A 57430-nucleotide genomic window follows, 5' to 3' on the forward strand; every position below is an offset into this window, starting at 1 on the left:
ACATTATACCAGAAAAAGGGAGGTCAATGCTCTTTTTATTTGCATTCTCCCATAAAATCAAGGTTTTTATTGAATTTTGGGACAAAAAAACAGGTAGTTTTTGACACTACCTTGTAAGGAAAGGAGAAAGAAAAATGGAACAAAAAAAATTATACAAGTCAAGAGAGAACAGAATGATCTGTGGGGTATGCGGAGGTATAGCGGAATATTTTAATATTGATCCGACGTTGATCCGGCTTGGAGGTGCACTTCTTGCATGTATGAGTTGCGGAACCGGACTTCTGGTATATTTTATAGCAGCAGTGATTATTCCGGAACAGCCGTAAAGAATCATAGAATCGCGGAATGGTTTTATGGCAGAAGACCTGTCAGAACGAGAGAAGCTTCTCGAAGGGTCTTCTGCCATTTTCGCGTCTCGTCTGCATTTTATATAACGTTCCATGCAGGGGGGAGCGTGCGACAAAAAGTGAGAATGGAGGTTTCGTCCGGATCCAGAAAACGAATTGCAAGACCGCAGCCACTGTGAAATTCTCCGGGCACTGGCATGATCGTAATCGCAAAATGTTCTTGGATTCGTTTCTCTGCATACATGACATCAGCATTGGTTTCGAAGGTCAGTATATAGTATTCCTGTTGTGACAGCATATGTGGGACCTCATTTCTTATCAGATATAATGTTATTATAAAGCATTTTTGTGTGAAAAGACAGAATAAATCTGATAAAGTAAGGAAATACTCCATGAAAAGGAGAGATCATGATGGCTGGTAAGAAGCAAAAAAAGATATGTCGTGAAGATATTGAACGGATGGAGACAGAAGAAAAGATTAAATACGAAATTGCCGAAGAACTAGGACTTCTGGATAAAGTTCTGGAAGACGGATGGAGATCGCTGTCTGCGAAGGAGACCGGTAGAATCGGAGGATTGATGTCGAAAAAGAAAAAAGAAGGGGAGTAAGTTTACAATATTGTTAAGAAATATGAATAATTAGAAATAACTGTGAATATTTTGCTACTTTGGTTGAAAAAATGCAGTGGGTTTGATATAATCGCTTGACTGAAAACTTGAAAACAGGTGAGTTTTATGGATGGAAAAATGAACGTGTTAAATGTGCAGTTGGATGATTATACAGCAAAAGACGCGATGAAGGCAGTCACGGAATATATGCACACAGAACCTGTAAATACGGTTGAAATCTTGACAGTGGATATCCTTATGAAGGCTGCTCAGACAGAAGGCCTGAAAGAAGATATCGAGCAGCTTGATCTGGTGATTGCAGGAGATGAATCGATTCTGGAAGCGGCAGAAGTGACGGAAAAGAAAAAGCTTCAGGAAGCGCATAATCAGGTGTTTATGAAGCTGGTGTTCCATTATTTTCATAAAAATCGTTCGCGCGTTTTTTTACTGACAGATTTGCCGGAAGAGACACAGAAGCTTGAGCAATTTTTACAAAGTGAATATACGGGGATTCAGATTGCCGGAACGGCATGTGTGCCGGAAGATGAGAGTGCAGATGATCTGATTACAAATCAGATTAACGGTGCGGAGGTGGACTGTGTGTTGTCCAGCATGGTTTCTCCGAAACAGGAGGAGTTCATCCGGCGGTGTAAGAACCTGCTCAATACTCGGCTCTGGCTGGGAATCGGAACAGAGTCTGGAATTATGACACAGAAAGAAACATGGAGAGTGCGGTTCAGAGAATTCTTGATACGTAAGATCCTGAAACGTGAAGTGGAAAAGGACAAGAAAAAAGTTAGTAACAATTTCCAACTTGAAAAATAAATATTTATAAAAAAATAACTGAGGAAATGCATAAAAAAATGTGATTTCCTCTTTATTTTTTTGTTGATTTGTATTAAAGTATAGTATAAGTATATATGCATTTCCATGTTTTCGGGGGAACGCTGTTGTGTAAAATGTATAATTGGAGGAGAAGAAAGTATGATATCAAATCAGATATTGCAAAACACAATTGAAGGTTTAAAAGCAATTACGAGAATAGATTTGGGAGTGATGGATACAGACGGCAAGACTCTTGCCACAACTTTTACAGAACCAGGTGACTATGGAAACGCAGTGCTTTCTTTTGTGGAATCTCCTGCGGAAAGTCAGGTAATACAAGGTTTCCAGTTTTTTAAGATTTATGATGAGCATCAGCTTGAATACATTTTGATTGCCAATGGTGGCAGTGAAGATGTCTATATGGTTGGGAAGATTGCTGCTTTCCAGATTCAGAACCTGCTGGTTGCATATAAGGAGCGGTTTGACAAGGATAATTTTATTAAAAATCTGTTGTTAGATAACCTTCTTCTGGTCGATATTTATAACCGCGCCAAAAAATTACATATTGACACTGAGGTGAAACGTGTTATCTTTATAGTTGAGACTTCTCACGAAAGAGATATCAGTGCGCTCGACAGTCTTCGTTCTGTTCTGGGTGGAAAGAGCCGGGATTTTATCACAGCTGTAGATGAAAAAAACATTATCGTTGTCAAAGAATTGGGAGCAAATGACGGTTATCCGGAAATGGACAAGACAGCGCATGAGATTCTGGATCTTCTCAAGTCAGAAGGGGAAGAGAATGTCCGCATAGCGTATGGGACGATCGTGAATGACATCAAAGAAGTTTCAAAATCTTATAAAGAAGCCAAGCTGGCTTTGGATGTGGGAAAGATTTTCTTCGATGAGAAGGAAGTGATTGCTTACAGTGCTCTGGGAATCGGACGACTGATCTATCAGCTGCCAATTCCGCTCTGCAAGATGTTTATCCGTGAAATTTTTGAGGGGAAATCTCCGGATGAGTTTGATGAGGAAACTCTTACGACAATCAACAAGTTTTTTGAGAACAGCCTGAACGTTTCCGAGACATCCAGACAATTGTATATTCACAGAAATACTCTGGTATACCGCCTGGATAAACTTCAGAAGAGTACAGGACTGGATCTTCGTGTGTTCGAGGATGCAATCACATTTAAGATCGCACTTATGGTTGTCAAATACATGAAGTATATGGAGACACTGGAGTATTAATAATTAGGAGGAGCATATGATAGAACTGAAAGAAGTTACGAAAGAATACTCGAAGGGTATTGCCGCGCTGAATGGGATCAATCTGACGATCGAACAGGGCGAATTCGTATTCATTGTAGGTGACAGCGGATCCGGAAAATCCACTCTGATTCGTCTTCTGATGAAGGAGATTGATCCGACGTCAGGAACGATTATTGTAAACGGGCAGAATCTGAACCGAATGAAGCATCGTCAGATTCCGCAGTACCGAAGAGGAATCGGAGTTGTGTTCCAGGATTTCCGACTGTTGAAAGACCGTAATATTTACGAAAATATTGCGTTTGCGCAGAGAGTTACAGAGAAATCAAGCAGGGTCATCAAAAAGAAGGTACCTGCAGCGCTTTCACTGGTAGGACTTGCACAGAAATATAAAGCATATCCGAAGGAATTGTCCGGAGGAGAACAGCAAAGAGTTGCGATAGCACGAGCTGTTGTGAATGAACCTGCGATTTTGTTGGCCGATGAACCGACAGGTAACCTTGATCCGACGAATTCATGGGAAATCATGAAGTTGTTGGAAGAGGCGAACGAAAGAGGAACTACAGTACTGGTAGTTACTCATAACCAGGAAATTGTGAACGAGATGAAAAAGCGCGTTATTACAATGAAAAAGGGGGTCATTGTCAGCGACGAACGAAAAGGTGGGTATAGAAATGAGAATTAGTACAATTGGATATTCGGTGAAGCAGGGAGTCAAAAATATCGGAAGAAATAAGATGTTCTCTCTGGCATCTATTGCTACCATGTCGGCTTGTATTTTTGTGTTCGGCCTCTTTTTTGCAATCGTAATGAACTTTCAGTATATCGTACACAAAGCAGAAGAAGGTGTGGCAATCACAATTTTCTTTGAAGAAGATGCGACGGAAGAACAGATTGCTGATATTAAAACGGAGCTATTGGCCAGAGATGATGTCAGCAAAGTAAATTATATATCAGCCGATGATGCATGGGAATCTTTTAAAGACGACTATTTCGGTGAAGATGCACAGGAGGCGGCAGAGGGATTCAAGAATGATAACCCGCTTGCAACTTCAGACAGTTATGAAGTTTTTATGGATGATGTGGCTTCACAGAAAGAAGTGGTTGAATTCGCAAAATCACTTCCGGGTGTGCGGAAAGTCAACAAATCGGATCTGGTTGCAAATACTTTGAACAGCATTAACCGTCTGATCTATTGGGTATCTGCAGCGATCATTGCCATTTTGCTTGCAGTGTCTGTATTCCTGATCAGCAATACGGTTACAATGGGTATCACCGTGCGGCGAGAAGAAATCGCAATTATGAAATATATCGGTGCGAAAGACAGTTTTGTACGTGCACCATTTATTTTTGAAGGTGTACTGATCGGACTGGTAGGAGCGGCAATCCCACTGGCAATGTTGTATTTCCTGTATGATAAGGCGATTAATTACGTCCTTATGAAGTTTGAACTACTCAAGAATATACTGGATTTTCTTCCGGTTGCACAAGTATATAAGACACTTTTGCCCGTGGGACTGGCGTTAGGAATCGGAATTGGTTTCATGGGAAGTTTCTTTACAATCAGGAAACATTTACATGTGTAATCGTGTATAGAGGATTAAGGGGACGAATATGATAAAGAAGAAAAGGTTACTAAGCTTACTTCTGGCCGGAGTTCTGTGCCTGGGAATGGTACAGCCTGTGCGGGCTGATGAGGTCGCAGATGCGAAGAAAAAGCAGGAAGCTCTTGAAGAAGAGAAGAAGAAAGCGGAACAGGAACAGGCTGAGCTGTCGCAAGAGCTTGATTCTATTATGGAAAAAATGCAGAAGACGCAGCAGGATCTATCTGATAAAGAACAGGAAATCAATGTTGCGGAGACGGATCTGGTTGAGGCGAAAGCAAAAGAGAATGATCAGTATGAGAGTATGAAGCTTCGCATCAAATATATGTATGAGAACAATAATACAGAGCTGATCGAGATCCTCGTCACCTCAAAGAGTATGTCGGAGCTTCTGAATAAGATTGAGTATATTCAGCAGGTGACGGAATATGACAGAAATATGCTGAAGGAGTTCCAGAAAATCCGGGAAGATATTGAGAAGAAAGAAGAAGCGCTGAAAGAGGAGTATGCGCAGCTTGAAACGCTCAGAGATCAGCTTCAGAACGAACAGACAGAGATGCAGGCGCTTCTGGATGAAAAGAATATTCAGATTGACAACTTATCTTCTGAAATCAGTGCAAACGCAGATGAATTGAAGAAACTGATCGCTGAAGCGAAAGCAGCGGAAGAGAGAAGAAAGCAGCAGAATCAAAGCAATGTATATCAGCCGAATAACGGTAACAGTCAGATTGTGATTACCGGCAATGGGAAGCTTTCTCATCCGGTTCCCGGAGCTTATATTACCAGTGGGTTTGGTTACAGAGTGGCGCCGACTGCAGGTGCGACGAGCAGACACGATGGTATCGATTATGGCGCAAGCACCGGTACACCAATCTATGCAGCGGACAGTGGTACGGTTATTACTGCTCAGTATAACAGTGCACGAGGTTATTATGTTGTAATCAATCATGGTAATGGGATGCAGACATGGTATCAGCACTGCAGCGCTTTGTATGTGAGTGTGGGAGATAAGGTGTCCCGTGGACAGAATATCGCAGCTGTGGGAGCGACCGGTATTGTTACAGGGCCGCATCTTCATTTTGAAGTACATGTAAACGGTACCCCGGTAGATCCGCTGCTATACTTGTAAACAAATACATAGACAAGTGGAAATAGGAAGAATATGGAAGAAAACTCAAATAAAAAAGAATTTTGGAAGGGCACACTTTGTGGTGCCCTTGCTGTGTTATTAGTGGTCATGATCGGAATGACTGCAAAGAATTATCTGCCGGTAAGCAAGGCGGAGCAGAATGTGGCAAACGGAAAAAGTAAGATCAAATTACTGGATCAACTCATTGAAGAAAAATTCCTCTACTCAGATGAAGTGGATCAGGAAACCCTGGAAGAGGGGGCGTATGCCGGATATATCGAAGCATTGGGAGATCCTTATACGATTTACCGCGATGCGGAGGAGACGGAAAAATATTATAGCGATGTTGATGGAGAATTCTATGGTATTGGCGTTCTTTTCAGCCAAAATACGGAAACAAAGCTCATAACAGCAGTGCATGTATACGAGGACACGCCGGCCGGCAAAGCGGGTGTCCGGGTCGGTGATATTTTGTATGAGGTTGACGGAGTGGATGTAACGGATATGAATCTGGATGAAGTGGTTTCTCTTGTGAGAGGAGAAGAAAACACGGTGGTGAACATTGTTGTGCTCCGGGGTGAGAAGAAAGAAAAAGTGGAAATGGACATCACAAGAGAAAAAATCCAGTCGCAGACAGTGCAGTATGAGATGAAGGAAGAGGAAATCGGATATATCCGGATCACCGAATTTAATAAAGTGACGTATGAACAGTTTCAGACGGCATTTGACGAACTGGAAGGGCAGAATATGAAGGGACTCATTGTGGATGTCCGTAACAATCCGGGTGGGCTTCTGGATGTTGTATGTGAGATACTGGATCAGCTTTTGCCGGAAGGAAAGATTGTATATACCAAAGACAAAGAGGGAAATGAGAAAACGCAGTATTCGGATGAAGAACATCAGTTTACAAAGCCACTTTGTGTTCTGGCTGATCAGAACAGTGCAAGTGCGTCGGAAATTTTTGCCGGTGCCATTCAGGATTATGGAATTGGTACAATCGTAGGGAAGAAGACTTTCGGAAAAGGGATCGTACAGAGCGTTTTCCCAATCAGTGACGGAAGCAGTGTTACAATGACAACGATGGAGTACTATACTCCAAATGGAAGAAACATACATAAAAAGGGAATTGAACCTGATATTGAAGTGGAGTATCAGTATGATGAAACGAATCCGGATGCTGATAATCAGCTTGAAGCGGCGCTGGAGGAGATTCGGAAAAAGCTTGATCAGTGATGTAGAATGAAGAAAATATGAAGGGAATGCCAAAATCGGCATTCCCTTTTAAGGTTGTCTATGATAGAATGTTTATGATAACGGGATGTGCAGAAAGGATTAGAAACTATGAAATTACTCATTAAAAATGGACATGTTGTGAATCCGGAAAACGATCTGAACGCCGTACAGGATGTTCTGATAGAGAACGACCGTATTATCAAAGTGGCTGATTCAGTTCGGGATGATGCGGATACAGTGCTTGATGCCAAAGGTATGTATGTCATGCCGGGATTTATTGATTTGCATGTACACCTGAGGGATCCGGGACTTACCTACAAGGAAACTCTGGAAACGGGAGGGATGGCAGCGGCAAGAGGCGGAGTAACGACGATCTGTGCAATGCCGAATACAAGACCGGTTACGGATACGAGTCAGATGATAGAGGAGCTGCATGAACGGGCGGCACATGAGAGCCCGGTTCACGTTATTCAGCTTGGTGCAATCACCAAAGGTCAGCTGGGTGAGGAACTTGCTGACATAAGAGGAATGGCAGAAGCAGGATGTCATGCCATCAGTGAAGACGGCAAGTCGGTTATGAATGCATCGCTATACCGGAAAGCCATGAAGATTGCAAAAGAAGAAGGAATATCCATCTTCGCACATTGTGAAGACATCACAATGGTAGAAGGTGGTGTGATGAATGCGGATGCGAAGGCGAAAGAACTGGGACTTCCGGGAATTACAAATTCAGTGGAGGATGTCATCGTGGCAAGAGATATACTTCTTGCAAAAGAAACTGGTGTGAGACTCCATTTGTGTCACTGCTCGACTCAAGACAGCGTGGAGATGATCCGACTAGCGAAGGCGGAAGGCCTTCCGGTAACCGGAGAGGTGTGCCCACACCATTTTACTTTGTGTACAGATGATATCCGGGGAGATGATGGAAATTATAAAATGAATCCTCCACTAAGGGCAAGAGAGGATGTAGAGGCGCTGAAAAGAGGTCTTGCAGATGGAACTATGGATGTGATTGCTACCGATCATGCGCCACATTCCGCAGAAGAAAAGAATCGCTCCATGGCAAAGGCGGCATTTGGAATTGTAGGACTTGAGACGAGTGCGGCACTTACCTATACAGAGCTGGTGGAACCGGGAATCCTTACTGTCATGCAGATGGCGGAAAAGATGAGCTATAATCCGGCAAAGATTCTCGGCTTAAATGACAAAGGTTCTGTATCTGAAGGAAAAATCGCGGATCTGGTTATCTTCGACCCCGAGAAGGAATATCGGATTGATGTAGAAAAATTTGCTTCGAAAGGGAAAAATACTCCTTTTAATGGATATCCGGTAAAAGGTGAGGTTGCCTGTACAATTGTAGATGGAAAGATTGTTTATCAAAGATAAATACATGAGAAATATGAGGAGAAGACTATTATGATTAACAAATTAGTAGAAAACATTAAAAAAACAGGAGCACCGATTGTGGTAGGGCTTGACCCTATGCTGAATTATGTGCCGGAACATGTACAGAAGAAAGCATTTGCAGAGTTTGGTGAGACGCTGGAAGGCGCTGGTGAGGCAATCTGGCAGTTTAACAAAGAAATCATTGATAAGACATATGATCTGATTCCTGCTGTGAAGCCACAGATCGCTATGTATGAGCAGTTTGGCATTCCGGGGCTTGAAGCATTCAAAAAGACCGTAGATTACTGCAAGTCGAAAGGACTTGTCGTAATCGGTGATATTAAGAGAGGCGACATTGGTTCTACATCTGCAGCATATGCAGTAGGGCATCTTGGTAAAGTGCAGGTGGGAAGCAAGACATATGTGCCGTTCGATGAAGATTTTGCAACGGTGAATCCCTATCTTGGATCAGATGGCGTAAAGCCTTTTATTGAGGTATGTAAAGAAGAGAAGAAAGGCCTTTTCATTCTGGTAAAAACATCAAACCCGTCCAGCGGAGAATTTCAGGATCGTCTGATAGACGGACGTCCGCTCTATGAACTGGTTGGAGAAAAAGTGGCTGAATGGGGTGCTGACCATATGGGAGACGAATACAGCTACATTGGAGCGGTTGTTGGAGCAACCTATCCGGAGATGGGAAAAGTCCTTCGTAAGATCATGCCGAAATCTTATATCCTGGTTCCGGGATACGGAGCACAGGGGGGAAAAGGAAAAGATCTGGTGCATTTCTTCAATGAGGATGGATTGGGTGCAATCGTAAACTCATCACGAGGAATTATCGCAGCTTACAAACAGGAGACATACGCAAAATACGGAGCGGAGAATTTTGGTGATGCTGCCCGTGCTGCGGTAGAAGCCATGGCTTTAGACATTCGTGAGAGCATTGAGCAGCGGTAAAATGGAACCGGGGAGAGTGGAGACTTTACGAGGCTTTGCTGTAAAGGATCCAAGAGCAGGAAAAACAGCTGTGAGCGAAAAAATAGAGAAATCAGAATCAGGAGATAGCATAAAGATGGCAGACAGAAAAAAAGAAAGCGCAGTCATATCTTCACAGGAGCAGATTGCGGATGGCATTTTCAGCATGTGGCTTCAGACTGAAGCGGCGAAGACGGCATGCCCGGGGCAGTTCATTTCCATGTACACGAATGATGGAAGCAAGCTGCTGCCGAGACCGATCAGTATCTGTGAGATTGATCGGGAAAAAGGTGAGCTTCGCGTGGTTTACCGTGTAACAGGTGAAGATACGGGGACAAAACAGTTTTCAGAAATGAAAGCGGGCGATACGGTTCCTGTTATCGGACCGCTGGGCAATGGTTTCCCGCTGGACAGAGGAAAAGGGAAAACGGCATTTCTTATGGGAGGCGGAATCGGTGTGCCGCCGATTTTGGAATTGGCAAAGCAGTTAGATGCCGACAGACAGATCGTGGTCGGCTACCGAGATGAGCATACATTCCTTCGGGAAGAATTCGAACAGAACGGTAACGTATATATTTCGACAGAAGACGGAAGCGTGGGAACCAAAGGCAATGTCATGGATGCAATCCGGGAGAACGGACTTACCGCAGATATTATTTATGCGTGCGGACCGACTCCGATGTTGCGGGCAATCAAGGCTTTTGCGGAGGAACACGGAATCGAATGCTACATTTCCCTGGAAGAGAGAATGGCATGCGGAATTGGTGCATGTCTGGCCTGCGTCTGCAAGTCCAAAGAAAAGGATCATCACAGTAATGTAAATAACAAGCGAATCTGTAAAGATGGACCGGTGTTCTTATCTACGGAGGTGGAAATCTGATGAGTACAGAAATAAACATGAGTGTAAATATAGCTGGCGTAGAATGGAAGAATCCGGTAACAGTAGCATCGGGTACTTTTGGGTCCGGAGCTGAATTTGAAGAATTTGTGGATTTGAACCGACTGGGGGCAGTTACTACAAAAGGTGTGGCAAATATTCCATGGGCGGGGAATCCTACGCCGAGAGTGGTGGAGACCTGTGGAGGAATGATGAATGCCGTGGGACTTCAGAATCCCGGGATTGATTTGTTTTGTAAAAGAGACATTCCATTTTTGAAAAAATATGATACCAGAATTATTGTAAATGTCTGCGGAAAATCAACAGAGGATTATTGTGAAGTTGTAGAACGTCTTGCAGAGGAAGAAGTGGATATGCTGGAGATCAATATTTCCTGTCCGAATGTGAAAGAAGGTGGAATCGCATTCGGACAGAACCCGAAAGCGGCTGAGAATATTACAAAAGAAGTGAAAAAATATGCAAAACAACCGGTAATCATGAAGTTGAGCCCAAATGTGACTGATATTTCTGAAATGGCAAAAGCGGTTGAAGCTGGAGGGGCGGATGCCATTTCTCTGATCAACACTCTGACAGGAATGAAGATCGACATTGACCGCAGACAATTTGTTTTGGCAAATAAAACCGGAGGAGTGTCTGGCCCGGCAATCCATCCGATTGCAGTACGAATGGTGTATCAGGCAGCAAATGCGGTACGGGTACCGGTCATCGGTATGGGAGGGATCGCAAGTGCAAAGGATGCCATTGAAATGATACTTGCCGGGGCAAGCGCTGTCTCGGTAGGAACTGCAAACTTCCACAATCCGGCAGTAACGATGGAAATCGTGGATGGAATTGAAGCATATATGAAGAAATATGGTTTTGCAAATGTGAAAGATATGGTAGGAATTGTGAAATAGAGACAGAACAGTGATCAATTTGGAGGATGAATGGATTATGGAACAGTATAAGAAAGAGTTTATTGAATTTATGGTGGAAAGCCAGGTCTTAAAATTTGGAGAATTTACATTGAAAAGCGGAAGAAAATCACCATTCTTCATGAATGCAGGTGCATATGTGACCGGATCCCAGCTGAAAAGGCTCGGAGAATATTATGCAAAAGCAATTCATAACAAATATGGAGATGATTTCGACGTGCTGTTCGGACCGGCGTACAAAGGAATTCCACTCAGTGTTGTAACAGCAGTTGCTTACAGTGAATTGTACGGAAAAGAAGTGCGTTATTGTTCAGACAGAAAAGAAGAAAAGGATCATGGTGCTGACAAAGGAAGTTTCCTTGGAAGTAAACTGAAGGATGGAGATCGTGTGATCATGATCGAGGATGTTACTACATCCGGAAAATCAATGGAAGAGACCGTTCCGAAGGTAAGGAACGCCGCTGAGGTCGAGATCGTTGGCCTGATTGTATCTCTGGACCGAATGGAAGTTGGAAAGGGCGGTGTAAAATGCGCGCTGGAAGAAGTAAAGGATCTGTATGGATTTGATACATCAGCAATTGTTACAATGGCAGAAGTCGTAGAATGTCTTTATAATAAAGAAGTGAATGGACAGGTTGTAATCGACGATACATTGAAAGCGGCAATCGATGCATACTATGAACAGTATGGTGCAAAATAAGGAGGAAATCCGATGACTGAGAAAGCATATAAAGTAATGGGATATACCGGAGCAGCGAGTCTTGCAGTGGGAATCGTAATGATTGTTGTCGGTGTTGTGGCCGGAGTAGTCATGATCATCAGTGGGGCGAATCTGTTCAAGGCAAAAAGAGGTTTGACGTTTTAGGAAGGATGCTTTGAATTGAAAGCAAAAAAAAGGAAGCGATTTCGGATACTCGGAAAGATCTTATTTGTGTTATATATAGGATTTCTATTGTATTTTTTGATCTTTTCGGACTGGTATGGACGAACCGGAGAAATGAGAGAATATCATTATAATCTGGTTCTGTTTCAGGAAATCAATAGATTTTGGTATCACCGGGACCGGCTTGGTTGGATCGCATATGCGAATCTGTTTGGCAATGTACTGATTTTTGTACCGTTTGGATTTTTTATGCCGATGGCAAGCAGGTACCGAAGTCTCTTTCTGACGCTGTTCTATAGTTTTGGACTGAGCTTCCTTGTGGAAGCTTTTCAGTTTGTTTCCCGGGTGGGGAGCTTTGATGTGGATGATCTGCTGCTCAATACGATCGGCGGTGTGCTCGGATACATTATATTTGTAATTTGCAACACGATAAGGAGATGGCATGATGCGAATCGGGAGAGAAAAAGAGCAGGCGCGAGAAAGGGAAAGAGATAAAGAGAGAAAAAAAAGGGGAAACCGGAAATATGGACAGGCGAAACTCAGACATTCCAGGAAAGGCCTGTTGTCCTGTATGATAGCGGTTGTTGTTGCGGGGATTTTTGTCGCATTGATCCTGACCGCTTTTATACATAAAGGAAACTCGGTGGCGATGATCGGCAGCTTCGGGCTTTTTGATATGATTCTTGCAGGAGTGGGGCTGAGTATTGGAGTAAAAGGGTTTCGTGAGCGGGATAAGAATTATCTAAGCTGTAAAATAGGCATAGGAATCAATGGATTTATATTGTTCTGTCTTATCCTGGTGTTTGTAAGGGGGCTTATATAGTGGAAGAAAGATACTATCTGACATTGGAACGAATTATGAAAATTACCGAAGAAAATACGGTAAAAGAACCGTATCAATCTTATTTTCGACATGTGGCGGAATTCTTGCTAAGGATTCATGATATCAAAGACAGCAGACATACTTCAGCGAGAGCGAGTATGACGAAGGAACGTCTGGAAGAAGAGATGCAAATGCTTTACTATGATGTGCTGCCCCAGAATTATGAGACATCCTACGCAAATCCGGAATATGCCGTGAGAGAACTCGGAGAAGAACTCGGTGCTTTTTTAAGTGCACTTTATACGGAACTTCGTGGAGATATCGGATATGTGTATGAGGAACGATATGATTATATCGTTATAGGAAACGAATTATTCATTGAAATTTACAATAAATTTGAAGAAGAAGAGACTCCTTCGCCTGAAAGTCTGAAGGAGATTTTTTACTGGTATGCCAGTGATTATTGTGATGTCTATGCAGCGGACAGAGTGGTTGAGCAGATCGATCCTGAGGCATATGATTTTGCAGTAAAGCGTATTATGGAGTCGGATCTGACAGACCTCAGATACCTGTACCGGTTTGGAGAATATGTGAGTGAAAATGAATTAAAGACGGCAGAATATCTGAATAGTCTTCCACAGGAGACCATTGATAAGATGGCGGATACCTATACAGAGGGATTTCGTGTAGGATTCATCAATACGGGTAAAGATTTGTCAAAGAAATCTGTTGTCAATATTCGGTATGTATTGGGATTTGAACGAGTTGTACGCAAGGCTATTCAAAATTTTGAAAAAATGGGATTGAAGCCGACCATTTACAGAGCTGCATCCAGCGTGATTACGCGTCCGCGTCTGGGAAAGAATGGATTCTATGGAGGAATTCCGAATAAGCAGTACGATTATGATCATAAAGATGATCTGGGGCTGGTCCTGGATAAACAATTCATGGAAAGAAAGCTGGAAGTGATGCGGACTGTTTTGGAGAAAAATAAAGAGCTGGCGGGGAGTTTTGCAGGTCCTGCGGTCATGGAAGTATTTGGCGAAAAACCGTTTGCACCGGTGACCAAACCGGAAGCGGTTACTTTCTCGAAAAAGCAGGAAGAGTTACTTCTTATAATGAATTCTCGTGCAGGTCAGATTACCAATCAATACATCAAAGGTGAGGAGAGAAGTTTTACGATCATTTCCTGGCCACTTCCGGAAATTGGGAATAACTATCCGGAAATTTTTGATGAAGTCATCCGGATCAATACACTGGATGCAAATGTATATGAAAAGGTGCAGCAGACGCTGATCGATGCGCTGGATCAGGGAGAATATGTTAGAATTTTGGGAAAAGGAGCCAATAAGACTGATTTGAAGGTGAGCCTTTGCAGACTTAAGAATCCGGAGAAGGAAACCATTTTTGAGAATTGTGTCGCGGATGTGAATATTCCGGTCGGCGAAGTGTTTACTTCCCCAATGCTTGAAGGAACGGAAGGCGTCTTATATGTAAGTAAGGTTTATCTGAACGAACTGCAGTACCGGGATTTGGAAATTCATTTTAAAGAAGGAAAAACGACAGAATATACTTGTAGTAACTTTGAATCTGAGGAAGAGAATAAAAAGTATATTTGTGATAATATTATGCACAATCATGAATCACTTCCATTGGGTGAGTTCGCAATCGGTACGAATACAACTGCATATATGGCGGCGAAAAAGTATGACATAGCGGATAAGCTTCCGATTCTGATCGCCGAAAAGATGGGACCGCATTTTGCGGTGGGGGATACCTGCTACAGCTGGGCGGAGGATAACGTGGTATATAATCCAAACGGCAAGGAGATCATCGCCAAAGAGAACAGTGTGAGTGCATGCCGGAAAGAAAACCCGGAACAAGCATATTTCCAGTGTCATACGGATATTACCATTCCATATGAGGAACTGGGAAAAATCAGTGTATTTACTTGTGAAGGAAAAGAAATTGTATTGATCGAGAATGGACGTTTTACGCTTCCGGGGACGGAAATTCTGAATGAACCTTTGGATAAATAGGAGATTTCTGTATCTGAGATTCTTTTTTGAGTTGACAGAGGAAAGAAGTGTTAGTAAAATAGCTAATAAATAAAGAGATATTTATTAAAATACTTATAAATAAGAAAAGGAGACTATTATGCCAAAAGTAGGAATTGTAATGGGCAGTGACTCTGACATGAAGGTTATGAGCAAAGCTGCGGACATGCTGGAGAAATTTGGAATCGAGTATGAGATGACAATTATTTCTGCACACCGTGAACCGGACGTGTTCTATGAATACGCAAAGTCTGCGGAGGCAAAGGACTTTAAGGTCATTATTGCCGGTGCAGGTATGGCAGCGCATCTTCCGGGAATGTGCGCGGCAATTTTCCCAATGCCGGTTATTGGGGTCCCGATGTCAGGAAAGAATCTTGAGGGGATGGATGCACTGTATTCTATCGTTCAGATGCCGCCGGGAATTCCGGTTGCTACGGTGGCAATAGATGGCGGAGCGAATGCAGCAATTCTTGCAGCTAAGATTCTGGCAACATCGAATCCGGAACTGCTTCAGAAGTTGAAAGACTATACTGCTGAGATGAAAGAAACGGTGCAGAAGAAAGCAGAAAAACTGGAAAAGCTCGGACATAAAGAATACTTAAAACAGATGTAGAAAAACAGTTAATGGAGGATTTGAGATGGACTATAAGAATGCGGGTGTAGATATCGAAGCTGGTTATAAATCAGTGGAGCTTATGAAGAAACATATTCAGCAGACGATGAGAGAAGAAGTTCTTGGAGGAATCGGAGGATTCTCAGGTGCATTTTCTCTTGAAAAATTTAAAAATATGGAAAAACCGACCCTCGTTTCCGGTACAGACGGTGTTGGAACCAAGCTGAAGCTGGCGTTCCTTCTGGATCGACATGATACCATCGGAATTGATTGTGTTGCGATGTGTGTAAATGACATTGCATGTGCAGGTGGAGAACCGTTATTTTTCCTGGATTATATCGCATGTGGAAAGAATGAACCTGAAAAGATTGCTACGATCGTAAGCGGTGTGGCAGAAGGATGTAAACAGTCCGGATGTGCCCTGATCGGTGGAGAGACCGCTGAGATGCCGGGATTCTATCCGGTAGATGAGTACGATCTTGCCGGATTTGCAGTCGGAATCGTTGATGAGAAGGACCTGATCACCGGAAAAGATCTGAAGCCGGGCGATGTTCTGATCGGTATGGCTTCGTCAGGAGTACATAGTAACGGTTTCTCTCTTGTAAGAAAAGTATTCAGCATGAAGCCGGAAGTCCTGAACGCAGAATATGAATGTCTGGGAACAACGCTTGGAGATGCACTTCTTGCACCGACCAAGATTTATGTAAAAGCACTTCGTATGGTGAAGGAAGCGGGTGTTAAGATCAAAGCCTGCAGCCATATTACCGGCGGCGGATTCTATGAGAACATTCCGCGTATGCTGATCGAAGGTACTCACGCAGTAGTGAAGAAAGACAGCTACCCGATTCCACCGATCTTCCGTATGCTTGCAGAAGACGGTGATATTGAAGAAAGAGCAATGTACAATACGTTCAATATGGGTCTTGGAATGATTGTAGCGGTAGATGAAAAAGACGTGGATGCAGCTATGAAGGCAATGAAGGAAGCCGGAGAAGAACCATATGTGGTAGGATATGTAGAGGCAGGAGAAAAAGGAGTAACCGTATGCTAAGAGTTGCAGTTCTTGTATCCGGAGGCGGAACAAATCTGCAGGCGATTATTGATGCGGTGGAAAACGGGACGATCACGAATACACAGATCGTCGGAGTAATCAGTAACAATAAGAATGCGTTTGCACTGGAAAGGGCCGGGAGACATGGAATCCCGGCACAGTGCATTTCTCCGAAGGATTTTGAGACAAGAGATGAATTTAACAGAGTATTTTTGGACAAGGTCAATGAACTGAAGGCAGATTTGATCGTACTTGCCGGATTCCTGGTTGTGATTCCGGAGATGATGATCCGGGAATACCGGAATCGTATCATCAATATTCATCCGTCACTGATTCCGTCATTTTGCGGAACCGGATTTTACGGGCTGAAAGTTCATGAGGCGGCGCTTAAAAGAGGCGTAAAAGTGGTAGGTGCCACAGTACATTTTGTGGATGAAGGAACAGATACCGGGCCCATCATTTTGCAGAAAGCAGTATATGTTGAGGAGGGCGACACGCCGGAAATTCTGCAGAGACGTGTAATGGAGCAGGCGGAATGGAAGATCCTTCCGCAGGCTATTAATCTGATTGCAAATGGTAAGGTTCAGATTGTGGATGGAAAGGTATCTATCACACAGTAAGGAGGGACTTATGAAGGTATTAATTGTTGGCGGCGGCGGAAGAGAGCACGCTATCGCGTATTGTGTGGCAAAGAGCAGCAAAGTAGATAAAATTTATTGTGCACCGGGAAATGCAGGAATTGCAGAATTTGCAGAATGTGTTCCGATCGGGGCAATGGAATTCGAGAAACTGACAGCATTTGCAAAGGAAAATGCGATCGATCTTGCAATCGTGGGAATGGATGATCCGTTGGTAGGCGGTCTGGTAGACGAGTTTGAAGCCGCAGGCATCCGTGCATTCGGGCCAAGAAAAAACGCGGCGATTCTGGAAGGAAGCAAGGCGTTCTCTAAAGATCTGATGAAAAAATATGATATCCCGACAGCAGCGTATGAAAACTTTGATGACCCGGAAAAAGCGCTTGCTTATCTGGAAACAGCGAAATTCCCGATCGTGCTGAAGGCCGACGGACTTGCACTCGGTAAAGGCGTGCTGATCTGCAACACGCTGGAAGAGGCGAAAGACGGTGTCAAAGAAATCATGCTTGACAAAAAGTTCGGTGCCTCAGGTAATACGATGGTTGTTGAAGAATTTATGACCGGACGTGAGGTGTCTGTTCTCTCATTTGTTGACGGCAAGACGATCAAGACGATGACAAGTGCACAGGATCACAAGCGTGCAAAGGACGGCGATCAGGGACTGAACACCGGAGGAATGGGAACATTCTCTCCAAGCCCGTTCTACACGGAAGAAGTAGATGAATTCTGTCAGAAATATGTTTACCAGAAAACGGTAGACGCTATGGCGGCAGAAGGAAGAGAATTCAAGGGAATCATTTTCTTCGGACTGATGCTGACACAGGACGGACCGAAAGTTCTGGAGTACAACGCAAGATTCGGAGATCCGGAAGCACAGGTTGTTCTTCCGAGAATGAAGAATGATCTGATCGAGGTCATTGAAGCCTGTATCGACGGAACGCTGGATCAGATTAATCTGGAATTTGAAGACAACGCAGCAGTCTGTGTTGTATTAGCTTCAGACGGTTATCCGCTCGCATACGAAAAGGGACTTCCGATCACGGGACTGGAAGAATTCAAGAAGCATGAAGGATATTACTGCTTCCATGCGGGAACCAAGTTTAACGGAGATCAGATCGTGACGAACGGCGGCCGTGTGCTTGGTGTGACAGCTAAGGGTGCAACTTTGAAAGAGGCACGTGCAAATGCATATGCGGCGACCGAATGGGTAAAATTTGATAATAAATATATGCGCCATGACATCGGAAAAGCGATTGATGAAGCATAGATGAAATAGTATAAAATAGTATAAAAAAGAGGAAAGATTTTGAATGAATTATCGAAAATCTTTCCTCTTTCTGCATTTATATTACTATAAAATGACCAAAATTTCAAGACTGGTAAAATGTCCTGTACTGAGGTATAATCGGCAGACAATGAACCAAATGAAATCATTAAAAAGGGAGAGAATATACCGGAGCCGGAGAACTTGGAAAGGGTCATAGAAGGGTATCTGAGAATTCTGGTGAAAGAACAGTATGGAGATTCTGAAGATTTGCTACAATATCTTAAGGAAGACGTAAAAGATTTCTGTGTGGAGTTGAAACGGAGATAATTTCTATTGCTAAATCAGTACAAAGAGAGTAAACTGGACATAAATTTACCAAATGTGATAGAAGAGGGTGAAGAACATGGCAGAGATCAGACCGTTCAGAGGAGTCCGTCCGGCGCCGGAGGTTGTCGCGCAGATTGCAGCACTCCCGTATGATGTATACAGCAGCAGAGAGGCGAGAAAAATCGTGGAGAATAATCCATTGTCTTTTTTGAAAATAGACCGTGCGGAGACGCAGTTTCCGGAAGGGACGGATATGTATTCGGAACAGGTATACGAAAGAGCCCGTGATACACTTCGGGAAATGAAGGCAGAGGGGCAGTTTGTTCAGGATGAGAATCCCTGTCTCTATCTTTATGAACTTACCATGGATGGCAGGAGCCAGAGAGGACTGGTGTGTTGTGCATCCGTAGATGATTATCTGAATCAGGTTATAAAAAAACATGAGAATACCAGAGAGGACAAAGAAATTGACCGGATTCGGCACGTCGATATCTGCAGTGCACATACGGGGCCCATTTTTCTGGCTTATCGTTCCAATGAAGGAATCAGAGAAAAGATTACGGAGGCGGTATCACGGATGCCGGTGTATGATTTCGTGAGTGATGATGGAATCAGGCATCGTGTCTGGAAAAAAGAAGAGGAAGAATGGAACCTGGATATCTGCAGACGATTCGGTGAACTGGGTAGTCTTTATATCGCAGATGGACATCATCGGGCAGCGTCTGCTGTAAAGGTGGCGCTTAAGAGAAGAAAGGAAAATCCGGAATACACCGGAAAAGAAGAATTTAATTATTTTCTGGCGGTTCTTTTTGATGAGGCAGAACTAAGGATTCTGGATTATAACAGAGTGGTGCATCAGGTTCCAAGTGAGATTATTGGAAATCTTCCGGAGCTTCTTAAGAGCGGGTTTTGGGTTGAGTACACAGGGAAAGAAGAAATCCGGCCGCGGCAGAAAGGTGAAATTGCCATGTATCTAGAAGAAGGATGGTACCTTCTTAAGGCAAAACCGAAAATTTGCCCGGAAGATGCCGTGAGAGGTTTGGATGTTTCTATTCTTCAGGATCACATTCTTTCACCGGTTATGGGAATCCAGGATCCGAAGACCGATACAAGGATCCAGTTTGTCGGAGGAATCCGCGGCCTTAAGGAACTGATGAATATTGTGGATGGGGAGGAAAATGCAGTGGCATTTGCCATGTTCCCGACTTCTATGCGGGAACTTCTTGAAGTGGCGGATGAAGGGAGACTGATGCCGCCAAAATCCACATGGTTTGAACCAAAACTAAGAAGCGGAATCTTTATTCATGAGTTTTAGTGCACTGCCCCAGCACACTAGATTCTAAAGATTTTATGAATCTTTTATGAATCTTGATTTTCCATTCTTGACAAACCGGGGATTGAATACTATTATAATCAATAGTTATGAGAAAGGCAGAGAGAAAGAGGAGTATGTATTTAGGGCCGGAAAGAGAGGACCATTCACTGGCTGAAAGGTGGTTCACGGGAAACGGATACAGAAGGTAGCTTTTGAGCCGGATATCTGAACGGGCGAGTAGGATATCACGGGGTGGTTTCCGTTACAGAACTATGAGATATATGAAGTATTAGAGAGACTTCATATAACAAAGGTGGTACCGCGTGATTACTACGCCCTTTACGTTTTGTAGAGGGCGTTTTTACATTCTTGGCGGAACCTTTATGAACACACAGAAAGTGAATGAAATTTGAGGAGGAAGCAATGAGTAAGAATTTGGAGAAAACATATAATCCGAAAGAAATTGAACCGAAGCTTTACAAAAAGTGGTGTGAGAAAAAGTACTTCCACGCAGAGGTGGACAGAGACAGGAAGCCGTTTACAACGGTGATGCCGCCACCGAATATCACAGGAAAGCTGCACATGGGACATGCGCTTGACAATACGCTTCAGGACATCCTGATCCGTTACAAAAGAATGCAGGGCTACAATGCACTCTGGATTCCGGGAACAGACCATGCGGCGATTTCGACAGAAGTAAAGGTTACGAATCAACTCAAAGCAGAAGGAATTGATAAGAAAGAGCTGGGAAGAGAAGGATTCCTTAAGAGGACCTGGCAGTGGAAGGAAGAATATGCCGGAACCATCGAGAGACAGCTTGAAAAGCTCGGTGTATCCTGTGACTGGGACAGAGAACGTTTCACCATGGACGAAGGATGTTCCAAAGCAGTAGAAGAAGTATTCATCCGCTTATATGAAAAAGGATATATTTACAAAGGCTCACGCATCGTCAACTGGTGTCCGGTATGTAAGACCTGTCTTTCAGACGCAGAAGTAGAACACGAAGAACAGGCAGGACATTTCTGGCATATCAAGTATCCGATCATCGGAACAGACCGGTTCCTTGAGATCGCTACAACGCGTCCGGAGACGATGCTTGGTGATACGGCGATTGCGGTACATCCGGATGATGAGAGATATACAGATATTGTAGGCAAGATGGTACTGCTTCCACTGGTTGGAAGAGAAATACCGATTGTTGCCGATTCTTATGTGGATAAAGAATTTGGAACAGGAGCGGTTAAGATCACACCGGCTCACGATCCGAACGACTTTGAAGTAGGAAAACGTCATAACCTTCCGGAGATCAATATCATGAATGACGATGCAACGATCGTAGAAGGCTATGGAAAATATTCCGGCATGGATCGTTATGAGGCAAGAAAGGCTATCGTAGCAGATCTGGAAGAACAGGGATATCTGGTTAAAATTGAAGAACATACACATAATGTAGGAACTCATGACCGATGCGGAACAACGGTAGAACCGCTGATCAAACCACAGTGGTTTGTTAAGATGGACGAACTGGCAAAGCCGGCTATCGAAGCAATTCAAAAGGGAGAACTGAAGTTTGCCCCGGAGCGTTTCAATAAGATTTACCTGCACTGGCTGGAAAATATCCGTGACTGGTGTATTTCCCGTCAGATCTGGTGGGGGCACAGAATCCCGGCTTACTACTGTGATGAATGCGGTGAGTTTGTAGTCGCAAGAGAGATGCCGGAGGTTTGCCCGCATTGTGGATGCAAACATTTTACACAGGATGAAGATACACTGGACACATGGTTCAGTTCTGCACTGTGGCCATTCTCCACACTCGGCTGGCCGGATAAGACAGAGGATCTGGATTACTTCTATCCGACAGATGTACTGGTAACCGGATACGATATCATTTTCTTCTGGGTAATCCGTATGGTATTCTCCGGATACGAGCATACCGGAAAGGCACCGTTCCATACCGTACTGATCCATGGACTGGTACGTGACTCTCAGGGACGTAAGATGAGTAAATCACTTGGAAACGGAATCGATCCGCTGGAAATTATCGACGAGTACGGCGCCGATGCATTGCGTCTTACACTGGTAACCGGAAATGCACCGGGAAATGATATGCGTTTCTACAATGAACGTGTGGAATCCAGCCGGAATTTTGCAAATAAAGTCTGGAATGCATCACGGTTCATCCTGATGAATATGGAAGACAAAGTGATCTCCAAACCGGATGACAGGGATCTGACCATGACGGATAAATGGATTTTGTCCAAGGTGAATACACTTGCAAAAGATGTGACTGACAATATGGACAAATTCGAACTTGGTATCGCAGTACAGAAAGTATATGATTTCATCTGGGATGAATTCTGTGATTGGTATATCGAACTTGTAAAATACAGAATCTATCATTCTGATGAGAACTATAAGAGTGCAAATGCAGCACTCTGGACTCTGAAAACGGTTCTTGGAAATGCACTGAAGATGCTGCATCCATTTATGCCGTTTGTAACGGAGGAGATTTATGGAGCACTGGTTCCGGAAGAGGAATCTTTGATGATGTCTTCCTGGCCGAGCTATATTGATGAGTGGAACTTCCCGGAAGCAGAGAAGGTTACCGATCACATGAAGGAAGTCATCCGCGGTGTAAGAAATGCACGTGCAGAGATGAATGTTCCGCCTAGCCGCAAAGCGAAAGTGTTTGTCGTATGTGAAAGTGCTGAACTCAGGGAAGGACTTACGCAGCTGATCACTTCGGCATGTCCGCTTATGAGTGCGAGCGAATTGGATATTCAGGCTGATAAAGCAGGTATTGCAGATGATGCGGTGTCGATCGTAGTGCCGGATGCAGTGGTTTATGTTCCGCTGGAAGAACTGATCGATTTTGAGCAGGAAATTGAGCGTCTTACAAAAGAAGAGGCAAGACTGAACAAAGAAATTGCCCGCGCAAACGGAATGCTGAACAATGAAAAATTTGTCAGCAAAGCACCTCAGGCAAAGGTTGATGAGGAAAAGGCGAAGCTTGAAAAATATACACAGATGCTTGAGCAGGTAAAAGAACGTCTTGCAGGTCTGAAAAAATAAAAGTATGGCAGGCAGATGCCGGAAGGTATCTGCCTGAATGGTGCATAAAAACGTAAAAAGAGAGGAATACAAGAGGTTGTTTTATGAAAAAAATTCAGTTTAAGAAATTCAAATTCAAGAAACCTGATATCAGTGGAAGTATTCAAAAACTGAAGAATTTAAGAATGGAAGACATCAAGGATTACTGGAAAATGAAGCATGAACGCCGGGAAAGGATTCTGGAGGAGCGAAGAAACAGTGAATTTTCCAGAAAGATGGCACCGTATTACCGGCTGATGAATCGTTTCTCGCTGTTTCTTCACGCAATCTGGGCAATTCTGATCAATTTTATAATTGAAGCCTTATCAAGACATTCTTTGATAGAAGCATGGGATTACATGACAGAGTCACCGCTTGTATTTTCCTATAATGCATTTATGATATTTGTCACTTTTACCGTTGTATATCTGGTACGGCGGAGGGTGTTTGCAAGAATTATTATCAGCGTGGTATGGTTGTTCCTGGGGGTCTGCAATGGCATCATGCTGTTGAAACGAGTTACGCCTTTTAATGCCCAGGATTTGAAGACTTTTAAAGAAGGCCTATCGCTTTTTACTAATTATTTTTCCCCGTTTGAACTGATCATGATTGCAGTCGGTGTGAGTGCACTTTTGGTATGGGGTGTTGCCATGTGGCGAAGAGGAGGGCAATATGAAGGAAAAATGCACCGTCTTCTTGCGCTTGCAGGTGTTATTGTGAGCTTTGGAGCATATTCTCTGGTGACAGATCTGGCAGTTGAAAACAGAGTTGTTTCCACATATTTTGGGAATATTGCGTTTGCCTATGAGGATTATGGACTTCCATATTGCTTTGCCGCGAGCCTGTTTAATACAGGAATTTCGCAGCCGAATGATTATAATGAAGATACAATTCAGAGAATCAGCAATAACGGAGAACTGACAGAGAGTACTGCTGATACGGATGTTATGCCGAATGTGCTTTTTGTGCAGCTGGAGTCATTCTTTGACACTTCTGAGTATGAAGCACTTCAGACATCGATGGATCCGTTGCCAAATCTTAGAGAGATGTTTGAAGAGTATTCTTCCGGGTATTTTAAAGTGCCTTCTGTAGGTGCCGGCACGGCGAACACGGAATTTGAGGTGCTGACGGGGATGAACCTGCGTTATTTCGGCCCGGGAGAATATCCGTATAAAACGGTTCTCAAGAATCAGACGGCAGAGAGTGCAGCCACTGCATTTGCCGAGTTCGGATATGGTACACATGCGATTCATAACAACGGCGGAAATTTCTACAGTCGTGCAAAAGTATTTAACAATATTGGATTTGATACATTTACCAGTAAAGAATTTATGAATATTCTTCAGTTGACTGAAAACGGATGGGCCAAGGATGATATTCTTCTAACGCATATTGCGGATGCGTTGGATTCAACAGAACAGCAGGATTTTGTCTTTACCATTAGTGTGCAGGGCCATGGAAATTACCCGGAGACGAAGCTGATCGAGAATCCGAGGATCACAGTCAGCGGAATGGAAACTGAGGAAAAGAATAATGCCTGGGAATATTATGTCAATCAGGTATATGAGATGGATCAGTTTGCCGGAAATCTGGTGAAGATGATGGAAGAGCGGGGAGAGCCTACGGTCATTGTTTTCTATGGTGACCATCTTCCGACAATGGGACTGGAGGCAAAGGATCTGAAGAGCCGTTATCTCTATAATACGAATTATGTGATCTGGGATAATCTTGGACTTGAGAAGCAGGATCGCAATATACCGGCATATCAGATTATGGCCGATGTGATGGAACGGTTGGGACTGCATTCCGGAACAGTATTTAATTACCATCAGCAGAGAAGAAAGACGAAGGATTATCTGCTAGATCTGGAACTTCTGCAGTATGATATACTTTATGGAAAACAGTATGTGTATGAGGGAGAGCTTCCGATTACGGAAGGCCATATGGAAATGGGAATTAAAGAAGTGACGCTGACCGGACTGAATAGTAATCTGAATGGAAGTTACAGCCTCTATGGAACAAACTTTACGAAATGGAGTAAAGTTTATATTAACGGAGAGAAGCAGAAGAGCACATTTTTGAATAATACGCGAATTGAACTTCCGGAAAGCAAACTGGAAGAGGGCGATATTATAACAGTTAGTCAGGTGGGATCCAGCAATACGATATTCCGCACATCTGCGGAATATATCTGGATGAGTGGAAACCTATTAAAATATACAGATGAGCTGAAGCAGCAACTGGAAAGAGATCAGGGTACGACAGTTTCTGAAGTGAAGGATACAGATGCAGAAAAAGAGCCGGAAACGGAGGAAAATCAGTAACATTCTGCACAGTGAGGGGAAAGCGTGAATTACGAAGAAATTATTCATTATATAGAAGAGATACCTAAATTTACGAAAAAACACACATTAGAACATACTCGGGATTTTTTGAGAAGACTTGGAAGTCCCTGTCACAACAGAAAAATCATTCATGTGGCAGGGACGAATGGAAAGGGGAGCGTCTGCGCATATATGCAGGCGATTCTTCTTTCTGAGGGGAAAAGTGTTGGACTTTTTACATCCCCTCATTTAGAAAAAATGAATGAGAGAATCAAAATTAACGGAATCGACATTACAGATGAAAAATTTGAAAAAATATTTAACAGTGTGAAGGGTGTCGTGAATGAAATGGAAGAGGAAGGAATCGGACACCCCTCGTATTTTGAATTTCTGTACGGAATGGGAATGACAGCATTTGAAGATGCCGGGACAGAGTATGTGATTCTGGAGACCGGGCTGGGAGGACGTCTGGATGCGACAAATTCATTTGCACATCCGTGTCTTACGGTGATTACTTCCATTGGAATGGATCATACAGAGATTCTGGGGGATACGTTGGAACAGATTGCTGCAGAAAAGGCCGGGATCATAAAGGCAAAGGTTCCGGTTTTCTTCGATGGAAGCTGTCCGGAAGCAGCTGCCGTAATCCGTCGAATGGCAGCAAATGTCGGTGCACCATGTAAAGAAATCGGGAAAGATGCGTTCGAAATTCAGGAAATTACGGACAAACATATTGCTTTTTCTATTTGTAGTGAGTATGATAGTAATACCAAATGGCAGGTTGAAAGTACCGGCATTTATCAGGTTATGAATGCAGGAATAGCCATTATGGCGATGCGGTCCATATTGGGTGATGAGGCAGACACGGAGAAATGGAAGGCCGCAGTGGCTGCCACATACTGGCCGGGAAGAATGGAAACAGTTATGAAGAATGTCGTTCTGGATGGGGCACATAATCTGGCTGCAATAAACCGATTCGCGGAAAGTATCCGGGAGCAGAAAAAAGCAGGGAATTTATTGAAAGATAAACTGGTCATTTTATTTTCGGCTGTTTCGGATAAAGATTATGAACATATGATCAAGGTGCTTTGTCAGGATGTGGATGCAGACGTATATGTTATAACAAAACTGGAAGATAAAAGAGGGGCAGATGCCAGGACCCTGGCGGAAGTATTTGAGAAATATACGGAAAAGCCGGTTCTGGAAGAAGCGTCTCTTAGTGAGGCATTTGAACGTGCAATAGAAGAGAAAGGAAAGAATGGAAGGCTGTATTGCCTTGGTTCTTTGTATCTGATTGGTGAGCTGAAAAGGCTGATAGGAGGCAGACATGCTTAATTTTGAAGAAGAACTGAAGAAATTTAAACCAAGTCTGGAAGTGGAAGAGATTGAAAAAGCTGTTTATGAAGAAGATTTGACGGATATGACAGATATTTTGCGGGAGATGCTTGAAAAAGCAAAATAGGGGAGAGTTTCATGGATTATTTACAGAAGTTTGCGTATCAGTCAAATTACTGGTACAATGATGGTCTGAAAAAGGCAAAAATCCGGGATCTGTCCGGGGCTATTTTGTCTTTGAGGAGGAGTTTACAATATAACAGAGAGAATATTGCGGCAAGAAATCTATTGGGACTTGTGTATTATGGCCGAGGCGAAGTGGTAGAGGCTTTGGTGGAGTGGATCATCAGTAAGAATTTCAAGTCTTATGAGAATATTGCCAATTACTATATTAAAAAAGTACAGGAGACACCGAGTGAGCTGGAGACGATCAATCAGGCGATTCACAAATACAATCAGTGCCTTCTATATTGTCGCCAGAATGGAGAGGATCTTGCAATCATACAGCTTAAAAAGGTCATTGCAGCGCATCCGAGTTTCCTGAAGGCGCATCAGCTTCTTGCACTTTTATACCTTCATACAGAGCAGTATGCTAAGGCAAGGCAGATCTTGCGACGTGCGCATAAGATGGACATTACCAACGAGATCACACTTGCGTATATGCATGAATTGACACAGATGCGAAGTCAGAAAGTGGCAAAGCTGAAAGAAGAGAAGGAACAGACGGTAACCTATAATCTCGGAAATGAAACGATCATCCAGCCGGTATCTGCGAGCCTTAAAGATAATGCGGCTGTGCTGACGATTGTCAACATTCTGATTGGCATTCTGGTCGGGGCAGCAGTAGTCTGGTTTCTTATATCGCCTGCTGTCAACCAGAAACGTACAGAAAATGCGAACCGGAATGTGATTGCATTGAGTGAAGAGGTGGAGTCGCGCGATACACAGATTGAGACATTGAAAAAAGAACTGGAAAGTTATCGGAATACCAGTGATCAGGCAGAAAATGCATTGCAGACTGCCCAGTCCACACAGCAAAGTTATGAGGCTTTGATGAAGGTGGCGGAGCAGTACGAAGGCGGAGCAACCAGTAATGCAGACATGTTGGATGGACTGTTTACGGTGAGCCCGGATGCGCTGGGCGAACAAGGAAAAGCTATCTATGATGAAATCTCAGGAGAGCTTTTCCCGACGATGTGTTCACGCCTTCTTGCACGGGCAAAGGAGAATCTGAATGAAAGCAATTATGCAGATGCAGTCACGAATCTGGAGAAGGTCGTCAGAATGGAGGCAGGTTATAGCGATGGTGAGGCTATGAAACTTCTGGGAGATGCATATGCCGGCAGCGGTGATGCTGATAAGGCGAAAGAAGCATATGGGAAGGTCGTATCAGATTATTCAGGAACACAGGCTGCGACAGATGCCCAGAGTGCTCTGGATGCAATGAATACAGCATCGTCACAGAATGACGGACAAAATACAGCAGATGGCAGCCAGACGGGAAATACAGGAACAGAATAGAGGAAAATCATTATCATAATATACGAGAGAGAAGGATATGCGGATATGCATATCCTTTTTCTTTTGGTTCTGTGGTAAGGCATATGACAAAAGCGTCCGTTGGGCGTGAATTAATAAAAGGAGGAGTATCTATGCAGTATCAGGTTGAAGAAAATTGTCTGACGATTTTTCTGCCAAAGGAGGTGGATCATCACAATGCGGAAGAAATCAGAAAAGAGGCCGATCAGGTCATTGCAAAGAAGCATATTAAGCATGTGATATTTGATTTTAGCAGTACGAATTTTATGGACAGCTCCGGGATTGGAGTCATTATGGGAAGATATAGGCAGATCTATCTTCTCGGAGGTGAAGTCTGGGCGGTTCATGTGGGAGAACGCATGAAGAAAATCCTGAATATGTCAGGGGTAACCAAAATTATGCAGCTTTATGAGGAGGATATGGAGTAATGGAATATGCAGCAGAGGGAAAGAAAAATGAGATGGAGCTGGTATTTGACAGCCTGTCAGAAAACGAAGGATTTGCAAGAGTTGCCGTGGCGGCATTTATGACACAGATGAATCCGATTCTGGAGGAAGTGTCCGATGTGAAAACAGCAGTTTCCGAAGCCGTTACAAATTCGATTATTCACGGCTATGAGAAGGAAAAAGGCAAAATACGAATTTATTGTTGTGTTTCAGGAAGGGAACTTTACTTAGAAGTGGAAGATTATGGAATCGGAATTGAAGATGTTCAAAGAGCGATGGAGCCACTTTATACTTCGAAACCGGAGCAGGATCGTTCCGGTATGGGGTTTGCATTTATGGAAGCGTTTATGGACAAAGTAGAAGTAGAATCCATTCCCGGCGAAGGGACGATCGTTAAAATGAAAAAAACAACAGGAGACAGTAATCAAATATGGAACACACGCTCGCTTTAATCCAAAAATCTCACGAAGGAGATGAAGAAGCGAGAGCACAATTGGTGGAAGAGAATACCGGACTAATCTGGTGTGTGGTAAAACGATTTTATGGAAGAGGCGCAGAAGCGGAGGATCTGTTTCAGATTGGAAGTATCGGTCTTTTAAAAGCAATTGATAAATTTGATCTGTCTTATGATGTGAAATTTTCAACTTATGCAGTTCCAATGATTTCAGGAGAGATCAAACGTTTCTTGAGAGATGACGGAATGATCAAAGTAAGCAGGTCTCTAAAAGAGCTGGCATACAAGGCTTTTGCATGTCAGGAGGAATTACAGAGAAAATGGGGAAGAGAGCCAATGCTCCATGAACTTGCAGAGTGTATGGGGGTAGAAAAGGAAGATCTGGTCATGGCTATGGAAGCAAATGCAGAAGTGGAATCGATTCACAAAACGGTTTATCAGAAAGATGGGCAGGAGATTCAACTTCTGGACAAGCTGAAAGAGCAGGAATCTGGAGAAGACCGGGTACTGGAACGAATTTTGTTCAGAGAACTGCTAGAGCAGCTCGGAAAGGAGGAAAGACAATTGATCTATCTTCGATATTTTGCGGACAAGACTCAGACAGAAGTTGGAGAACAACTGGGAATTTCTCAGGTTCAGGTGTCAAGAATGGAGAAAAAGATATTGGAAGAGCTCAGGAGACAACTATAAAAAAACAAGAAAACTGCATATTTTACAAAAAAGATGACATACTACCAGCAGAAAGAGAGGTGTGTGGATTATGGAAAAAACAAAAAGAAGGATCCGCATCTTACTGCTGGCAGTTTTGATGTTTGCGGTCATTATCGGAGCAGTTTACTATTTTCAGACCATGGAATACTCGGACGATCGGACAGAGGGGACTCTGGTTGCAAAAATGTATGGATGGGAAGGGGACAACTGCTATGGCATCCGGAAATGATATTTTGTATATAAAAGGGGAAAAAAACACAGAGGTATCAAAGCTGGAAGTGACGTTGGGAGATTTACTTTCTATGGAATGCAGTAATCAGAATGTGCTGAATAAGGTCAAAACTCTGCGGATTCTGAAAATTCCTGAAAAAGGGCAGCATCGTTTTGTTATATCGGTTCTGAAAGTGATTGAATGCATTCATAAGGAATATCCGAACCTGACGATTCAGAATGAAGGAGAGATCGATCTTATCATCACATATGAAAACCCGAAAAAGCAAAACCGGCTGTATCATCTGGCCAAAGTCTGCGTTATTTCGGGGATTACATTTCTGGGAGCTGCTTTTTCCATCATGTCGTTTAATAATGATGTCGGAATAACGAAAATGTTCGGTCAGATCTACAGTCAGGTAATGGGGCATCCGTCAGACGGCTTTTCTCTGCTGGAACTCACATACAGTATTGGTCTGATTATAGGGATACTGGTATTTTTCAATCATTTTGGAGGAAAGAGGTTCTCTGTAGATCCGACGCCTATGGAAGTGGAAATGCGGCTCTATGAAAACGATATACAGTCAACTCTGATCGAGGCATACTCCAGAAAGGAGATGGAGCTGGATGTGGGGAAAACAGATTCTTCTGGGAATACTGGGGCTTAGTGCCGGAATGGGAACGGCAGCAGGACTGTTCTCATTTATCATCGGATTAGGAGTTGTTTCGGATTTTGCCGATCGAACCCATACAGGAGAAAAGATTCTGTGGTATGAGGACTGTATAGCAGCCGGAGGAATTCTGGGAAATCTCTTCTGGGTCTATCAGATCTGGATTCCGGGGGGAAGATGGCTGCTGTCTGTGTTCGGATTATTCTCCGGAATCTTCGTGGGCTGCTGGTCTATGGCACTGGCGGAGGTGCTGAATATTTTTCCTATTTTTGTGCGAAGAATAAAATTGATAAAGTGTATTCCGTTTCTGATTCTGGGGATGGCACTCGGAAAAGGAATCGGAGCAATCTGGTATTTCTACATGAGATGGTAAAAAAGAATGTGGTTGGAGGATGCAAATGAAACAGAATGGTTATGAAAAGTATGTAAAAGAAAGAACTCCAGTAAGAAAGCTGGGACCGGATATGGCAAAAGCTTTTGTGACAGGAGGAGTGATCTGCGTGATAGGGCAGGGGATTCTGAACTATTGTGAAATGCTGGGATTGGATCAAGATACGAGTGGAGGGTGGTGCTCTATGATTTTGGTGCTTTTGAGTGTGATCCTCACCGGAATCGGAGTGTATCCGAAGATTGCAGACTGGGGAGGAGCAGGTGCGCTTGTGCCGATTACGGGATTTGCCAACTCAGTAGCTGCACCGGCAATCGAGTATAAGAAAGAAGGACAGGTCATGGGAATCGGATGTAAGATCTTTACGATAGCTGGACCGGTCATTCTATATGGAATCTTTACAAGCTGGGTATTAGGAATCATATATTGGATCGGAACAGTGACCGGAGTGGTGTAAGCCACTCCTTTATTAGTTTCGTGTGTAAAAATGGAAAAAGTGCTCATGTTTATCTAGTAAAACACAGCATATTTTGGTGAAATGAAACATATAGTGGCATTTTGGGCAATCATGCTGCTGAAAGGAGTATTGTATCAAAGATATGAAAGGACAAAAGATCGGGGAGGGGTACTGTGAAAACGGGAAATAGAATGCAAAGTGAAAGAACGCATAACAATGAGTGCGATCATCTTACCGGGCTTTGCAGCAGAGAAGCGTTTTACTTGCAGGTCTCAGACATTCTGGAGAAAGATCCGGATACGCAGTATGATATGGTCGTAGCAGACGTAGAGAACTTTAAAGTGGTCAATGAACGTTTTGGAATCAAAAATGGAGATAAAGTGCTTTGCTACCTGGCGGATAAGTATCAGAGACTTCTGAATGGAGAAGGAATCTGTACCCGTATGCATGGAGATGTATTTGCTATGCTGATCCGGCATGGTGACGGAAGCTGGAAGGAACGGATTCTATGGCAGTTTGGAGAAAATGAGAATGAGATGGAATTTCGAAATCTGGTGATCAAATATGGAATATATGAGCATGTAGATCGCAGAATCGTACCGTCCGGGATGTGCGACAGAGCTGTACTGGCGCTGAACCGTATCAAAAAGATGTACGGTAAAAATGTAGCTATGTACGATGACTCTCTTCGTGCAACACTTCTTCGTGAACAGCAAATCCTTGATACGATGGAAAGAGCGTTAAAAGAACGCCAGTTTCAGGTTTATTATCAGGCAAAATATGATATCAATACAGAGAATATCATCGGAGCAGAGGCATTGGTGCGATGGATCCATCCGGAAATGGGATTTATGTCTCCGGGGGAGTTCATTCCGTTATTTGAAAAAAATGGATTTATTGTAAAAGTAGATTATTATGTGTGGGAGGAAGCATGTAAAATACTGAGAAAATGGAAAGAGGAAAACAGAACGATGATTCCAATCTCTGTCAATGTTTCGCGGGTGGATTTTGAATTGCCGGGACTCGTAGAAAGGATCACCCATCTTGCAGATCAGTATGAGATTGAACGAAAATATCTGCATCTGGAAATCACGGAATCGGTTTACACCGATGAACCGCAGCAGATCATACAAAAGAACTCCAATGACCGGAAAAATATTCTTGGGTTTATCATTAGCTTGTCAAAATGGCTGAATCTGTCTACGATTGCAGAAGGCGTGGAGACGAAAGAGCAGATTGAAAAGCTGAAAAGTTTCGGCTGCGATTATGTGCAGGGATATTACTACGCAAAACCTGTACCGTATGAGGAGTTTGAACAGCTGTTGGATAAAAAGACAGAAAGCAAAGCATCGGTTGATGTGATTGCGAAGGAAGAAGAAATATTGAAAATATGTAGTGGAGAAAAATATTCGATTCTGATTGTTGATGATAATGAAATGAACAGAGAACTACTGATGCTTTCGGTGGAGAAGGTTATTGGAAAATAACTTCTGAAATTGGGGTTTATTCTTCCGATAATGACGGAGGGAATGAGATGAAAAAGTGGTTTAGAGAGAATAAAAAATATGGTTACCTTCTAGTCTTTATTTTGGCAGTTCTCTTTCTGGTCGGTTCACTGTTTGATTTCAGTATGCTTGTGATGCGGCATGAGACGAATCAGGGATATGAGAATCTGAGATATACGAACGAACAGCATTCTTTGATCGTACAGAATCAGATTGATCAGTATTTTGTGGCACTTATCAAGGATGCGTTGTTGCTTAGCAAGCAGGAACTTACAGATCAGGAAACATGTCTGGAATTTTTTGAACGGTTGATGGAACTTCCGGATATGGATTTCGGTGTTTTCGGCATAGCGGATTTGGAGGGAAATACATTTCTGTCAACAGGAGAAAAGACTCAGGTGAAGGACAGGCAGTTCTTCAAGGAGGCGGTGAATGGCAGGCAGTATATTACCGAGAAAAAAGAAGAACTTATGGCTGTCATTGCGGTTACGATTATGGATGAGGATGAAAGGATAAAGGGAGTTCTGTATGGTGAAATTCCGCTGGATGATATGGAACTGTTTAATCAGATTCTGGAGGAGAAACAGGCTAAATATTTATTCCTGCTGGACAGCGATGGTAATTATATCGTCAGATATGGAATTACACTAAAAGAAAAGAGTTTGATAGAAACGTTGGATATGGTCCGATTTGATAAGGACAATCCACAAGTACATAACAGCACACAGGTGCTGGAAAAAATGAAGAAAAATGAAGAGATTCTGTATGCAATCAACCGTGGCCAGAACGAGGAGATTGGAGTGCTCACGCCGATTCCTGACAGCTCCTCGGTCGGAGTGGTGCTGATGCCGGATCATGGAATAGATTGGATAATGTTTCCAGCTTAGAAACGAAAGATATGAGTTATACTATGCAGGTAAGAAAATCATTTTAGAAGATGACTTAAAAGATTATCTGATTTATCAGGATGAAATGACAGGAGAAAGAAGTATGGAAGAAAGAAATGCAAGAGAATTGCCGATCGGTTTTACAATGAATCTGGCAATGAATGAGAAGGCGATGAAAGCATTTTCCAATATGGATGAAATGCAGAAAAGGAGTGTAGAAGAAGAAAGCAGACGAGTGAAATCTAAAAATGAAATGGAGAATCTTGTGAACCGTCTGGCACAGGAAGAAATGGGGTGCCGGCAATGAATCACATGAAAGGGATGCAGAGCATTTTATTTGGAGAATCTCCGTTTCTTACCAGCAGCGGCTCGGTAGTTGGAAAGAAAGAGAGTGAAGGTCCGCTGGGAAAAAAATTTGATATTGCGTCAGACGACGATCTGTTTGGAGAGCAGACATGGGAAGCGGCGGAAAGCACGATGCAGACTATGGCCTGTCAGCTTGCGATGAAAAAGGCAGGAGTTATGCCGGAAGAGATTCGGTATCTCTTTGGCGGTGATCTGCTTCGCCAGGGAATTGCAACTTCAATGGGTGTGGAGGAGCTGAAAATACCCATGTTCGGACTTTTTGGAGCTTGTTCTACCTCCGGGGAGGCGATTGCACTTGCGTCAATGACGGTAGCAGGAGGTTACGCAGAGCAGGTTCTGGCAGTAACCTCCAGTCATTTCGGGAGTGCGGAAAAAGAGTTCCGGTTTCCGCTTGGATATGCGAATCAGAGGCCGCTTTCCGCGTCTTGGACTGTGACCGGAAGCGGAGCATTTCTTGTGGGCAAAAAGAAGAGTCATGTGCGAATCGGTGGTGTGACAATTGGAAAAATAGTGGATTACGGTATGAAGGATTCACAAAATATGGGAGCCTGTATGGCGCCTGCGGCCTGTGATACGATTTTGCAGAATCTTGCGGATTTCGGATATCAGACAAGTGATTATGACCGGATCATAACCGGAGATCTGGGATATGTAGGACAGACGATATTATTTGACCTGATCCGTAAAAACGGAGAAGATATCAAAGAAAATCATATGGACTGCGGAATGCTGATCTTTGACCAGAAAACACAGAACACCAATGCCGGAGGAAGCGGCTGCGGATGTGCGGCGGCAACACTGTCTGCATATATTCTTCCAAAACTGGAAAAGGGTGAGTGGAAGCGAATCTTATTTGTACCGACCGGCGCACTGATGTCTACCGTCAGCTATAACGAAGGAGAAAGCGTACCGGGAATCGCACATGGAATCATTCTGGAACACTGTTAGAAGGAAAAAGCAGATTGGATGAGGCATAAGAAAATGTAACAGAGACAGGAGGAGAGACAAATGGATTATGTGAATGCATTCTGGGTAGGCGGGCTGCTCTGTGCACTGGCACAGATTCTGCTGGATCGTACGAAGATGATGCCCGGAAGGGTTATGGTGTTTTTGGTTGTGACAGGCTGTATTCTGGGATTTACCCAGATTTTCAAACCCTTGCAGGAATATGCGGGTGCCGGTGTGAGCGTGCCGCTTCTGGGATTTGGAAATACATTGTGGAAGGGCGTAAAAGAGGCAGTCGATCAAAACGGATTTATCGGAATCTTCATGGGAGGATTTAAGGCCAGCGCGGTAGGGATCTGTGCTGCTCTTGTATTCGGATATCTGGCATCCTGGATTTTTGAGCCGAAGATGAAGAAATAAAAAACTTCATTGTGTTCTCGTATAAAGAATGATACAATCAAAATTGACGGAAAATGTCTGAAATGAGGACGGAACAATGGTATTAACAACACTATGCTATATTGAAAATGAAGATTCTTATCTGATGCTTCATCGTGTCAAAAAGAAAAATGATGTAAATAAAGATAAATGGATTGGAGTCGGTGGAAAGTTTGAGCCGGATGAAAGTCCGGAAGAATGTCTGCTGCGGGAGGTATGGGAAGAGACGGGACTGCGTCTTACTTCCTACCGCCTGCGCGGTGTCCTGACTTTTTTGAGTGAAGGATGGGAATCAGAGTATATTTTTTTGTACACGGCAGATGGTTATACCGGTGAGATCGGTGAGTGTCGGGAAGGTACACTGAAGTGGGTGAAAAAGCAGGATGTTGAAAAACTGAATCTGTGGGAAGGAGATAAGATTTTCTTCCGGCTTTTGAATGAAAATGCTCCGTTCTTCTCTATGAAGCTCTGTTATTGTGGTGACGTATTAAAAGAGGTTATCCTGAACGGACACCGAATCATACCGGAATGTACGGAAACAGGGCAGTCTGACATTTCAAACAATCATACATAAGAGGAGAAAAAGCATGGATTATGTAAGTATTATCATCCCCTTTGTCGGGGGACTGGGAATGTTTATCTATGGAATGCAGATCATGGCACAGGGACTGGAGAATGCTGCCGGGGACCGCATGAAATCACTGTTGGGAGTCTTGACGAAAAATAAGTTTTTCGGTGTGCTTCTAGGAGCATTTATCACGGCAGTAATCCAGAGTTCTTCCGCCACAACGGTCATGGTGGTCGGTTTTGTCAATGCCGGAATCATGAATCTGCAGCAGGCCATGGGTGTTATCATGGGAGCCAATGTAGGTACAACGATCACCGGCTGGCTGGTGTCCAGTGTGGAATGGGCCGAGTTCCTGAGTCCGTCTACGCTTGCGCCGCTTGCGATCATGCTTGGTGTTATCATTATGCTGACCGGAAAGCGGCGTTCATCAAAAGATGTTTCCAGTATCGTGATCGGGTTTGGACTTCTGTTTGTCGGAATCTCAACGATGTCCGCATCCGTTGCACCACTTAAGGATTCAGAGGCGTTCTGCAGTATTTTTGTGAAATTGGGACACAATCCGATACTTGGTATTATTGCAGGCGCGGTTGTGACGGCTGTCATCCAGAGTTCTTCTGCATCGGTCGGAATCCTGCAGAGTCTTGCTGCAGCGGGACTGGTACCTTTCGGTGCTGCAATCTATATCATCATGGGTCAGAATATCGGTACATGTGTGACTGCGATCCTTTCAAGTATGGGAGCGAAGAAGAATGCCAAGACAGCAGCGCTGATGCATCTTCTGTTTAATATTATAGGAACCGTCTTATTCAGTATTGTGGCAATCATTTACTTGAAAACAGTAAACCCCGCATGGGCAACAGGAACAATAACGCAGACACAGATCAGTATGGTGCATACGATATTCAATATTGCGACAACTGTAATGCTTTTCCCACTTTCCGATTATATTATTAAACTTGCGAAGAAGATCGGTAAAGTCGAGGATGGTGAAAAAGATGACAGTATGGTACTCCTTGATGAACGTATGATGGAGACGCCGAGTCTTGCACTTCAGTCTCTGTTTTCAGAAGTTATCAGAATGGGACATATTGTTGAAAAGTCACTACAGGTGGCCAAAGATGTCTTGTTCTCATTGAATGAAGACGAAATTCAGCTTCTTAGGGAGGATGAAGAGACTGTCGATAAGCTGAGTGCCGGAATTACATCTTATGCGATCAAATTGACTTCACTGCAGATCAGTCAGAGAGAACATCAGGATGTTGCCCACATCCTTCAGGTCGTATCTGATATGGAACGTATCAGTGATTACTGTGAGAATATTTCCGAATTTGCAGAAGCTCTGGCTGAGAAAAAGGTGATGTTCTCAGAAGTGGGAAGAGAACATCTGACAGAGATGATAGAGGTTTGTACAGATAGTTATCTGAACGCGTTGAAGGCGTTTGAAGAAAACGACAAGGACAGCGCACTTAAGACAATTGAGAAAGAGACGGAAGCGGATGGAATGGAGATCTCGCTTCGCGCAAAACATATCGAAAGGCTGACGAACAACCAGTGCAATACAGAAGCAGGTATTGTATTTCTGGATACGCTTGTATGCATGGAACGTATTTCCGATCATGCAAGAAATATTGCGGAAGAAGTGTTGGAAGCACATAATTAATCGATCAGACTTTGTAAAACAGACAGGATTTCTTTGAGAAAAGCTGTCTGTTTTTTCTTCTCGTGATTGCGGCAAAAGATAGAATATTGTATAATATAATCAACTATTTTCAGATAAAATGGGAGGCGGTCAGTATGAAAAAAAATGTGATTATTACTATTGGAAGGCAATTCGGAAGCGGTGGACACGAAGTCGGGAAGCGTTTGTCCGACAGACTCGGCATACCCCTTTATGACCGCAACCTGATTCAGATGGCAACCAAAGAAATGGGGCTTTTGCCGGATCAGTCCGATGAAGGGCAGCTCAGTAAAGAAGTCTTTCAGATACAATCTGATCTGATCCGTAAGCTGGCAGATAAAGAGCCCTGTATCATTATCGGGCGATGTGCGGATTACATTCTGGAAGGGCGGCATACCTGCCTGAATGCTTTTGTTTATGCGGAGATCAGGGACAGAATTCACAGAATCATGAGAATCTATAATCTGAATGAAGAAGAAGCATGGGAAAAAATCAAGAAAACCGATGCGGAACGAAAAGAATACTATGAGAAGCATACCGGAAATACATGGGGGAGCATTGAATCTCACCAGATGTTATTTAATGTTAGTCTCATGGATATTCAGGACGTGGTGGATACGCTGGCAGCTATGTATCGGGCAAGAAGATAGTCTGTCTGTTCCTTCTGCGGAAAATTAAGATAATCTTAACTAATTTCACCGTTTTTTGTGTAGAATTATCCTATATACTGAGTACATAACTTTGTGAGAGGAGGAGTTTCATGGAGAATGTTATCGAAGTACATAATCTGTATAAACTCTACCGCGTCGGAGACAGTGTGGTTCGTGCGCTGAATGGTGTTGACTTTGAGATCCATCAAGGTGAATTCTGTGCGATAGTCGGGACATCCGGATCCGGAAAATCCACACTTCTGAATATGCTGGCAGGACTTGAAAAGCCCACAAAGGGAGAAATCATCATAGGCGGTCAGCATATTGAAAAGCTAAAGGAAGACGAACTGGTCAGTTTCCGGCGGGATAATGTAGGATTTATCTTCCAGTCCTTTCACCTCATCGGTACAATGAATGCTCTGGAAAATGTGGCGCTGCCACTTACTTTCAGAGGGGAGGGAAGGACGAGTAGATTGAAAAAGGCAGATCAAATGCTGGAGCTGGTCAATCTGAAGAAACATAAGAAACATCTTCCGAACCAGATGTCGGGCGGACAGCAGCAAAGAGTCGGGGTCGCCAGAGCACTGGTCGTGAACCCGAAGATCATATTTGCGGATGAACCGACAGGCAATCTGGATTCGCACACCTCCGAAGAGGTGATGAAGCTGATGCAGGATGTGGTACGCAAACAGAACAAAACCCTGGTTATGGTTACGCATGACGATCATCTTGCCACTTATGCGGACAGAGTCTTTCACATTATAGATGGAGAAATTGTACGAATCGAGGATAACAGAGGCAGGAAAGAGGCACTTCAGACGCTGAAGGAAGAGAAGAAAGAGAAAAAAGCAGAAAACAAGGAGCAGAGAGTATGAAAAAATTGAGAAAACTGGGAGCAATCATGATTTGCCTGGCAGTTCTGATGGGAGTGGTGCCGGCAATTCCGGCAAGAGCGGAAGAAACTTCTGTGGGGATTCCCATGCTGAGCGTGCAGGCAGCCGATAATACGATTTTAAGTTATAAGTATTCGGAAACGAAGAAACTGAAACTGACTGCCCAGAATACGGGAGGTGTGAATCTGAAAAATATACGGATTACACCAAGGGTCAGTGAAAAGATTGAAGAATGGCCGTTTGAGATTGAGAACAAAGATTATACTTATGGTATCGATCATATGGAACCGGGTGAGAAACTGACGGTAGAATTTGAGTTCACTGCCCGTGAAAATGTCAGCCTTACATATTATAAACTGCCGTTTGACTTTACGGCAGAAGCGGATGATGAATCCGGCAGAAAAATTGACGGCGAATATGGAATTTATGTAAAGACGATTGCGAAGGAAGAAGAAAAATCACAGGACAATCAGTCCGGTCAGAATAATCAGGGCGGACAGACGACACAGGAACCGTCCGGAAATACTGGAACGAGCGTTGACGACCTTCCAACAAACTATGGGGATGCAGGCGGTATCACAAATATAGACGGAGGATCCTCCGGAGGCGGAAACGTATCAACTCCGCGTGTGATCGTGACCGGATTTTCAACGAATCCGGCAGAAGTGAAGGCAGGAAGCGATTTCCGCCTGACGATTCATTTGAAAAATACTTCCAAGAAGACGGCGGTCAGTAATATGCTGTTTGATCTGAGTTCGCCTACAGAGGGAAGTGATGAGACGGCTTCCCCGGCATTTCTCCCATCTTCCGGTTCCAGTTCCATTTATCTGGAGAAGATCAAGGCAAACGGAACACAGGATATTTCGATTGAACTGAATGCAAAATCAGATCTGGTACAGAAACCGTATAGTGTGGAAATATCGATGAAATATGAAGATTCGGAAGGCGGACAGTACGAGAGTATGTCTTCGGTTTCTATTCCGGTCAAGCAGGATGCAAGATTTGAATTCAGTGAGTTCGAGATCAATCCGGCAACGATTTCTGTCGGGGAAGAAGCCAACATTATGTGTGAGCTGTATAACCTCGGAAGAGTCAAATTATACAACGTGAAAGCAAGGTTTGAAGGAAACGGTATTAAGACGGAAGAAATTTTTGTGGGAAATGTAGAATCCGGAGCAACGGCGAGTATCGACGGAATGTTGCTGGCGGAAGAGGCGACAGCCGGTCCGGAGACGATGAAAATGATACTGAGCTATGAAGATGAATCCGGAAATGTGACGGAATCCGAGAAAGAGTTTCAGCTTGAGATTATGGAAGCAATCATGGATGATATGAACATGGACGATACCATGATGGAAGAATCGAAATCGTCTCTTCCAATCATACCGATTATTGTAGGACTTTTGATCATTGCGGCGGTGGTTGTAGGAATAATGATCATGAAAAAGAAGAAAAAACGCAGACTGGAAGAAGAGGAGGAAGGCTTAGTCGATGAGTATCATAGACTTATTGAGGATGAGCATCGGGAATCTTAAGAGACGGAAGCTCCGGACATTTCTGACAGTTCTGGGCGTGATTATCGGTACAGCCTCTATCGTTGTTATGATTTCTCTGGGAATGGGACTTCAGCGTTCGCTGTATGAAGAGGTGGAACAGTCGGGTGGTCTTACGATGCTCACGGTTACCGGAAAAAGCGCCGGTGATGCCATGACGTATTATGGCGGTGAAGAAGATGATACGACCAAGTACATTACCGATGATACAATCAAGGAAATTGCGGGTGTGGAACATGTGACCCTTGCTGCGCCGGTCTATGAGATGAGTGCCTATGCGTTAAAGGGAAAATACATGGGCTATATCAATCTGATCGGAACCACCAAAGAAGCAATGGAAGCACAGAATATGCCTCTGAAGGAAGGCGGAAGCTTTCCGAAGGAGGGAGGCAATGTATTGGAGCTGGTCTATGGAAACGGTGTACTGATGCAGTTTTATGACAAAAACGGAGGAAGCGGATACTGGGAAACAGGTGAGCTTCCGGATATTGATCTGGAGAAGGATTCACTGTTCCTGATTCTGGATGTGCAGTCATATGATGATATGAGGTACGGTGATGGTTCGTCCGGAACTACGCATACTGCAAAAAAGCATGTCGTCAAGGCAAGTGGTGTGGTGGATGGAGACGTGGAAACATATACACCATTTTACTATAGTGCTTATTGTGATGTGACAACGTTGAAAAATATGTTGAAAAAAGAGTTTTCCGGAAGAGTGATTCCGGGGCAGCCATCAACAAAGACGGGTAAGCCATATAAATTCTTTGCTTACTCTTCTGCCAGAGTGAAAGTGGATGATCTGGATCATGTAGAAGAGGTTTCCAATACGCTTCGGGAACTGGGATACAATGTAGACAGCAACATCGAATATATGGAGAGTATGAAGAAACAGTTCGCTATTGTTCAGGCGGTTCTTGGGGGAATCGGAGCGGTATCTCTGCTGGTCGCAGCAATCGGAATTGCCAATACAATGATGATGTCTATCTACGAACGCACAAAAGAAATCGGTGTATTTAAGGTTCTGGGCTGCAGCTTAAAGAATATCAAGCAGCTCTTCCTTCTGGAGGCAGCATTCATCGGTTTCCTTGGAGGAGTGATCGGAAATATATTAAGCTTCGCAATATCCGGTGTGATCAACTTTGTTGTAGGAAGTGCCGGAGATGCGATGGGAATGAGTAGCGGAATCTCTTATATTCCGCCCTGGCTGGCACTTGCATCTATAGGATTTGCGGTACTGGTCGGAATGGTAGCGGGGTATTTCCCTGCACTAAGGGCAATGCGGTTAAGCCCGCTGGCGGCTATTAGAAATGAGTAAATAAGAGGGTGTCGCAAAATCATCAAATTAGATGATTGATCGATGCCCTCGCTCTATATGTGCAAAAATCCGGAAGGAATCTCTTGATTGGTTGTTTCATTATATCCCATATTTTCACGTTTGCTGATATCCTGCTTGAAACTGCGTTTTTCCATTTTTCATAGGTCTGCGGTTTGATATACGGTTTTTGTTTCTGCTCCCGCAGGTATGTATAACCCTCTTCGCTTTCATAACCGGAATCCGCTGCAACAATATATTCGCTGTCTACACCGATCTGCACGTTATATCCTGGTTTTAACTGGGCGTTTCTCATGTGATTGTCTTTCATATGCATGAACGTAGCATCCGGGTCTGTTTTACAACGGCCCCCTTATTCTTCAATCACATGAATCTCCAAATAATCAAAATCAATAGAATCCACAAAATTATCCTGATAAAATCGTGCCTTTGCATGCCGCTTAAATTCATTTATCGTAGAATCCAGCCAGATCGGCTTGCTGAGATCAAATTCATAACAGACCTCGTCCAATGCACGAAAAATCTTATGTGTTCTTGTATCATCGCTATCGTCACAGATGGTAGTATCTCTTAACATACGGTTATCTTTAAATTCTTTCGCCCATAATCGGAACATCACTTACACTCCTTATCAATCAATCTTTTCTCAGTATATCGAATTCAAAAGAGAAAGTAAATCCTTTCATAATGGAAATATTTTGTGTAAAATAGAATAGTTATAAAGTAAGAAAGCGCGGTGGACAAATTGCATGAGACAGATTATAAATAGGCTGGAAAAAAGATTAGGCAAAAAGAATGTACAGATATTGATCGCAATACTGGTGATGGCATTGGTATGCGGAGCTATGCTTTTAGAACAGAAGATTCTGAATAGGTTCGACAACAAAGTGAAAATACAGCAGACAGAAAAGTTTGAATGTACGCCGGAGAAAGAAGACGAAAGGGTTGGAACAGAAGAAAACAGTGTGGCAGAGACGGGGGGCAGTGAGGCGGAAGCGATAGAGGCGTCGATTGTTCCCGGACAGTATCCGATCATGGGGGAAAGCAGCATCCAGACCTGGCAGATGGTGGAATACTTTGAAGAGAGTGGAGAAAGCTATCCGGCGGATGCGCTTGCCAAGGGAGGAGCTCCCGATATCGAGACGTTTTGCCGGATATATTATGAAGAAGCGGTTCAGGAAGGAGTAAGGCCAGAGGTTGCATTTGCACAGACAATGAAAGAGACAGGATGGCTTCAATATGGTGGTGATGCGAAGATCACGCAATATAATTTTGCAGGGATCGGTACAACAGGCGGAGGCGTTCCGGGAAATAGTTATCCGGATGTGCGTACGGGAGTCAGAGCCCAGATCCAGCATTTGAAAGCATATGCGACAACAGAAGCGTTGGCTGAAGAATGTGTCGATGATCGTTATGATTATGTGACGAAGGGATGTGCACCTTATGTAGAATGGCTGGGGCAAAAAGAGAATCCGCAGGGATATGGATGGGCGACCGGTGAAAACTATGGTTACGATATTGTGGAAATGATCCATGATATGTGGAATACGAAAATTTTTATTAAATAACTCTCAAAGTAATACAGAGGGAAGTCAGAGTATGATACAATATGTATAGAGATGTCTCGCACGTTAAATATTCATGATGATAGGCGAAAGGACGCTCTCGAATAAAAGAATTATGTGTTAAGGGGGCTAAGTGAAGATGAAGAAATTACTGGTTGTCGTTGATATGCAGAAGGATTTCGTTGATGGCAGTCTCGGGACACCGGAGGCCGTGGAAATCGTACCGGGCGTAGTGGAAAAAGTGAAAGATGCGAAAGAAGAAGAGACGGATATCGTATTTACCAGAGATACACACGGAGAAGATTATCTAAAGACACAGGAAGGAAGAAAGCTTCCGGTTGTACATTGTGTAGAAGGAACTCCGGGATGGGAGATCCTTGGGGCTTTGAAACCATATGCCGAGAAGGTAATCGACAAGCCTACATTTGGAAGTACACAGCTTGCACATTTTGCAGCACAGAGAAAATATACGGACATCGAATTGGTAGGGCTTTGCACGGATATTTGTGTTGTGTCCAATGCGTTGCTCTTGAAAGCAGCATTGCCGGAGGCAAATATCAGCGTAGATGCATCCTGCTGTGCAGGGGTTACACCGGAAAGTCATAAGGCAGCTTTAGAAACGATGAAAATGTGTCAGATTGATATTCTATAATGTATTTTGGATTTCGGGGTTATATGAAAAGAGGGGAAATCCGCATGCATTATAGCAGAAAGAAGTATAAGAAGTAAAGGAGAGAACTACATGCAAGCAGCACTTAAGAATTATGACGATGTGGACAGTTGGAAGACCGTCATGTTTCTTTATAATGCCGCACTGAAGGAAGTTGGAACGAAGCTGGAAATATTGAATGACGAATTCCAGCATGTTCACAGCTACAATCCGATCGAACATATTAAGACCAGAATCAAGACACCGGAAAGTATTGTCAAGAAGCTGAAGCGGAACGGGCACGAGACTTCCATTGAGAATATGGTGCGATATGTCAATGATATTGCGGGAGTAAGGCTGATCTGTTCGTTCACATCGGATATTTACCGCCTCGCGGAGATGATTGGGAAACAAAGTGACCTGAAAGTTTTATCCATTAAGGATTATATTAAGAATCCGAAGGAAAGCGGTTATAAAAGTTATCACATGCTGGTGTCTGTGCCGATTTTTCTTTCGGACAGTGTGGTGGATACGAAGGTTGAGATCCAGATCCGGACCATAGCTATGGATTTCTGGGCAAGTCTGGAGCATAAAATCTACTATAAATTTGAAGGAAAGGCACCGGACTATATCAGTCAGGAATTACGGGAATGTGCGGATATGGTATCTGCACTGGATGATAAGATGCTTTCGCTGAATGAAGCAATCACCGCATTGGCTGGAGAACGCTATACTACCTGAAATGAATAAGAAATCTGCAGAGAGTTTTCCCGCAGAGTTATATATAGAAAGACATCCGACTAAAATACGGCCGGATGTCTTTTTGTGCTGCCATGCATACGTCTAAAAAGATCCGGAGACGCTTTTAAATCCCGGAAAACTTTACAAACACTTTACATACTCTCCGTTTTGGATTTTACATTACTCCTATATGATATCACCTGTAAAGAAAAACAGGAATAACCAAATGGAGGAAAGTGGTAATTATGAAACTGAGAAAGTTATTAGCAATGACATTAGTAGTGGCAATGACCGGAGCTCTTGCAGCCGGATGTGGAAGCAAATCAGAAGAGACTGGAGCAGAAGGGGAAGGAAAACAGCAGACAGCAGAATGGGATGCTTCCAATGATATTACGGTAGTTTCCAGAGAAGACGGATCCGGTACAAGAGGAGCATTTATCGAACTTTTCGGAATCGAGCAGAAAGATGAAAGCGGAAATAAGGTAGACCATACAACAGAGGATGCCAATATTACAAACAGTACAGAAGTTATGATGTCAACCGTAGCAGGCAATGAATATGCAATCGGATATGTTTCACTGGGATCTCTCGGAGACAGCGTGAAAGCGGTGAAGATCGACGGTGCGGAAGCAACAGAGGAAAACATCAAAGCCGGTACATACAAAGTATCAAGACCGTTTAACATTGCAACAAAAGATGAGATTTCAGACATCGCACAGGATTTCATCAATTTCATTCTGAGCGAAGAAGGACAGAAGGTTGTGTCTGAGAACGGATACATTTCACTTGATGATGTAAAACCATATGAATCAAACGGAGCAACCGGTAAAGTAGTTGTGGCAGGATCTTCTTCTGTAACACCGGTTATGGAGAAATTAAAAGAAGCATATCAGAAAGTAAATTCCGGAGCTGAAATTGAAATCAACCAGAGTGATTCTACAACCGGTATGACTTCCGCAATGAGCGGCATCTGCGACATCGGAATGGCATCCCGCGAACTGAAGGATGAAGAAGCACAGGAACTTACTTCTATCGTAATTGCGACAGACGGTATTGCAGTAATCGTAAATAATGACAGTCCGGTAGAGGAACTGACAAGTGATCAGGTGAAAGCAATCTTTACCGGTGAAACAGTTGCCTGGGATGAAATCGTTAAATAAATAATATGAGGTACTTCATATGAATGCATGGAAAGAAAAACTCATGCAGGGTGTGTTCTTTATTGCCGCCTGCACTTCGGTGCTGGCGGTAGCACTCATTTGTGTATTTTTATTCATAAATGGTGTCCCTGCAATGAAAGAAATAGGATTTGTAAAATTCCTGACAGGTACGGTATGGCGTCCGAATAATGACATATACGGAATTTTCCCGATGATCATGGGTAGCATTTACGTCACAGCCGGTGCAATCCTGATCGGTGTACCGATTGGAATTCTTACATCCGTGTTTATGGCAAAATATTGTCCGAAACAGATCTACCCGGTGCTTAAAGGCGCAACAGAACTTCTGGCAGGAATCCCTTCGGTCATTTATGGATTTTTTGGGCTTGTGGTCATGGTTCCGGCAATTCGGGAATTCGGGAAAACACTCAGACAGGCAGGAATTTTGCATAAGGGTGGAGACGGGAATTCGATCCTGACGGCATCTCTTCTGCTTGGAATGATGATTCTTCCGACGATTATCGGTGTGACGGAATCCAACATCCGTGCGGTTCCGTCACAGTATTATGAAGGCTCTCTGGCGCTGGGAGCAACGCACGAACAGAGCATTTTCAAGGTTGTGCTTCCGGCTGCGAAATCCGGTGTGATTGCCGGTGTAGTTCTGGGAATCGGACGCGCAATCGGTGAGACGATGGCAGTAATCATGATAGCCGGAAACCAGGCGCGTCTTCCGGAAAGTATTTTCGAAGGAGTACGAACCATGACTGCAAATATCGTCCTGGAAATGGGATATGCGTCAGGACTTCACAGAGAAGCGCTGATTGCTACAGGCGTCGTGCTCTTTGTATTCATTCTGATCATTAACTTCAGTGTAGCGTTATTGAACAGGAGGGGTGAGAATGAGTAAAAAAAAGATCAAACAAAAATTGATTTCTTACAAGAATGCACCCGGCTCCGCAGTGCTCGCACTTCTGGTTCTGCTTAGCGCGTTCCTGACTTTTGCGGTACTGTTATTTCTGATCGCGTATATTTTGATTCATGGAATCCCTTATATTTCCGCAGATTTATTTGCGCTGGAATACAATTCGGATAATGTTTCCTTATTCCCGGCGCTGGTCAACACGGTTGCAATGACGCTGCTTTCGCTGATCATTGCGGTACCTTTGGGAATTTTCTCTGCCATTTTCCTTGTGGAATATGCAAAAAGAGGCAACCGGTTTATCGGAGTTATCCGTCTTACTACAGAGACCTTATCGGGAATTCCGTCAATCGTATACGGACTTTTCGGTATGCTGTTTTTTGTGACGACATTAAAATGGGGATTATCGCTGCTTGCCGGAGCATTTACCATGGCGATCATGATTCTTCCGCTTGTCATGCGTACGACGGAAGAGGCATTGAAATCTGTCCCGGATTCCTATAGAGAAGGAAGCTTCGGACTCGGAGCAGGAAAACTGCGTACGATTTTCCGAATCGTACTTCCAAGTGCGGTTCCCGGAATTCTTGCAGGTGTGATTCTGGCAATCGGACGTATCGTCGGTGAAACGGCAGCACTTATGTATACTTCAGGAACCGTTGCACAGATTCCGAAAAATGTATTGGGATCCGGACGTACGCTGGCGCTTCACATGTATGTGTTGGCAAATGAAGGACTCCATACGGATAAGGCATATGCAACGGCAGTGATTCTGCTGATTCTGGTTATCGGTATTAATATGTTATCCGGAGTGATTGCAAAAAAGATTACGAAAGGAAATGGAAATGGCGAAAATTAGTGTGAAGAATCTGGATTTATATTACAGTGATTTTAAAGCGCTGAAAAATGTAAATCTGGACATAGAAGAAAATAAAATCACAGCATTTATCGGACCCAGCGGTTGTGGAAAATCTACTTTATTGAAATCTCTGAACCGAATGAATGATCTGGTGGAAGGCTGCCGCATTGAAGGAGAGATCCTTCTGGATGGCGAAGACATTTATGGAGATATTGATGTGAATCATTTGAGAAAGCGTGTCGGAATGGTGTTCCAGAAACCAAATCCGTTTCCGATGAGTATCTATGATAATATTGCTTACGGACCGAGAACACATGGAATTCGTTCCAAGGCCAAGCTGGATGATATTGTAGAGAAATCCCTTCGGGATGCGGCAATCTGGGAGGAGTGCAAGGACAGACTGAAAAAGAGTGCACTGGGAATGTCAGGCGGGCAGCAGCAGAGACTTTGCATTGCGAGAGCACTTGCAGTACAGCCGGAGGTCCTGCTGATGGATGAACCGACTTCGGCGTTGGATCCGATTTCAACATCGAAAATAGAAGACCTTGCGATGGAACTCAAAAAAGATTATACTATTGTCATGGTCACGCACAATATGCAGCAGGCAGTCCGCGTGTCTGACAATACGGCATTTTTCCTCCTGGGTGAAGTAATTGAATATAATGATACAGAGAAGCTATTCTCAATTCCTTCTGACAAACGGACAGAAGACTATATTACAGGGAGGTTTGGATAACATGCGGAACAGATTTGACAGACAGCTTGAAATGCTGAACCAGATGCTCATACATATGGGAGAGCTCTGTGAGACGGCGATCGAAGAGGTTACCGGAGCACTGGAAGAAAATGACATGGGCCGTGCGAAAGCGGTGATCACAGCAGATGAGGAAATCGACCAGATGGAAAAAGACATCGAGAATCTTTGCCTGAAACTGCTTCTTCAGCAGCAGCCGGTTGCGAGAGATCTGCGGCAGATATCGGCGGCGCTCAAGATGATTACGGATATGGAGCGAATCGGAGATCAAACGGCAGATATTGCAGATATTGTTACTTCAGCGGAGTTTAATGGAGATGAAAACCTGAAAGATATCGGGCGTATGGCAGAAGCAACGATGAAGATGGTGAGAAACAGTGTATCCGCTTACGTGCAGAAAGATCTGGAACTGGCAAGGAAAGTCATGGATGCGGATGATGTGGTGGATGAACTGTTTGACAGAATCAAAAAAGAGCTTGTAGATACCATTGCGGAACAGAAAGGCTGCGGCGGTGATACAGCGATCGATTTGATCATGATCACGAAATATCTGGAGCGAATCGGTGACCATGCGACGAATATTGCAGAGTGGGTTGAATTTTCCATCACAGGTATTCATGCGGGAAATGTCCGTATCTGACATTGAATGAAAGCGGCATGTCTGGAAAAATGGATCTGGGAGCCTTTGATCTGTAAAGAAGGAGAAAACAAAATGATTTTTTGTGTGGAGGATGAGGCAAACATCCGTGATTTAGTAGTGTATACACTGGAAACTACAGGAATGGAAGCAAGAGGCTTCGAAGATGGTCCCGCTTTTTTTAAAGCTTTGGCAGAGAATCTGCCAGAGCTTGTTCTGCTTGATATCATGCTTCCAGGTGAGGATGGAATGTCCATTCTGAAAAAACTGAAAGCGGCGCCGGAAACAAGGCATATTCCGGTCATCATGCTGACTGCCAAAGGCGCAGAATATGATAAAGTGCTGGGACTGGATTCGGGAGCAGATGATTACGTAACCAAACCCTTCGGCATGATGGAGTTGGTGTCAAGAATCAAGGCAGTACTTCGAAGAAGCGGTGTGAAGACCGAAGAGGCGGAAGAACTTGTTGTCGGACAGATCCGGCTGAACAAGAAGAAACATGAGGTGTATGCCGCAGGAGTGGATGTGACGCTGACCTTGAAAGAATTTGAATTGCTTAGAATGCTCATGGAGAACCGGAATATCGTTCTCACAAGGGATCGCCTTCTGGAGGAGATCTGGGGATATGAATTTGGCGGTGAGACCCGGACCGTGGATGTCCATGTAAGAACTCTGCGCCAGAAGCTTGGAGAAGAAGGCGAACGGATTGAGACGGTACGCGGAGTCGGATATAGGATACGGGGAGAGAAAGATGAAAAATAAAATTCAGCGAAGTATGATCCTGATCGTGACGCTGGCACTGCTCTGTTCTTATAGTCTGATGACGATTGTTATCTATCGGCAGACACTTGGCATCATGGAAACGGAACTGGCGCAGGAGGCAGATTATATCCGGACAGCTATCCGTATTTCGGGCGAACAGTATATGAAGGATATGGATGAGGCGCGCAAGGAGACCCGCGTGACCTGGATCAGTGCAGAAGGCAAGGTCCTTTACGATTCGACAGGAGAACAGAACGCACTGGAGAATCACAGCAGCAGAAAAGAAATTAAAGAGGCAAAAAAGAGCGGAACCGGGCAGGACATCCGCCTGTCGGATACAGTCGGAAAGGAAATGCTGTATTATGCAGTGAGACTGGATGACGGAACGATTCTGCGTGTGGCGAAGAATATGGACACAGTATGGCGGACGGCTCTTAAAGTTCTTCCGTATATGATCCTGATCGGGATCGCAATGGCTCTGATTTCCTGGTTTGTGACGAACGTACAAGTCGGACGTCTGATCCGGCCGATCAATACGCTGGATCTGGAAAAACCGTTGGAAAATGATGTATATGAAGAACTCTCGCCGCTTCTGGAGAGGATCGACAGGCAGAACAGGGAAAAGGAAAAGATGGAACAGATGCGAAGAGAATTCTCTGCCAATGTGTCGCATGAACTGAAGACACCGTTGACTTCAATCTCCGGATATGCGGAGATCATGATGGACGGTCTTGTACGTCAGGAGGATATGAGAGAGTTTTCGCGCCGGATCTATAATGAAGCCAGTCGTATGATCACATTGATCGGCGATATCATCCGGCTTTCCAAGCTCGATGAGGGAACAATTGAACTGGAAAAAGAAGATGTAGATCTGTATCGGCTGGTCCGTGATATTGTAAGCCGGCTTTCCGTACAGGCCGAGAAACAAAATGTGCGGATCGAGGTAGTGGGAGAGCATGTGACCTGCCACGGAATCAGGCAGGTTCTGGATGAGATGATCTATAATATGATTGAAAATGCAATCAAATATAATGTACCAAACGGAAAAGTCAGTGTATGGGTCGGAAATACGCTGAATGGAAAAAAAGTGATCGTAAATGATACCGGAATCGGAATTCCGAAAGAACATCAGGACAGAATCTTTGAAAGGTTTTACCGGGTGGATAAGAGTCACTCACGGGAAACCGGCGGAACCGGGCTTGGACTTTCTATCGTGAAGCATGGAGCGCTCCTGCATGGGGCGGATATACATGTGGAGAGTGAAGTCGGCAAAGGAACCAGGATGGAGTTGATCTTCCATGAAGAACAAAACACGTCGGAATGTACATAATTCTATTCATAAATAAAGAAAATTCGTTTATTATTTTTGTTAATATGAATTGACTGAAAGCTAAATGAGTACTAGAATAGCCGTTAGATAAAGAAATAATAAAGCATTAACTCGGAGGTAACTATTATGACATCATTGGCGATTGCAGAAATCTTATCAACTTGTGCCGCTTTTGTTCTTCTCGGAGGAGTTTCGTACTGGTATAAATATGGAAAGAAGAGAGATAAGGCAGAACGGAAGGAAATGAAAGAAAAGTTCGAAAAATCTGTTACTTTGCATAATCCGGCATATATTATTTATGAAAGATAACACAAAATAGTAAGAGGGGGCACGGCGATGAGAGCCGTGCCCCTCTTTGTTGCTATGCAAATGAGAAAATGATTTTGGAGTCGACAAAAAATTCACAAGAATATAAGTTTTGTTTGCACTTTTTGATAAAGGCGTACATAATGTTATTACGGTGTTTGAAAATAAAAGGAATCGGATGGTGCTGAAGAAAGAAGAGAATAATGAGATGAGGATATTGATAAAAGGTGCAGGAGATCTGGCAACTGGGATTGCATATGAATTATGGGAAGCAGGACATGAGGTCGTGATGACGGAAATCCCGATTCCGCTTGCAGTTAGAAGGATGGTGTCATTTTCGCGTGCGGTATACGAAGGGGAAGCACAGGTTGAAAAGGCGAAAGCAGTTCTGGTCAGCAATCTGGAAGAGATCGACCTGGAAGTGGAGAATGGGAATATTCCTGTTCTTGTAGATAAAAAAGCTAAAATAATTGGTGAGTACCTTCCAGATGTGTTGGTGGATGCAATTATGGCAAAAAGAAATCTGGGCACTTCGATTCAGGATGCGCCTCTTGTGATTGGAATCGGTCCGGGATTCCATGCAGGAAAAGATTGTCATTATGTGATTGAGACTCTAAGAGGAGATGAGCTTGGAAGAATTATTACAGAAGGAACTGCGGCTCCGAATACAGGGATTCCCGGAGAAGTCGGAGGCTATACCCGGGAGAGACTAGTAAGTGCGTCGGCGGATGGGATCATGGAACCATTAGTACAGATTGGTGATCTGGTTCAGAAAGGGCAGATTGTCGCAAAGACTGGGGGAATATCGGTGACCGCAAAAATGTCGGGAATCGTAAGAGGAATGCTTCAGAAAGGAGTAGAAGTAAAGAAAGGACTCAAAATTGGTGATATCGATGCAAGACCTGACCGCAGGAACTGTTTCCTGATCTCAGATAAAGCCAGGATAATCGGAAAGAGCGTGTGCAGCATTGTAGAGACGAAAAAAATAAAAGAACATAAGAAGTAAAGGTCATCGGTCGTGTCAGATGACCTTTTTTCGCTACTATGTATACTTTCAAAATGTCCAGTGGTCTTGTTTTAGTACTGTAAAATGTCACAAAAATAACTTACTTGTCTAGAAAATAACTTTTCTTGAAATCTGGTTATACCTCTTATACAATAATATTTACAAGTAGACTTATTAAAATAATTGATAAAAGGGAGGAAAAAGAAAATGAATCTATTTTCACCGGCTGAAGTGGCCAAAAATTATATCAATATCGGAAAAGGCAAGGTAAATACACCGATTCCGAAGATGCTTCTCATGGCAGTCATGGCCGGAGCTTTTATTGCACTTGGCGGCGTAGGAGCAACGACAGCAGCGGTAGGAGTAAAACCGGCATCTGTCGGAAAACTGATAGGAGCATGCATTTTCCCGGGAGGGCTTACGATGGTGCTTCTTGCGGGAAGTGAACTGTTTACCGGAAACTGTCTGCTTACGATCCCGCTTCTGGAGAAGGAGATCAAGATATCCGGTATGCTGAAGAACTGGGTGGTTGTATATCTTGGTAATTTTATCGGAGGACTTCTTGTGGCAGCTGGCGTGGTGTTTTCTCACCAGATCAGTCTTTTCGATAACGGAATGGCGGTTTCTGTGCTCTCTACTGCAGCGGGAAAATGTACGTTAAGCTTTGGAGATGCATTTATCAGAGGAATTTTCTGTAATTTCCTGGTATGTCTTGCTGTATGGATTTCCTTTGCTGCAAAAGATGTGGCAGGCAAAATCATCGGTCTGTTTTTCCCGATCATGATCTTTGTGGTCTGTGGATTTGAGCATAGTGTGGCAAATATGTATTATATCGGAGCCGGTATTTTTGCCAAAGGAGTTCCGGCATATGCGGAAGCGGCAGCGGCGGCAGGCGTAAATCTGGGTGTGATCACATGGGGGAATTTCCTGGGAACGAATCTGATTCCGGTTACGCTCGGCAACATTGTCGGCGGCGGTATCTGTGTCGGATGTGTTTACTGGTTTATTTATCTGAGAAATAATCAGAAATAGAAAGATGAAAGAGAAAGAAGGGAAGGAAATGAGTAAGATTTTTCTTGCGGATCCAAAAAGCTGTGACGTAAAAATCGGCAGGCTGTTGGAGAAATTTGAGACAAAAGTAAAAGTATATCCGCCGGGAACCTGTCCGCTGACCGTACAGCTTTCACTGCTTACGGCTTCAAAGAATCAGACTTGCGGAAAATGTGTTCCCTGTCGTGACGGGCTTCCGCAGCTCGAAACATTACTGAAGAGCATCCTGGAAGGGGATGCCACAATGGAGACGCTGGAGCATATGAGACGGCTGGCTACCATGATCCGTGACACGGCGGATTGTGCGATTGGCTACCAGTCAGCAATTGAAGTGCTGCAGGGACTGGATACATTTCGGGAAGAATATGAGAGCCATATTAAAGACCATGTCTGTCCCGGCGAGATGGGACAGAAGGTGCCGTGCATCAATCTTTGTCCGGCGCATGTGGATATCCCGGCATACATTGCGCTGATCGGGGAGGAAGACTATGCGGGGGCGATCAACATGATCCGTAAGGACAACCCGCTTCCGACGGCCTGTGCCATGATCTGCGAACATCCTTGTGAGCAGAGATGCCGGAGAAATCTGATTGACGATTCCATCAATATCCGCGGACTCAAGAAATATGCGGTGGATCAGATTGCGGCAGATAAAGTTGCGGTTCCGAAAGCGAATAAGTCAACCGGTAAAAAGGTGGCAGTCATCGGAGGCGGTCCTGCCGGTATGACTGCAGCATATTTCCTGGGACTTATGGGACATAAAGTGACGATCTTTGAACGCCAGAAAGCTCTGGGGGGAATGCTTCGGTATGGAATCCCGAATTACCGCTTCCCGAAAGACCGGCTGGATGAAGATATCCGTGCGATTTTGTCGGCAGGAGATATTGAAGTCAAGTACGAAGCAAAAATCGGAACCGAGATTCCGATTGAAGAAATACATAAAGAATACGATGCGATGTTCGTGGCGATTGGTGCACAGGCAGGGAAGCGTCTTCGCCTGGAAGGCAGCGATGCGGGAAATGTGGAATCCGCAGTGGAGATGCTGGATCGGATCGGGAATGGAAATATTCCGGATTATACCGGCAAAAATGTAGTGGTCATCGGTGGAGGAAATGTGGCGATGGATGCGGCGAGAAGTGCAGTGCGATGCAACGCCGAAGATGTGCGTATCGTTTACAGAAGACGTCAGGATGACATGACGGCGCTGGATACGGAAATTGAATCGGCTGTAATGGAAGGCATCGAGCTTTTGACGCTGAAATCTCCGAAGAGCATTGAAAAAGATGCCGAAGGAAACTGTTCGGCACTCATCGTGCAGCCGCAGATGATCGGACCGTATGACCGTGCGGGACGCCCGAGTCCGGTCGATGCGAAAAAAGATCCGGAGAGAATTCCGTGTGAAGTTATCCTGATCGCGGTAGGACAGGATATCGTGAGCCGTCCGTTTGAAGAATTCGGAATGGAGGCAGAACGCGGTGTATTTAAGGCCGGCCTGGATACGGCAGTGGAGAATCTTCCCGGAGTATTTGTCGGAGGAGACTGCGCAACCGGGCCTGCTACGGCAATCCGGGCTATAGCAGCCGGAAAAGTTGCGGCACATAATATTGATGAATACCTCGGTTATCATCATAAACTGAACTGTGAAGCCACAGTGCCAAGTCCAAAAGAAAACAATCGAATTCCGACCGGACGTGCCAACATTACTGAACGTCCGGCATATGAGAGAAAGCATGATTTTGAGCATGTGGAAAATCCGTATACTCATGAGGAGGCAATGCAGGAGGCCGGAAGATGTCTGCGCTGCGATCACTTCGGATGCGGTGTACTGAAAGGGGGACGTGACGAATGATTAATCTGAAAATTGACGGAATTCAGGCAGAAGTGCAGGAAGGAACAACGATCCTTGAAGCAGCAAGATCCGTTGGAATCAGGATTCCTACACTGTGTTATCTGAAAGAAGTAAATGAGATCGGTTCCTGCCGTCTGTGTGTAGTAGAAGTGGAAGGTATGGATAAACTGCCGACCTCCTGCAATACACTTGTCAAAGAAGGCATGGTCGTTCAGACCATGAGTGAACGTGTGGTGGAGGCCCGGAAAATAGTACTCGATCTGCTTCTCTCCAATCACCACAGAGGATGTTTTTATTGCCCGCAGAACGGAAGCTGTGAACTTCAGGATGTCTGCAACGAATATGGAATCGAGGAAACCTCTTATCTTGGAACAAGAAAGAAGATTGAACGTCCGGCTAAAGACAGCCATCCGTTCTTAAGCTACCAGCCGGAACTTTGTATCCACTGTCAGAGATGTGTAAATACCTGCGCAAAGATGACAGGCAGACATGCAATTACTTTGGGAAAGACAGGAATGTTCAATATCATCGAGGCTCCGTTCGGAGAAGACTGGGATATGACATTATGTGAATCCTGTGGAAACTGCGCTCAGGCATGCCCGACAGGAGCAATCACAGAGAAAAGAAAGAAAAAATACCGGACATGGGAGACGAAAAAGGTCCGTACAACCTGTCCGCACTGTGCGACAGGATGCCAGTTGGATCTGATCGTGAAGGATAACAGGATTGTTGATGTAGAGGGAGCGGACGGTCCATCCAATCACGGCCTGTTATGCGTAAAAGGAAGAAGTGCTTCTTTTGATTTTGTGGATTCTCCGGAACGGATCCGTTATCCGCTGATCAAGAATAAAGAGACGGGAGAATTTGAGCGTGCAACCTGGGATGAGGCACTTGACCTGGTTGCCGGAAAGTTTACCGAAATCAGAAATAATTACGGAGGTGAGGCACTGGCCGGTTTTGCCTGCTCACGTTCCACCAATGAAGACGTCTATATGCTTCAGAAAATGGTGAGAACCGCATTCCAGAGCAACAATACCGATAACTGTGCGCGTGTTTGACATGCTCCTACTGTTGCCGGGCTGGCAACCACATTAGGCTCAGGAGCCATGACAAATACGATTTACGATGTCACACACGAATCCGATGTGATCATGCTCGTTGGATCGAATCCGGAACATGCACATCCGGTCATCGGTATGCAGATCCGCCAGGCGGTGGAGAAAGGAACCAGGCTGATCGTAGCTGACC

Annotated in this window: 64 protein-coding genes and 1 other annotated feature (1 of these 65 cut by a window edge); of the genes, 61 read left to right on the forward strand and 3 right to left on the reverse strand. The window is 44.0% G+C overall.

What is annotated here, in order from left to right; all coding sequences use genetic code 11:
• The first annotated feature begins 134 nt into the window (after positions 1-134).
• Complete coding sequence (locus tag ACTNBR_RS04275) at positions 135-326, forward strand: PspC domain-containing protein (protein ID WP_427806238.1); 192 nt, start codon at positions 135-137, stop codon at positions 324-326.
• 100 nt (positions 327-426) lie between these two features.
• Here ACTNBR_RS04275 and ACTNBR_RS04280 read toward each other — a convergent pair whose 3' ends face one another.
• On the reverse strand, positions 427-645 hold the full coding sequence (locus ACTNBR_RS04280) for a DUF3343 domain-containing protein (RefSeq protein WP_441016698.1): 219 nt from the start codon (positions 643-645) through the stop codon (positions 427-429).
• A gap of 113 nt (positions 646-758) precedes the next feature.
• Here ACTNBR_RS04280 and ACTNBR_RS04285 point away from each other — a divergent pair, with 113 nt between their 5' ends.
• The 45 genes from ACTNBR_RS04285 to ACTNBR_RS04505 all read left to right on the forward strand — a co-directional run bounded on the left by ACTNBR_RS04285 (position 759) and on the right by ACTNBR_RS04505 (position 42580).
• On the forward strand, positions 759-956 hold the full coding sequence (locus tag ACTNBR_RS04285) for a small, acid-soluble spore protein, alpha/beta type (RefSeq protein ID WP_427806240.1): 198 nt from the start codon (positions 759-761) through the stop codon (positions 954-956).
• Between the two features lie 126 nt (positions 957-1082).
• The gene (locus ACTNBR_RS04290; protein WP_427806241.1) at positions 1083-1781 is read left to right on the forward strand and encodes a WecB/TagA/CpsF family glycosyltransferase; all 699 of its coding nucleotides are present in this window, start codon (positions 1083-1085) and stop codon (positions 1779-1781) included.
• Between the two features lie 159 nt (positions 1782-1940).
• Entirely contained in the window at positions 1941-3029 is a 1089-nt protein-coding gene (locus tag ACTNBR_RS04295; RefSeq protein ID WP_427806242.1) for a PucR family transcriptional regulator, read from the forward strand.
• A 16-nt stretch (positions 3030-3045) separates the two neighbouring features.
• The gene (gene ftsE / locus ACTNBR_RS04300; RefSeq protein WP_427806243.1) at positions 3046-3732 is read left to right on the forward strand and encodes a cell division ATP-binding protein FtsE; all 687 of its coding nucleotides are present in this window, start codon (positions 3046-3048) and stop codon (positions 3730-3732) included.
• Positions 3722-4633, forward strand: a complete 912-nt coding sequence (ftsX, locus tag ACTNBR_RS04305) for a permease-like cell division protein FtsX (protein ID WP_427818858.1) — start codon at positions 3722-3724, stop codon at positions 4631-4633. Before ftsE ends, ftsX begins: the two co-directional genes overlap by 11 nt.
• Before the next feature lie 28 nt (positions 4634-4661).
• Positions 4662-5780, forward strand: coding sequence for a murein hydrolase activator EnvC family protein (locus ACTNBR_RS04310; protein WP_427806245.1), 1119 nt, complete (start codon positions 4662-4664; stop codon positions 5778-5780).
• A 33-nt stretch (positions 5781-5813) separates the two neighbouring features.
• Entirely contained in the window at positions 5814-7013 is a 1200-nt protein-coding gene (locus ACTNBR_RS04315; RefSeq protein WP_441016695.1) for a S41 family peptidase, read from the forward strand.
• Between the two features lie 108 nt (positions 7014-7121).
• Positions 7122-8399, forward strand: coding sequence for a dihydroorotase (locus ACTNBR_RS04320; RefSeq protein WP_441016692.1), 1278 nt, complete (start codon positions 7122-7124; stop codon positions 8397-8399).
• Positions 8400-8429: 30 nt separating this feature from the next.
• Positions 8430-9356: an orotidine-5'-phosphate decarboxylase gene (gene pyrF / locus ACTNBR_RS04325; protein WP_441016689.1), complete on the forward strand. Its 927-nt coding sequence runs from the start codon at positions 8430-8432 to the stop codon at positions 9354-9356.
• Between the two features lie 115 nt (positions 9357-9471).
• Complete coding sequence (locus ACTNBR_RS04330; RefSeq protein ID WP_427806249.1) at positions 9472-10254, forward strand: dihydroorotate dehydrogenase electron transfer subunit; 783 nt, start codon at positions 9472-9474, stop codon at positions 10252-10254.
• Positions 10255-10265: 11 nt separating this feature from the next.
• A complete protein-coding gene (locus tag ACTNBR_RS04335; protein WP_441016704.1) occupies positions 10266-11168 on the forward strand; it encodes a dihydroorotate dehydrogenase in 903 nt (300 codons plus the stop codon).
• A gap of 37 nt (positions 11169-11205) precedes the next feature.
• Positions 11206-11886 carry an orotate phosphoribosyltransferase gene (gene pyrE, locus ACTNBR_RS04340; RefSeq protein WP_427806250.1) on the forward strand — a complete coding sequence of 227 codons (681 nt, stop codon included), beginning with the start codon at positions 11206-11208 and terminating at the stop codon, positions 11884-11886.
• 12 nt (positions 11887-11898) lie between these two features.
• Entirely contained in the window at positions 11899-12051 is a 153-nt protein-coding gene (locus tag ACTNBR_RS04345; protein ID WP_427806251.1) for a hypothetical protein, read from the forward strand.
• Positions 12052-12066: 15 nt separating this feature from the next.
• Entirely contained in the window at positions 12067-12564 is a 498-nt protein-coding gene (locus ACTNBR_RS04350) for a VanZ family protein (RefSeq protein WP_427806252.1), read from the forward strand.
• Positions 12515-12892, forward strand: a complete 378-nt coding sequence (locus ACTNBR_RS04355; protein ID WP_427806253.1) for a DUF6142 family protein — start codon at positions 12515-12517, stop codon at positions 12890-12892. Before ACTNBR_RS04350 ends, ACTNBR_RS04355 begins: the two co-directional genes overlap by 50 nt.
• A complete protein-coding gene (locus ACTNBR_RS04360; RefSeq protein WP_427818992.1) occupies positions 12889-14931 on the forward strand; it encodes an aminopeptidase in 2043 nt (680 codons plus the stop codon). Before ACTNBR_RS04355 ends, ACTNBR_RS04360 begins: the two co-directional genes overlap by 4 nt.
• Before the next feature lie 118 nt (positions 14932-15049).
• Positions 15050-15562 carry a 5-(carboxyamino)imidazole ribonucleotide mutase gene (purE, locus tag ACTNBR_RS04365; RefSeq protein ID WP_427806254.1) on the forward strand — a complete coding sequence of 171 codons (513 nt, stop codon included), beginning with the start codon at positions 15050-15052 and terminating at the stop codon, positions 15560-15562.
• 25 nt (positions 15563-15587) lie between these two features.
• Positions 15588-16613: a phosphoribosylformylglycinamidine cyclo-ligase gene (purM, locus tag ACTNBR_RS04370; protein ID WP_427806255.1), complete on the forward strand. Its 1026-nt coding sequence runs from the start codon at positions 15588-15590 to the stop codon at positions 16611-16613.
• Positions 16607-17233: a phosphoribosylglycinamide formyltransferase gene (purN, locus tag ACTNBR_RS04375; RefSeq protein WP_441016686.1), complete on the forward strand. Its 627-nt coding sequence runs from the start codon at positions 16607-16609 to the stop codon at positions 17231-17233. The genes purM and purN overlap by 7 nt, the downstream gene beginning before the upstream one ends.
• Before the next feature lie 10 nt (positions 17234-17243).
• A complete protein-coding gene (gene purD, locus ACTNBR_RS04380; protein WP_441016683.1) occupies positions 17244-18515 on the forward strand; it encodes a phosphoribosylamine--glycine ligase in 1272 nt (423 codons plus the stop codon).
• 201 nt (positions 18516-18716) lie between these two features.
• A complete protein-coding gene (locus tag ACTNBR_RS04385) occupies positions 18717-18842 on the forward strand; it encodes a hypothetical protein (RefSeq protein ID WP_427806258.1) in 126 nt (41 codons plus the stop codon).
• Positions 18843-18918: 76 nt separating this feature from the next.
• Positions 18919-20157, forward strand: a complete 1239-nt coding sequence (locus tag ACTNBR_RS04390; RefSeq protein WP_441016680.1) for a DUF1015 domain-containing protein — start codon at positions 18919-18921, stop codon at positions 20155-20157.
• A 110-nt stretch (positions 20158-20267) separates the two neighbouring features.
• Positions 20268-20500: a binding site (T-box leader), on the forward strand.
• A gap of 80 nt (positions 20501-20580) precedes the next feature.
• Positions 20581-23229, forward strand: coding sequence for a valine--tRNA ligase (locus ACTNBR_RS04395; protein WP_441016677.1), 2649 nt, complete (start codon positions 20581-20583; stop codon positions 23227-23229).
• Between the two features lie 83 nt (positions 23230-23312).
• Entirely contained in the window at positions 23313-25571 is a 2259-nt protein-coding gene (locus ACTNBR_RS04400; RefSeq protein ID WP_441016674.1) for an LTA synthase family protein, read from the forward strand.
• 24 nt (positions 25572-25595) lie between these two features.
• A complete protein-coding gene (locus ACTNBR_RS04405; RefSeq protein ID WP_441016671.1) occupies positions 25596-26906 on the forward strand; it encodes a bifunctional folylpolyglutamate synthase/dihydrofolate synthase in 1311 nt (436 codons plus the stop codon).
• The gene (locus ACTNBR_RS04410) at positions 26899-27033 is read left to right on the forward strand and encodes a hypothetical protein (protein WP_427806263.1); all 135 of its coding nucleotides are present in this window, start codon (positions 26899-26901) and stop codon (positions 27031-27033) included. The genes ACTNBR_RS04405 and ACTNBR_RS04410 overlap by 8 nt, the downstream gene beginning before the upstream one ends.
• Positions 27034-27044: 11 nt before the next feature.
• Positions 27045-28427, forward strand: coding sequence for a tetratricopeptide repeat protein (locus tag ACTNBR_RS04415; protein ID WP_427806264.1), 1383 nt, complete (start codon positions 27045-27047; stop codon positions 28425-28427).
• A gap of 131 nt (positions 28428-28558) precedes the next feature.
• Positions 28559-28873: an STAS domain-containing protein gene (locus tag ACTNBR_RS04420; protein WP_427806265.1), complete on the forward strand. Its 315-nt coding sequence runs from the start codon at positions 28559-28561 to the stop codon at positions 28871-28873.
• Positions 28873-29343 carry an anti-sigma F factor gene (gene spoIIAB, locus ACTNBR_RS04425; RefSeq protein WP_427806266.1) on the forward strand — a complete coding sequence of 157 codons (471 nt, stop codon included), beginning with the start codon at positions 28873-28875 and terminating at the stop codon, positions 29341-29343. Before ACTNBR_RS04420 ends, spoIIAB begins: the two co-directional genes overlap by 1 nt.
• Positions 29322-30035, forward strand: a complete 714-nt coding sequence (gene sigF / locus ACTNBR_RS04430; protein ID WP_427818869.1) for an RNA polymerase sporulation sigma factor SigF — start codon at positions 29322-29324, stop codon at positions 30033-30035. The genes spoIIAB and sigF overlap by 22 nt, the downstream gene beginning before the upstream one ends.
• Before the next feature lie 70 nt (positions 30036-30105).
• Positions 30106-30285, forward strand: a complete 180-nt coding sequence (locus tag ACTNBR_RS04435) for a hypothetical protein (RefSeq protein ID WP_427818870.1) — start codon at positions 30106-30108, stop codon at positions 30283-30285.
• On the forward strand, positions 30269-30934 hold the full coding sequence (locus tag ACTNBR_RS04440) for a stage V sporulation protein AA (RefSeq protein ID WP_427806269.1): 666 nt from the start codon (positions 30269-30271) through the stop codon (positions 30932-30934). Before ACTNBR_RS04435 ends, ACTNBR_RS04440 begins: the two co-directional genes overlap by 17 nt.
• A complete protein-coding gene (locus ACTNBR_RS04445; RefSeq protein WP_427806270.1) occupies positions 30894-31310 on the forward strand; it encodes a stage V sporulation protein AB in 417 nt (138 codons plus the stop codon). Before ACTNBR_RS04440 ends, ACTNBR_RS04445 begins: the two co-directional genes overlap by 41 nt.
• 19 nt (positions 31311-31329) lie before the next feature.
• Entirely contained in the window at positions 31330-31782 is a 453-nt protein-coding gene (locus ACTNBR_RS04450) for a SpoVA/SpoVAEb family sporulation membrane protein (RefSeq protein WP_427806271.1), read from the forward strand.
• A gap of 173 nt (positions 31783-31955) precedes the next feature.
• Positions 31956-33269 (forward strand): EAL domain-containing protein, encoded by a 1314-nt coding sequence (locus tag ACTNBR_RS04455; RefSeq protein ID WP_441042674.1) that lies wholly within the window; start codon positions 31956-31958, stop codon positions 33267-33269.
• Between the two features lie 47 nt (positions 33270-33316).
• The gene (locus ACTNBR_RS04460) at positions 33317-34174 is read left to right on the forward strand and encodes a cache domain-containing protein (protein ID WP_441016665.1); all 858 of its coding nucleotides are present in this window, start codon (positions 33317-33319) and stop codon (positions 34172-34174) included.
• Between the two features lie 103 nt (positions 34175-34277).
• Complete coding sequence (locus ACTNBR_RS04465) at positions 34278-34481, forward strand: hypothetical protein (protein WP_441016662.1); 204 nt, start codon at positions 34278-34280, stop codon at positions 34479-34481.
• Complete coding sequence (locus ACTNBR_RS04470) at positions 34478-35488, forward strand: stage V sporulation protein AD (protein ID WP_427806277.1); 1011 nt, start codon at positions 34478-34480, stop codon at positions 35486-35488. Before ACTNBR_RS04465 ends, ACTNBR_RS04470 begins: the two co-directional genes overlap by 4 nt.
• 60 nt (positions 35489-35548) lie before the next feature.
• Entirely contained in the window at positions 35549-35905 is a 357-nt protein-coding gene (locus ACTNBR_RS04475) for a SpoVA/SpoVAEb family sporulation membrane protein (protein ID WP_427806278.1), read from the forward strand.
• Between the two features lie 76 nt (positions 35906-35981).
• A complete protein-coding gene (locus ACTNBR_RS04480) occupies positions 35982-36497 on the forward strand; it encodes an NUDIX hydrolase (RefSeq protein ID WP_427818873.1) in 516 nt (171 codons plus the stop codon).
• Between the two features lie 13 nt (positions 36498-36510).
• Positions 36511-38151, forward strand: a complete 1641-nt coding sequence (locus ACTNBR_RS04485) for a Na/Pi cotransporter family protein (RefSeq protein ID WP_427806280.1) — start codon at positions 36511-36513, stop codon at positions 38149-38151.
• 134 nt (positions 38152-38285) lie between these two features.
• Positions 38286-38819 (forward strand): AAA family ATPase, encoded by a 534-nt coding sequence (locus ACTNBR_RS04490; protein ID WP_427806281.1) that lies wholly within the window; start codon positions 38286-38288, stop codon positions 38817-38819.
• Between the two features lie 110 nt (positions 38820-38929).
• Complete coding sequence (locus ACTNBR_RS04495) at positions 38930-39694, forward strand: ABC transporter ATP-binding protein (RefSeq protein WP_427806282.1); 765 nt, start codon at positions 38930-38932, stop codon at positions 39692-39694.
• Complete coding sequence (locus ACTNBR_RS04500; RefSeq protein ID WP_427806283.1) at positions 39691-41247, forward strand: COG1361 S-layer family protein; 1557 nt, start codon at positions 39691-39693, stop codon at positions 41245-41247. Before ACTNBR_RS04495 ends, ACTNBR_RS04500 begins: the two co-directional genes overlap by 4 nt.
• Positions 41204-42580: an ABC transporter permease gene (locus ACTNBR_RS04505; protein WP_427806284.1), complete on the forward strand. Its 1377-nt coding sequence runs from the start codon at positions 41204-41206 to the stop codon at positions 42578-42580. The genes ACTNBR_RS04500 and ACTNBR_RS04505 overlap by 44 nt, the downstream gene beginning before the upstream one ends.
• Positions 42581-42602: 22 nt before the next feature.
• Here the strand turns inward: ACTNBR_RS04505 and ACTNBR_RS04510 are convergent, their stop codons facing one another.
• The gene (locus ACTNBR_RS04510) at positions 42603-42908 is read right to left on the reverse strand and encodes a hypothetical protein (protein ID WP_427806285.1); all 306 of its coding nucleotides are present in this window, start codon (positions 42906-42908) and stop codon (positions 42603-42605) included.
• Positions 42909-42950: 42 nt separating this feature from the next.
• Entirely contained in the window at positions 42951-43214 is a 264-nt protein-coding gene (locus tag ACTNBR_RS04515; RefSeq protein ID WP_427806286.1) for a hypothetical protein, read from the reverse strand.
• Between the two features lie 133 nt (positions 43215-43347).
• Here ACTNBR_RS04515 and ACTNBR_RS04520 point away from each other — a divergent pair, with 133 nt between their 5' ends.
• The 15 genes from ACTNBR_RS04520 to fdhF form a co-directional block, all read left to right on the forward strand.
• Complete coding sequence (locus tag ACTNBR_RS04520) at positions 43348-44166, forward strand: glucosaminidase domain-containing protein (RefSeq protein ID WP_427806287.1); 819 nt, start codon at positions 43348-43350, stop codon at positions 44164-44166.
• Positions 44167-44302: 136 nt separating this feature from the next.
• Complete coding sequence (locus ACTNBR_RS04525; protein WP_441016659.1) at positions 44303-44815, forward strand: cysteine hydrolase family protein; 513 nt, start codon at positions 44303-44305, stop codon at positions 44813-44815.
• 90 nt (positions 44816-44905) lie between these two features.
• Positions 44906-45553, forward strand: coding sequence for a GTP pyrophosphokinase (locus tag ACTNBR_RS04530; RefSeq protein ID WP_427806289.1), 648 nt, complete (start codon positions 44906-44908; stop codon positions 45551-45553).
• A 245-nt stretch (positions 45554-45798) separates the two neighbouring features.
• Positions 45799-46713, forward strand: a complete 915-nt coding sequence (locus ACTNBR_RS04535) for a substrate-binding domain-containing protein (protein WP_441016656.1) — start codon at positions 45799-45801, stop codon at positions 46711-46713.
• 19 nt (positions 46714-46732) lie between these two features.
• Complete coding sequence (gene pstC / locus ACTNBR_RS04540) at positions 46733-47620, forward strand: phosphate ABC transporter permease subunit PstC (protein WP_427818877.1); 888 nt, start codon at positions 46733-46735, stop codon at positions 47618-47620.
• Entirely contained in the window at positions 47613-48488 is an 876-nt protein-coding gene (gene pstA, locus ACTNBR_RS04545) for a phosphate ABC transporter permease PstA (RefSeq protein ID WP_427806292.1), read from the forward strand. Before pstC ends, pstA begins: the two co-directional genes overlap by 8 nt.
• Positions 48475-49224: a phosphate ABC transporter ATP-binding protein PstB gene (pstB, locus tag ACTNBR_RS04550; protein WP_441016653.1), complete on the forward strand. Its 750-nt coding sequence runs from the start codon at positions 48475-48477 to the stop codon at positions 49222-49224. The genes pstA and pstB overlap by 14 nt, the downstream gene beginning before the upstream one ends.
• Before the next feature lies 1 nt (position 49225).
• On the forward strand, positions 49226-49882 hold the full coding sequence (gene phoU, locus ACTNBR_RS04555) for a phosphate signaling complex protein PhoU (RefSeq protein ID WP_427806294.1): 657 nt from the start codon (positions 49226-49228) through the stop codon (positions 49880-49882).
• Between the two features lie 72 nt (positions 49883-49954).
• Positions 49955-50641 carry a response regulator transcription factor gene (locus tag ACTNBR_RS04560; RefSeq protein ID WP_427806295.1) on the forward strand — a complete coding sequence of 229 codons (687 nt, stop codon included), beginning with the start codon at positions 49955-49957 and terminating at the stop codon, positions 50639-50641.
• Positions 50631-51971: an ATP-binding protein gene (locus ACTNBR_RS04565; RefSeq protein ID WP_441016650.1), complete on the forward strand. Its 1341-nt coding sequence runs from the start codon at positions 50631-50633 to the stop codon at positions 51969-51971. The genes ACTNBR_RS04560 and ACTNBR_RS04565 overlap by 11 nt, the downstream gene beginning before the upstream one ends.
• Before the next feature lie 126 nt (positions 51972-52097).
• The gene (locus ACTNBR_RS04570) at positions 52098-52280 is read left to right on the forward strand and encodes a hypothetical protein (RefSeq protein ID WP_427806297.1); all 183 of its coding nucleotides are present in this window, start codon (positions 52098-52100) and stop codon (positions 52278-52280) included.
• A 109-nt stretch (positions 52281-52389) separates the two neighbouring features.
• Positions 52390-53283 carry a selenium-dependent molybdenum cofactor biosynthesis protein YqeB gene (gene yqeB, locus ACTNBR_RS04575; RefSeq protein WP_427818880.1) on the forward strand — a complete coding sequence of 298 codons (894 nt, stop codon included), beginning with the start codon at positions 52390-52392 and terminating at the stop codon, positions 53281-53283.
• A gap of 207 nt (positions 53284-53490) precedes the next feature.
• A complete protein-coding gene (locus tag ACTNBR_RS04580; protein ID WP_441016647.1) occupies positions 53491-54315 on the forward strand; it encodes a formate/nitrite transporter family protein in 825 nt (274 codons plus the stop codon).
• 28 nt (positions 54316-54343) lie between these two features.
• Positions 54344-56182 (forward strand): NAD(P)-binding protein, encoded by a 1839-nt coding sequence (locus ACTNBR_RS04585; RefSeq protein ID WP_441016644.1) that lies wholly within the window; start codon positions 54344-54346, stop codon positions 56180-56182.
• Positions 56179-57430, forward strand: partial view of a formate dehydrogenase subunit alpha gene (gene fdhF, locus ACTNBR_RS04590; protein WP_441016641.1) — the beginning only. It continues 1457 nt past the right edge of the window; only the first 1252 of its 2709 coding nucleotides appear in the window; it begins with the start codon at positions 56179-56181; its stop codon lies beyond the right edge, outside the window. Before ACTNBR_RS04585 ends, fdhF begins: the two co-directional genes overlap by 4 nt.

This window comes from Bariatricus sp. HCP28S3_F11 (assembly GCF_052065395.1).
Lineage (GTDB): Bacteria > Bacillota > Clostridia > Lachnospirales > Lachnospiraceae > Allocoprococcus.

Excerpts from the sequence above, each read along its gene's own strand:
- ACTNBR_RS04290 (WP_427806241.1), top strand. The coding sequence starts at position 1,083 with ATGGATGGAAAAATGAACGTGTTAAATGTGCAGTTGGATGATTATACA.
- ACTNBR_RS04570 (WP_427806297.1), top strand. The coding sequence starts at position 52,098 with ATGACATCATTGGCGATTGCAGAAATCTTATCAACTTGTGCCGCTTTT.
- ACTNBR_RS04465 (WP_441016662.1), top strand. The coding sequence starts at position 34,278 with ATGGAAGAAAGAAATGCAAGAGAATTGCCGATCGGTTTTACAATGAAT.
- ACTNBR_RS04490 (WP_427806281.1), top strand. The coding sequence starts at position 38,286 with ATGAAAAAAAATGTGATTATTACTATTGGAAGGCAATTCGGAAGCGGT.
- ACTNBR_RS04580 (WP_441016647.1), top strand. The coding sequence starts at position 53,491 with ATGAATCTATTTTCACCGGCTGAAGTGGCCAAAAATTATATCAATATC.
- ACTNBR_RS04510 (WP_427806285.1), bottom strand. The coding sequence starts at position 42,908 with ATGAAAGACAATCACATGAGAAACGCCCAGTTAAAACCAGGATATAAC.
- pyrF (WP_441016689.1), top strand. The coding sequence starts at position 8,430 with ATGATTAACAAATTAGTAGAAAACATTAAAAAAACAGGAGCACCGATT.
- ACTNBR_RS04520 (WP_427806287.1), top strand. The coding sequence starts at position 43,348 with ATGAGACAGATTATAAATAGGCTGGAAAAAAGATTAGGCAAAAAGAAT.
- ACTNBR_RS04355 (WP_427806253.1), top strand. The coding sequence starts at position 12,515 with ATGCGAATCGGGAGAGAAAAAGAGCAGGCGCGAGAAAGGGAAAGAGAT.
- ftsX (WP_427818858.1), top strand. The coding sequence starts at position 3,722 with ATGAGAATTAGTACAATTGGATATTCGGTGAAGCAGGGAGTCAAAAAT.
- ACTNBR_RS04330 (WP_427806249.1), top strand. The coding sequence starts at position 9,472 with ATGGCAGACAGAAAAAAAGAAAGCGCAGTCATATCTTCACAGGAGCAG.
- ACTNBR_RS04400 (WP_441016674.1), top strand. The coding sequence starts at position 23,313 with ATGAAAAAAATTCAGTTTAAGAAATTCAAATTCAAGAAACCTGATATC.
- ACTNBR_RS04275 (WP_427806238.1), top strand. The coding sequence starts at position 135 with ATGGAACAAAAAAAATTATACAAGTCAAGAGAGAACAGAATGATCTGT.
- ACTNBR_RS04410 (WP_427806263.1), top strand. The coding sequence starts at position 26,899 with ATGCTTAATTTTGAAGAAGAACTGAAGAAATTTAAACCAAGTCTGGAA.
- ACTNBR_RS04295 (WP_427806242.1), top strand. The coding sequence starts at position 1,941 with ATGATATCAAATCAGATATTGCAAAACACAATTGAAGGTTTAAAAGCA.
- ACTNBR_RS04435 (WP_427818870.1), top strand. The coding sequence starts at position 30,106 with ATGGAAAAAACAAAAAGAAGGATCCGCATCTTACTGCTGGCAGTTTTG.
- ACTNBR_RS04515 (WP_427806286.1), bottom strand. The coding sequence starts at position 43,214 with ATGTTCCGATTATGGGCGAAAGAATTTAAAGATAACCGTATGTTAAGA.
- ACTNBR_RS04525 (WP_441016659.1), top strand. The coding sequence starts at position 44,303 with ATGAAGAAATTACTGGTTGTCGTTGATATGCAGAAGGATTTCGTTGAT.
- ACTNBR_RS04445 (WP_427806270.1), top strand. The coding sequence starts at position 30,894 with ATGTGGGGAAAACAGATTCTTCTGGGAATACTGGGGCTTAGTGCCGGA.
- ACTNBR_RS04280 (WP_441016698.1), bottom strand. The coding sequence starts at position 645 with ATGCTGTCACAACAGGAATACTATATACTGACCTTCGAAACCAATGCT.
- ACTNBR_RS04315 (WP_441016695.1), top strand. The coding sequence starts at position 5,814 with ATGGAAGAAAACTCAAATAAAAAAGAATTTTGGAAGGGCACACTTTGT.
- ACTNBR_RS04485 (WP_427806280.1), top strand. The coding sequence starts at position 36,511 with ATGGATTATGTAAGTATTATCATCCCCTTTGTCGGGGGACTGGGAATG.
- ACTNBR_RS04495 (WP_427806282.1), top strand. The coding sequence starts at position 38,930 with ATGGAGAATGTTATCGAAGTACATAATCTGTATAAACTCTACCGCGTC.
- ACTNBR_RS04395 (WP_441016677.1), top strand. The coding sequence starts at position 20,581 with ATGAGTAAGAATTTGGAGAAAACATATAATCCGAAAGAAATTGAACCG.
- ACTNBR_RS04535 (WP_441016656.1), top strand. The coding sequence starts at position 45,799 with ATGAAACTGAGAAAGTTATTAGCAATGACATTAGTAGTGGCAATGACC.
- ACTNBR_RS04560 (WP_427806295.1), top strand. The coding sequence starts at position 49,955 with ATGATTTTTTGTGTGGAGGATGAGGCAAACATCCGTGATTTAGTAGTG.
- sigF (WP_427818869.1), top strand. The coding sequence starts at position 29,322 with ATGGAACACACGCTCGCTTTAATCCAAAAATCTCACGAAGGAGATGAA.
- ACTNBR_RS04450 (WP_427806271.1), top strand. The coding sequence starts at position 31,330 with ATGCAAATGAAACAGAATGGTTATGAAAAGTATGTAAAAGAAAGAACT.
- ACTNBR_RS04460 (WP_441016665.1), top strand. The coding sequence starts at position 33,317 with ATGAAAAAGTGGTTTAGAGAGAATAAAAAATATGGTTACCTTCTAGTC.
- phoU (WP_427806294.1), top strand. The coding sequence starts at position 49,226 with ATGCGGAACAGATTTGACAGACAGCTTGAAATGCTGAACCAGATGCTC.
- ACTNBR_RS04470 (WP_427806277.1), top strand. The coding sequence starts at position 34,478 with ATGAATCACATGAAAGGGATGCAGAGCATTTTATTTGGAGAATCTCCG.
- ACTNBR_RS04415 (WP_427806264.1), top strand. The coding sequence starts at position 27,045 with ATGGATTATTTACAGAAGTTTGCGTATCAGTCAAATTACTGGTACAAT.
- pyrE (WP_427806250.1), top strand. The coding sequence starts at position 11,206 with ATGGAACAGTATAAGAAAGAGTTTATTGAATTTATGGTGGAAAGCCAG.
- purE (WP_427806254.1), top strand. The coding sequence starts at position 15,050 with ATGCCAAAAGTAGGAATTGTAATGGGCAGTGACTCTGACATGAAGGTT.
- pstA (WP_427806292.1), top strand. The coding sequence starts at position 47,613 with ATGAGTAAAAAAAAGATCAAACAAAAATTGATTTCTTACAAGAATGCA.
- ACTNBR_RS04585 (WP_441016644.1), top strand. The coding sequence starts at position 54,344 with ATGAGTAAGATTTTTCTTGCGGATCCAAAAAGCTGTGACGTAAAAATC.
- ACTNBR_RS04285 (WP_427806240.1), top strand. The coding sequence starts at position 759 with ATGGCTGGTAAGAAGCAAAAAAAGATATGTCGTGAAGATATTGAACGG.
- pstC (WP_427818877.1), top strand. The coding sequence starts at position 46,733 with ATGAATGCATGGAAAGAAAAACTCATGCAGGGTGTGTTCTTTATTGCC.
- ACTNBR_RS04480 (WP_427818873.1), top strand. The coding sequence starts at position 35,982 with ATGGTATTAACAACACTATGCTATATTGAAAATGAAGATTCTTATCTG.
- ACTNBR_RS04320 (WP_441016692.1), top strand. The coding sequence starts at position 7,122 with ATGAAATTACTCATTAAAAATGGACATGTTGTGAATCCGGAAAACGAT.
- purN (WP_441016686.1), top strand. The coding sequence starts at position 16,607 with ATGCTAAGAGTTGCAGTTCTTGTATCCGGAGGCGGAACAAATCTGCAG.
- ftsE (WP_427806243.1), top strand. The coding sequence starts at position 3,046 with ATGATAGAACTGAAAGAAGTTACGAAAGAATACTCGAAGGGTATTGCC.
- ACTNBR_RS04565 (WP_441016650.1), top strand. The coding sequence starts at position 50,631 with ATGAAAAATAAAATTCAGCGAAGTATGATCCTGATCGTGACGCTGGCA.
- purD (WP_441016683.1), top strand. The coding sequence starts at position 17,244 with ATGAAGGTATTAATTGTTGGCGGCGGCGGAAGAGAGCACGCTATCGCG.
- ACTNBR_RS04505 (WP_427806284.1), top strand. The coding sequence starts at position 41,204 with ATGAGTATCATAGACTTATTGAGGATGAGCATCGGGAATCTTAAGAGA.
- ACTNBR_RS04420 (WP_427806265.1), top strand. The coding sequence starts at position 28,559 with ATGCAGTATCAGGTTGAAGAAAATTGTCTGACGATTTTTCTGCCAAAG.
- spoIIAB (WP_427806266.1), top strand. The coding sequence starts at position 28,873 with ATGGAATATGCAGCAGAGGGAAAGAAAAATGAGATGGAGCTGGTATTT.
- ACTNBR_RS04310 (WP_427806245.1), top strand. The coding sequence starts at position 4,662 with ATGATAAAGAAGAAAAGGTTACTAAGCTTACTTCTGGCCGGAGTTCTG.
- ACTNBR_RS04440 (WP_427806269.1), top strand. The coding sequence starts at position 30,269 with ATGGCATCCGGAAATGATATTTTGTATATAAAAGGGGAAAAAAACACA.
- pstB (WP_441016653.1), top strand. The coding sequence starts at position 48,475 with ATGGCGAAAATTAGTGTGAAGAATCTGGATTTATATTACAGTGATTTT.
- ACTNBR_RS04390 (WP_441016680.1), top strand. The coding sequence starts at position 18,919 with ATGGCAGAGATCAGACCGTTCAGAGGAGTCCGTCCGGCGCCGGAGGTT.
- purM (WP_427806255.1), top strand. The coding sequence starts at position 15,588 with ATGGACTATAAGAATGCGGGTGTAGATATCGAAGCTGGTTATAAATCA.
- ACTNBR_RS04530 (WP_427806289.1), top strand. The coding sequence starts at position 44,906 with ATGCAAGCAGCACTTAAGAATTATGACGATGTGGACAGTTGGAAGACC.
- ACTNBR_RS04475 (WP_427806278.1), top strand. The coding sequence starts at position 35,549 with ATGGATTATGTGAATGCATTCTGGGTAGGCGGGCTGCTCTGTGCACTG.
- ACTNBR_RS04500 (WP_427806283.1), top strand. The coding sequence starts at position 39,691 with ATGAAAAAATTGAGAAAACTGGGAGCAATCATGATTTGCCTGGCAGTT.
- ACTNBR_RS04345 (WP_427806251.1), top strand. The coding sequence starts at position 11,899 with ATGACTGAGAAAGCATATAAAGTAATGGGATATACCGGAGCAGCGAGT.